General features: G+C 71.0%; 40 protein-coding genes and 4 pseudogenes. 18 read left to right on the top strand and 26 right to left on the bottom strand.

Translation table 11 applies throughout. The features are described from left to right. The first annotated feature begins 197 nt into the window (after positions 1–197). Positions 198–1,289 (top strand): IS630 family transposase, encoded by a 1,092-nt coding sequence (locus tag LOK55_RS06205; RefSeq protein ID WP_229934680.1) that lies wholly within the window; start codon positions 198–200, stop codon positions 1,287–1,289. On the opposite strand, the pseudogene LOK55_RS06200 reads toward LOK55_RS06205, so the two are convergent. The 6 genes and pseudogenes from LOK55_RS06200 to ribB form a co-directional block, all read right to left on the bottom strand. Then, positions 1,286–2,349, bottom strand: a pseudogene (locus tag LOK55_RS06200) (ATP-dependent RecD-like DNA helicase). The gene LOK55_RS06205 and the pseudogene LOK55_RS06200 sit on opposite strands and share 4 nt — an antisense overlap. A 544-nt stretch (positions 2,350–2,893) precedes the next feature. Continuing rightward, positions 2,894–3,858, bottom strand: a pseudogene (gene mobF, locus LOK55_RS06195) (MobF family relaxase); the annotation flags it as partial. Between the two features lie 233 nt (positions 3,859–4,091). Continuing rightward, positions 4,092–4,499: an SRPBCC family protein gene (locus tag LOK55_RS06190; RefSeq protein WP_229934679.1), complete on the bottom strand. Its 408-nt coding sequence runs from the start codon at positions 4,497–4,499 to the stop codon at positions 4,092–4,094. Continuing rightward, on the bottom strand, positions 4,499–5,038 hold the full coding sequence (locus tag LOK55_RS06185) for a hypothetical protein (RefSeq protein ID WP_229934678.1): 540 nt from the start codon (positions 5,036–5,038) through the stop codon (positions 4,499–4,501). Before LOK55_RS06185 ends, LOK55_RS06190 begins: the two co-directional genes overlap by 1 nt. Further along, positions 5,035–6,216, bottom strand: a complete 1,182-nt coding sequence (locus LOK55_RS06180; protein WP_268252334.1) for a lysophospholipid acyltransferase family protein — start codon at positions 6,214–6,216, stop codon at positions 5,035–5,037. Before LOK55_RS06180 ends, LOK55_RS06185 begins: the two co-directional genes overlap by 4 nt. Next, positions 6,213–6,872: a 3,4-dihydroxy-2-butanone-4-phosphate synthase gene (gene ribB / locus LOK55_RS06175; RefSeq protein ID WP_229934676.1), complete on the bottom strand. Its 660-nt coding sequence runs from the start codon at positions 6,870–6,872 to the stop codon at positions 6,213–6,215. The genes LOK55_RS06180 and ribB overlap by 4 nt, the downstream gene beginning before the upstream one ends. Before the next feature lie 261 nt (positions 6,873–7,133). Here ribB and LOK55_RS06170 point away from each other — a divergent pair, with 261 nt between their 5' ends. The 4 genes and pseudogenes from LOK55_RS06170 to LOK55_RS06155 all read left to right on the top strand — a co-directional run bounded on the left by LOK55_RS06170 (position 7,134) and on the right by LOK55_RS06155 (position 9,364). Then, complete coding sequence (locus tag LOK55_RS06170) at positions 7,134–7,586, top strand: MarR family winged helix-turn-helix transcriptional regulator (RefSeq protein WP_229934675.1); 453 nt, start codon at positions 7,134–7,136, stop codon at positions 7,584–7,586. Between the two features lie 148 nt (positions 7,587–7,734). After that, positions 7,735–8,409 carry a hypothetical protein gene (locus LOK55_RS06165; RefSeq protein WP_229934688.1) on the top strand — a complete coding sequence of 225 codons (675 nt, stop codon included), beginning with the start codon at positions 7,735–7,737 and terminating at the stop codon, positions 8,407–8,409. Further along, a pseudogene (locus LOK55_RS06160) lies at positions 8,319–8,600 on the top strand (ABC transporter ATP-binding protein); the annotation flags it as partial. The gene LOK55_RS06165 and the pseudogene LOK55_RS06160, both read left to right, overlap by 91 nt. Next, positions 8,597–9,364: pseudogene (locus LOK55_RS06155) on the top strand (ABC transporter permease). The pseudogenes LOK55_RS06160 and LOK55_RS06155, both read left to right, overlap by 4 nt. Positions 9,365–9,542: 178 nt before the next feature. Here the strand turns inward: LOK55_RS06155 and LOK55_RS06150 are convergent. Genes LOK55_RS06150 through LOK55_RS06140 form a run of 3 tightly spaced genes read right to left on the bottom strand, consistent with a single transcriptional unit; the run spans position 9,543 to position 12,699 of the window. After that, positions 9,543–10,946: an NAD(P)/FAD-dependent oxidoreductase gene (locus LOK55_RS06150; protein ID WP_229934674.1), complete on the bottom strand. Its 1,404-nt coding sequence runs from the start codon at positions 10,944–10,946 to the stop codon at positions 9,543–9,545. Beyond that, positions 10,943–11,395: a Fe-S cluster assembly sulfur transfer protein SufU gene (gene sufU / locus LOK55_RS06145; protein WP_229934673.1), complete on the bottom strand. Its 453-nt coding sequence runs from the start codon at positions 11,393–11,395 to the stop codon at positions 10,943–10,945. The genes LOK55_RS06150 and sufU overlap by 4 nt, the downstream gene beginning before the upstream one ends. Positions 11,396–11,397: 2 nt before the next feature. Further along, on the bottom strand, positions 11,398–12,699 hold the full coding sequence (locus LOK55_RS06140; RefSeq protein WP_229934672.1) for a SufS family cysteine desulfurase: 1,302 nt from the start codon (positions 12,697–12,699) through the stop codon (positions 11,398–11,400). A gap of 90 nt (positions 12,700–12,789) precedes the next feature. Between LOK55_RS06140 and LOK55_RS06135 the strand changes: the two genes are divergently transcribed. Next, on the top strand, positions 12,790–13,758 hold the full coding sequence (locus LOK55_RS06135) for a hypothetical protein (RefSeq protein ID WP_229934671.1): 969 nt from the start codon (positions 12,790–12,792) through the stop codon (positions 13,756–13,758). Between the two features lie 41 nt (positions 13,759–13,799). Here the strand turns inward: LOK55_RS06135 and LOK55_RS06130 are convergent, their stop codons facing one another. Next, complete coding sequence (locus LOK55_RS06130; RefSeq protein WP_229934670.1) at positions 13,800–15,875, bottom strand: APC family permease; 2,076 nt, start codon at positions 15,873–15,875, stop codon at positions 13,800–13,802. 50 nt (positions 15,876–15,925) lie between these two features. Between LOK55_RS06130 and LOK55_RS06125 the strand changes: the two genes are divergently transcribed. After that, on the top strand, positions 15,926–16,966 hold the full coding sequence (locus LOK55_RS06125; RefSeq protein WP_229934669.1) for a VanZ family protein: 1,041 nt from the start codon (positions 15,926–15,928) through the stop codon (positions 16,964–16,966). Positions 16,967–17,010: 44 nt separating this feature from the next. Here LOK55_RS06125 and LOK55_RS06120 read toward each other — a convergent pair whose 3' ends face one another. The 4 genes from LOK55_RS06120 to LOK55_RS06105 form a co-directional block, all read right to left on the bottom strand. After that, a complete protein-coding gene (locus tag LOK55_RS06120) occupies positions 17,011–17,904 on the bottom strand; it encodes a hypothetical protein (protein ID WP_229934668.1) in 894 nt (297 codons plus the stop codon). Further along, positions 17,901–19,115, bottom strand: coding sequence for an amidohydrolase (locus LOK55_RS06115; protein ID WP_229934667.1), 1,215 nt, complete (start codon positions 19,113–19,115; stop codon positions 17,901–17,903). The genes LOK55_RS06120 and LOK55_RS06115 overlap by 4 nt, the downstream gene beginning before the upstream one ends. 244 nt (positions 19,116–19,359) lie before the next feature. Continuing rightward, positions 19,360–20,553, bottom strand: coding sequence for a LacI family DNA-binding transcriptional regulator (locus tag LOK55_RS06110; protein ID WP_229934666.1), 1,194 nt, complete (start codon positions 20,551–20,553; stop codon positions 19,360–19,362). A 1-nt stretch (position 20,554) separates the two neighbouring features. Then, positions 20,555–22,297 carry a glycoside hydrolase family 13 protein gene (locus LOK55_RS06105; RefSeq protein WP_229934665.1) on the bottom strand — a complete coding sequence of 581 codons (1,743 nt, stop codon included), beginning with the start codon at positions 22,295–22,297 and terminating at the stop codon, positions 20,555–20,557. A gap of 85 nt (positions 22,298–22,382) precedes the next feature. On the opposite strand from LOK55_RS06105, the gene LOK55_RS06100 reads away from it, so the two are divergent. Next, a complete protein-coding gene (locus LOK55_RS06100) occupies positions 22,383–22,901 on the top strand; it encodes an adenine phosphoribosyltransferase (RefSeq protein ID WP_229934664.1) in 519 nt (172 codons plus the stop codon). A 69-nt stretch (positions 22,902–22,970) separates the two neighbouring features. Continuing rightward, positions 22,971–24,578, top strand: coding sequence for a chromosome partitioning protein (locus LOK55_RS06095; RefSeq protein WP_229934663.1), 1,608 nt, complete (start codon positions 22,971–22,973; stop codon positions 24,576–24,578). Between the two features lie 15 nt (positions 24,579–24,593). On the opposite strand, the gene hpxO is transcribed toward LOK55_RS06095, so the two are convergent. The 3 genes from hpxO to uraD all read right to left on the bottom strand — a co-directional run bounded on the left by hpxO (position 24,594) and on the right by uraD (position 26,670). Continuing rightward, a complete protein-coding gene (gene hpxO / locus LOK55_RS06090) occupies positions 24,594–25,787 on the bottom strand; it encodes an FAD-dependent urate hydroxylase HpxO (protein WP_229934662.1) in 1,194 nt (397 codons plus the stop codon). A gap of 63 nt (positions 25,788–25,850) precedes the next feature. After that, positions 25,851–26,171 (bottom strand): hydroxyisourate hydrolase, encoded by a 321-nt coding sequence (gene uraH / locus LOK55_RS06085; protein WP_196324757.1) that lies wholly within the window; start codon positions 26,169–26,171, stop codon positions 25,851–25,853. Position 26,172: 1 nt separating this feature from the next. After that, the gene (gene uraD, locus LOK55_RS06080) at positions 26,173–26,670 is read right to left on the bottom strand and encodes a 2-oxo-4-hydroxy-4-carboxy-5-ureidoimidazoline decarboxylase (protein WP_196324758.1); all 498 of its coding nucleotides are present in this window, start codon (positions 26,668–26,670) and stop codon (positions 26,173–26,175) included. A gap of 126 nt (positions 26,671–26,796) precedes the next feature. Here uraD and allB point away from each other — a divergent pair, with 126 nt between their 5' ends. The 5 genes from allB to LOK55_RS06055 all read left to right on the top strand — a co-directional run bounded on the left by allB (position 26,797) and on the right by LOK55_RS06055 (position 33,568). Further along, positions 26,797–28,158, top strand: coding sequence for an allantoinase AllB (allB, locus tag LOK55_RS06075; RefSeq protein ID WP_229934686.1), 1,362 nt, complete (start codon positions 26,797–26,799; stop codon positions 28,156–28,158). After that, positions 28,155–29,240: an acetamidase/formamidase family protein gene (locus LOK55_RS06070; protein WP_229934661.1), complete on the top strand. Its 1,086-nt coding sequence runs from the start codon at positions 28,155–28,157 to the stop codon at positions 29,238–29,240. Before allB ends, LOK55_RS06070 begins: the two co-directional genes overlap by 4 nt. Before the next feature lie 106 nt (positions 29,241–29,346). After that, entirely contained in the window at positions 29,347–30,921 is a 1,575-nt protein-coding gene (locus LOK55_RS06065; RefSeq protein WP_229934660.1) for an AtzH-like domain-containing protein, read from the top strand. After that, positions 30,918–32,177 (top strand): alanine--glyoxylate aminotransferase family protein, encoded by a 1,260-nt coding sequence (locus tag LOK55_RS06060; RefSeq protein ID WP_308066643.1) that lies wholly within the window; start codon positions 30,918–30,920, stop codon positions 32,175–32,177. Before LOK55_RS06065 ends, LOK55_RS06060 begins: the two co-directional genes overlap by 4 nt. 62 nt (positions 32,178–32,239) lie before the next feature. Then, a complete protein-coding gene (locus LOK55_RS06055) occupies positions 32,240–33,568 on the top strand; it encodes a Zn-dependent hydrolase (protein WP_268252357.1) in 1,329 nt (442 codons plus the stop codon). 84 nt (positions 33,569–33,652) lie between these two features. Here the strand turns inward: LOK55_RS06055 and LOK55_RS06050 are convergent, their stop codons facing one another. Continuing rightward, the gene (locus LOK55_RS06050) at positions 33,653–34,270 is read right to left on the bottom strand and encodes a TIGR00730 family Rossman fold protein (protein WP_196323523.1); all 618 of its coding nucleotides are present in this window, start codon (positions 34,268–34,270) and stop codon (positions 33,653–33,655) included. A 93-nt stretch (positions 34,271–34,363) separates the two neighbouring features. Between LOK55_RS06050 and LOK55_RS06045 the strand changes: the two genes are divergently transcribed. Beyond that, positions 34,364–35,731 (top strand): amidohydrolase family protein, encoded by a 1,368-nt coding sequence (locus LOK55_RS06045; protein WP_229934658.1) that lies wholly within the window; start codon positions 34,364–34,366, stop codon positions 35,729–35,731. A 170-nt stretch (positions 35,732–35,901) separates the two neighbouring features. Here the strand turns inward: LOK55_RS06045 and LOK55_RS06040 are convergent, their stop codons facing one another. The 6 genes from LOK55_RS06040 to LOK55_RS06015 are packed head-to-tail and all read right to left on the bottom strand — an operon-like array spanning position 35,902 to position 43,215. Next, entirely contained in the window at positions 35,902–36,798 is an 897-nt protein-coding gene (locus LOK55_RS06040; protein WP_196323521.1) for an ABC transporter permease, read from the bottom strand. Continuing rightward, positions 36,798–37,622: an ABC transporter permease gene (locus tag LOK55_RS06035; RefSeq protein ID WP_196323520.1), complete on the bottom strand. Its 825-nt coding sequence runs from the start codon at positions 37,620–37,622 to the stop codon at positions 36,798–36,800. The genes LOK55_RS06040 and LOK55_RS06035 overlap by 1 nt, the downstream gene beginning before the upstream one ends. A gap of 1 nt (position 37,623) precedes the next feature. Beyond that, positions 37,624–38,445, bottom strand: coding sequence for an ABC transporter ATP-binding protein (locus LOK55_RS06030; RefSeq protein ID WP_196323519.1), 822 nt, complete (start codon positions 38,443–38,445; stop codon positions 37,624–37,626). A 4-nt stretch (positions 38,446–38,449) separates the two neighbouring features. Continuing rightward, positions 38,450–39,553 (bottom strand): ABC transporter substrate-binding protein, encoded by a 1,104-nt coding sequence (locus tag LOK55_RS06025; protein ID WP_196323518.1) that lies wholly within the window; start codon positions 39,551–39,553, stop codon positions 38,450–38,452. Positions 39,554–39,598: 45 nt separating this feature from the next. Next, positions 39,599–42,415, bottom strand: coding sequence for a molybdopterin-dependent oxidoreductase (locus LOK55_RS06020; RefSeq protein WP_229934657.1), 2,817 nt, complete (start codon positions 42,413–42,415; stop codon positions 39,599–39,601). Further along, the gene (locus LOK55_RS06015) at positions 42,412–43,215 is read right to left on the bottom strand and encodes an FAD binding domain-containing protein (RefSeq protein WP_229934656.1); all 804 of its coding nucleotides are present in this window, start codon (positions 43,213–43,215) and stop codon (positions 42,412–42,414) included. The genes LOK55_RS06020 and LOK55_RS06015 overlap by 4 nt, the downstream gene beginning before the upstream one ends. A 127-nt stretch (positions 43,216–43,342) precedes the next feature. Between LOK55_RS06015 and LOK55_RS06010 the strand changes: the two genes are divergently transcribed. The 3 genes from LOK55_RS06010 to LOK55_RS06000 all read left to right on the top strand — a co-directional run bounded on the left by LOK55_RS06010 (position 43,343) and on the right by LOK55_RS06000 (position 45,517). Beyond that, on the top strand, positions 43,343–44,509 hold the full coding sequence (locus LOK55_RS06010; protein ID WP_229934655.1) for an XdhC family protein: 1,167 nt from the start codon (positions 43,343–43,345) through the stop codon (positions 44,507–44,509). Beyond that, positions 44,506–45,057, top strand: coding sequence for an NTP transferase domain-containing protein (locus LOK55_RS06005; RefSeq protein ID WP_196323514.1), 552 nt, complete (start codon positions 44,506–44,508; stop codon positions 45,055–45,057). Before LOK55_RS06010 ends, LOK55_RS06005 begins: the two co-directional genes overlap by 4 nt. Before the next feature lie 82 nt (positions 45,058–45,139). After that, positions 45,140–45,517 (top strand): DUF1761 domain-containing protein, encoded by a 378-nt coding sequence (locus LOK55_RS06000; protein WP_308066642.1) that lies wholly within the window; start codon positions 45,140–45,142, stop codon positions 45,515–45,517. 214 nt (positions 45,518–45,731) lie between these two features. Here LOK55_RS06000 and purQ read toward each other — a convergent pair whose 3' ends face one another. After that, positions 45,732–46,439 carry a phosphoribosylformylglycinamidine synthase subunit PurQ gene (gene purQ, locus LOK55_RS05995; RefSeq protein WP_229934654.1) on the bottom strand — a complete coding sequence of 236 codons (708 nt, stop codon included), beginning with the start codon at positions 46,437–46,439 and terminating at the stop codon, positions 45,732–45,734. Then, positions 46,436–46,681: a phosphoribosylformylglycinamidine synthase subunit PurS gene (gene purS / locus LOK55_RS05990; protein ID WP_229934653.1), complete on the bottom strand. Its 246-nt coding sequence runs from the start codon at positions 46,679–46,681 to the stop codon at positions 46,436–46,438. The genes purQ and purS overlap by 4 nt, the downstream gene beginning before the upstream one ends. Between the last annotated feature and the right edge of the window lie 208 nt (positions 46,682–46,889).

Here is a 46,889-nt window from a genome sequence, read left to right as displayed (position 1 = left end):
CCGACCACCGATCCGTGCAAGCGCTCGAGAGGGACCTCCGAGAGTGGGTCAAGGCATGGAACGAGAACCCGAAGCCCTTCATCTGGACCAAGACCACAGACCAGATACTCGAATCCCTCGGACGACTATTGCAACGAATTAACGGCGGAGGACACTGTCCTGCGCCTGAAATCTTGTTCCTAATTGTAGAATTGGGTATGGCGAATGTTGGGCGGCCGAAGGCCTCGTTGGAACTGACCGATGATGAGCGGGAGACGCTCGCGCGGTGGGCTCGTCGGGCGAAATCTTCCCAGGCTCTGGCCACGCGGTCGCGGATCGTGCTGGCCAGTTCCGAGGGATTGACGAACGTGGCGGTGGCCGCCCGGTGCGGGGTTGAGCCGCACACGGTGACGCGGTGGCGGCGTCGATTCCTGGAGTACCGGCTGGACGGGCTGGTCGACGAGCCACGACCGGGTCGGCCCGCCACCGTCACCGCCGAACAGGTCGAGGATGTCGTGGTCACGACTCTGGAATCCACACCGGCGAACGCAACCCACTGGTCCAGGGCGAAAATGGCGCAGCGGACGGGACTGTCGAAGTCCACGATCGGTCGGATCTGGAAGTCGTTCGAGCTCAAGCCCCATCGCGCCGATGGTTTCAAGCTCTCCACCGATCCCCAGTTCGTGGAGAAGGTCTACGACGTGGTCGGGCTCTACCTCAACCCGCCGGAATCGGCCGTGGTGCTCTCGGTCGACGAGAAGTCCCAGGTTCAGGCGCTGGCCCGGTCCCAACCGGCGTTCCCGATGATGCCCGGGATGCCCGAGAAGCGCACCCACGACTACGTCAGGCACGGCACCACAACATTGTTCGCCGCCTTGAACACTGCCGACGGATCGGTCATCTCCAGCCTGCACCGCAAACACCGGGCGATCGAGTTCAAGAAATTCCTGGCGAAGATCGATGCCCAGGTCCCTGAAGGGCTGACTGTCCACCTGATCTGCGACAACTATCAGACCCACAAGAGCCCGGCCATCAACGCCTGGCTCGAGAAGCACCCCCGCTTCCACATGCACTTCACTCCGACCTACTCGTCCTGGATCAACCAGGTCGAGCGGTTCTTCGGATTCGTCACCGACGACCTCCTGCGCCGCAGCGACCACCGTTCCGTCCAGGCGCTCGAAGCAGACATCCGCGCCTGGGTCACCGCCTGGAACAAGAACCCGACACCATTCACCTGGACCAAATCGGCCGAACAGATCCTCGAATCCCTTGGACGACTTCTGAATCGAATTTCAGGCGCAGGACACTAGAGCAGTTCCCGGGATGCCTTCTCGGGGTCGACGAGCGCGTGCGCGGTGTCGACGGTGGCGCCCTGCGCACGGTGTGCGGTCGCCGCATATCCGAGCTCCACCTCGTCGGCGACGTACCTCGCGGGCAGCACCAGCGCTTTCCCGTGGGGTGCAACGCCTCTCCCGACGCGGCGGACGGCCAGCGAGCCGTCGTCGTAGCGACGGGTGATCTGCCACCGGTCGCCGTTCTTCACCCACGACCGCCCGGTCGACAGGGTGCGGTCGTTGCGGCGGGTGACGACGAGATCCCCGGCGCCGGCCGTCGTCCCGTCGTGAAGCAGCACCCCCTCGGCTTCGACGTGGCCGGCGTCGATGAGGTCGGCGCGAGCGCGCTGGTTCAGTTCCGCGACGGCTTCGCCGTTCCCGGCGATCATCAGCGTGGACAGCCCCGCCGCGCGATCCTCCTGCCACGCGCCGTAGAGGGCATCGAGCATCCGGTCGAGCCCGCCGTCGTGCAGCCGGCCCTGCTCGTCATATGCGTCCAGCGCTCCGGTGTCGCCGCAGCGCAGCGCAAGGCTTGCGGCCTTCTCCCACTCGTTCGTGAAGCGGCGCACATCGGTCAGCTCGGGCACGCCGTGGCGATGGCGCACGAGCATCCCGAACGCCCCGCCCGTCTCGACCGCCGACAGCTGCGCCCAGTCGCCGATCAGCACGACCTTCGCCCCGACCTTCGCCGCGTGTGCGGCGATGCGATCCAGCGCCAGCGTGCCCGCAAGAGAGGCCTCATCGATCAGGACGAGCTGCCCTGGCTGGAGATTCCACCGGCCTTTGCTGTGCTCCCAGAGGAACTTCGCCGTGTTCTCGGCCCGTACTCCGAGGCTGTCGCCGAGCACCTCGGCGGCGGCAGCGGACGGGCCAGCCCGATCACGGAGTCCCGGCCGTGCGCGGCCGTCCACGCCCGGTGCAGCGCGCGCAGCGCGGTCGTCTTCCCGGCCCCGGCCGGGCCGACGAGCAGATCGAGGGTGAGCCCGGATCGTGCGGTCGCTGCGATCGCCGCCGTCTGATCCGGCGCGAGGGCCACGCCACCGATCTTGCGGGTCGTGTGCCGGGCGACCAGGCGCGCCGTGAGCCGGGGGGGCGTCCTCGGTCTCGGAGCGTTGGAGCAGCCGGGTCTCGGCGTCGAGGATGTCCTGACTCGAGTACGCGACCTGATCGGCCGACTGGAAACGGTTCGTCCCGTCGGCGAGCAGATACGTGTCGGGCACAGGGCGGTCGTAACCGGGCGTGAGTCGCAGCGACTGTGCCTCGGCGTGCTGCACGATCTGGTCGAGCGCCGCGATCCGGTCGCCGGTGGTGACGAAACACAACCCCATGAGCTGCCGCATCGCCTCCGCGTGGAGGTTCCAGCGCCCCCAGGTCGCCCGCCGGTTCGCGACCTCCATCAGCACCACCGTCGCGATGTCCTCCACCTGTCGGGCATCCAGGTCGTCTGCGCGCAGACGCACCTGCCCCGCTCCCTGGGCCAGGAGATGCCCGGCCCAGGTCGTGGCGTCCTCGCCGAGTACGGCCGTTGCCCTCTCACGCCACTGCGCGGTCAGCTCGGCGAGCGAATGCAGTTCCTTCTCCGGCCGCGTCTCCAGCGTGGCTTGCTGCCGCAGCTTCGCCACCGCCGTCCGCGAAGGGGTGCGGCCGTGCTCGGCGACGTAGCCGTCGATCAGCCGCTGGGTGGCCGCAGCGATCCCGGCGCTGGCATCGCCGCCGGTAGTGCGGCGCGAGAACTCTGCCAGCAACCCGTTCGGGACACCATCGATCTCCCAGCCGGTGTTGCGATCCTTTCCGCGATCCACGGCCACCCACGCCACATCGAGCAGCCGGGCGGTGTGATCGGTGAGGAACGCGTTGTACGACGCGGACAGCGCCACGGTGGCGCGGTGCAGGGTCCGCGAGTCCAACGACCGCCAGCGCCCATCCTCGCCCTGTACCTTGTTCGACACGACCAGATGCGTGTGCAGCTGCGGGTCGGCGGGGCGGGAGTCGTAGTGATCGAACGCCGTCGCGATCACGCCGACCACCGGCATGCGTGCGATCCCACCATGCCCGACCCGGGTGGCCGCGACCCGCTGCTCGAGCAGAGCGAGCGTGTCGCGCATCGCCGCATGGTGCGCCTCGGCGATCAAGGATTGCGTGCCCGCGTCGGCGACGCCCCAGATCGCACTGAGCGACTTCGGCGGCGAGACGTCAGATCGAACCCCGCAACCGCGGTGCGCGGCTTCTTCGCCAACTCCTCCGCCCGGATGCGTTCGATCGCCTCGTCCCGTTGCGTCCCGGTAAGCGTCGCGTCGAGCTTCGCAATCCGGGTTGCGATGCGCTCGCGCGGGGGTTGCAGCCGCGGATACCGCAACCCCAACGATGCACCCGTCACCGGATGGGTGCCGTCGCCGAGCAGCCGCGCGAGATGCTCCTCGGTGACCTGATCGCCATCCGCGAGCACCGGGCCCTGGCCGGTGTCCAGAGCCGCGAGACCGGCGCCGAGCCAGGTGCCCTGCGGGCTGCCCGTCTCGGTGTAGTAGCGGGTCAGGGCGGTGCTCATGTCGCGGTCGCCGTCGCCCGCGACCACCGATTTGAGCAGATACTCGTAGCCGCGACCGGACGACATCACGCGGATCGTCATCACCACGGCGCGCCCTTCCCGAGCCGGTCTCGGGGAGGGCCCCCTCAGCGGCAAGGTGCGCGCAGCGCGCCCGACAGCACCCTGGGTGCCAACAGTGTGGGGGGATCTGAGAGGGCTGAGTGACGTACGAACGTGCGCTGGAGGCCGATAGATCAGTGATGCTGCTCGGCGCGCTGCTGGAGGCGGTCGAGGCGCCAGTTCGGGACCTGGTGCATCGCGTGCCGCATGAGTGCGAAGAAGGCTCCGTCGTGCGTCATCGTGTGGACGACTCGCGTCGTCTCTCCGTTGGGCTGGAGTTCCCATTCGCCGGTCTCGGTGCCGCCGGTGACCTGGAGCCGCCAGGTGATTCGTTCGGGGTCGGCGTGCAGGTAGGTGAGGCTGGCACGTCCGGGCACACGTGTGGAGACCGGGTAGGGATGGCCGATCCTTGCGATCCGATCCTGCGTGTCGGCGGAGTTCAGCGCCGGGTTCCAGTCGGCGAGCTCGGCGATGTTCAGGATGATGCCCGCGATGGTGTGGGGGTCGGCGTGGACGTCACGGTGTGCGGTGAGAGAGGGCATCAGAGCTTCCTACGTCCTTTGAGCAGCTTGGGGAATGCGACCTCAGCGAGATTTTCCAGGCAGTCGGCGGCCAGCTCGGTGGTCGCGGCGGTCTCGAGGTGGAGCACGCGGATGTTCTTGCGGAGCCCGAGCGGTGGCGTGAGGATGCTGCTCTTGCCGTCGCCGGCTGCTGCGTGCACTCTCGTTTGCTCTCTGATGAAGGCTGTCGCGGAGGTTGCGATTCTCGCGGGAAGCCAACTCATGGACGGCACGAAGAGGCTCGTGACTCCGCGTTCGCGTTCGATGATGTAGTCCGAGATTCCTCGTACGCGAACGCTCAGTTCTTCGTCGAGCAGGTCGACGGACTCGCCTTCGGAGTTCTGGATGATCAGCGCGGACTGGCCCACGCGCAGCGCCCTGAGAATCTGCGCGCGCTCGTGTGAGGAGGGCCAGATGCCGTCCAGATGCCACTCGGTCGGGCAGGAGTGCCGCCACTTCTGGCGAGGCTTGCCTTCCAACACGACGATCGCTCCGCTGTCGAGATGCCGGACCGGGGTCACGCGACCTGCTCCAGTCCTCGGCGGAGGGAGGCGATCCTCGCCGTGCGCGCAGGGGTTCGCCCGTCGTGCTCGTCCAACGCGGCAGCGGCCGTGTCGAGCAACTGCTCCACGCGCCGTGGGTCACCCGAACGCGCCTCGAGCTGTGCGAGCGCGAGCAGCGGGCGCGGGTCCGTTTGCCGTGTCAGGCGCGTCGATGCTTCCAGGTGCTCACGTGCTTGGCTTGCCCGCCCGGGGTGGGTGGCGAACACGGTTCCGAGGTAGTAGTGCGCGTCGGCGTCGCTCGGGTTGAGGCGCAAAGCGCGCCGGAGGTCACGAGCTGCTGCAGCGAGCAGGGGCCACTTCAGCGGCCCGCGCAGGGCGAGCGCGTCGAGTCCTCGTATCCGGGCGTGTGCTTTGACGGGGCCGATGCTCCCAGGGTTGCTGCGTCCCAGCGACCGCACGACGAACAGGAGCGCACGTTTCCGACGGCCGGCGAGTTGACCTTTGTGCACGAGATCAGTGGTGCGGGCCGTGAGGCCGTTGGTGTCGATGATGTCGTCCGCTCGGGCGGAGCGCATTTCTGTAAGCGATGCCTCCATCCAGCTTCGCGCGCACTCCAGGGTGCGCTTGACCCGCTCGGGCTTTGGCCGCGACGCATCGGGATAGATGGGGGAACCGAAGCGGACGTCGATGCGTCCGCGCCGGAACCTCCGCTCTCCCCGTGCGAGCACCTGGTCGGCGCCGACGATCACGACCGGAACCACCGGCACGTTCGCTGTGGCAGCGAAGTGGAAAGCTCCTGTCTTGAACTCCAAGAGATGTTCCGGATTCGGGTTCCTTGTGCCCTCCGGATATACGCACAGTGCCGCGCCGTCAGCCAGCACGGCCTGCACGGTGCGAAGAGTCTCAGCGGAGGGGCGGTCACGATCGACGGGAATGCCATGCCACGCGGTAGACCATGCACGGAGCAACGGCTTCTCGAAGCTCTCCCGTTTGGTCAGGAACCAGGTAGTGCGATCCTGCACGGCCTCGAGCAGGAAGTCCAAGACGAAGTGGTCGAGGTAACTGGTGTGGTTCGGGACGAGCACGAAGCCTCCCTCCTGGGGGAGGTTGCCGAGACCTTGGACGGTGCCGAGGTTCCGCCCGACCTGTCGGCGCAGGAACACCGCGCCGACAGGTCTCAGCCAGTCTGATCTCATGCGGCTGCTCGCACTTCGCTGAGGTGCTCGCGCAGCAGCTCGATGCTGGACATAAGCAGACCGTGCTGCCGTGCGAACTGGGCCAGCCCGTCACGTCGGAGCATGTGTCCGTCCTCGCCCACGATCTCCACGATCACGCCCGACGGCTGCAGGCCGGCGAGCCGGGCGAGATCGACCGAGGCCTCCGTGTGGCCGGCTCGTTCCAGGCTGCCGCCGTTGCGCGCGACCAGCGGGAACATATGCCCCGGAGTGCGCAGGTCGGAGCCGGTGCCGTTCAGGACGAGCTCGATCGTGCGGGCGCGCTCGTGAGCAGAGATCCCGGTCGTGACGCCGTGTTCCTCACCGCCATCGACGCTTACCGTGAACGCGGTTCCGTTCGACTCGGTGTTGTTCGTCGCCATCGGCCCGAGCCCCAGCGTGAGCGCACGGTCCTCAGTGATCGACACGCACACCAGGCCGCGCCCGTGCGTGATCATGAAGTTGATGACCTCCGCCGTCGCGAACTCGGCCGCGACGACCAAGTCGCCCTCGTTCTCGCGGTCCTCGTCGTCGACCAGCACCACCATGCCGCCACGGGCGATCACCGCGACCACGTCATCGATAGGCGCGAACCCCTCCGCCGCGGCCGTCCCGATCACAGGCAGTTGCTTGCTCATCTGTATCCTCTTCCGGTTGTCAGCATTCACATTAGATGCCATGTCATCCAATGACGTGATACTGAACCTGGTCGGGTGCGCTTGTCAAGCCGAATCAGAAGATTCGGCGAAAAATGTCGCGTCACGCATCTGTAGCCTCTAGGCTGGTGGCATCTCTTGAAAGAGCTGGATGCATAGTTCGATGACGGATCATCGAACCTGTGGCGCGTCATGCGCCAGGAACCGAAGGAGCCCGCCTGCATGCAGGACACTCACCCCCCCGTGACCGCGCCCGAGTTGCGATACGCGATCCTGGCTGCCCAGCGCGAGGGCAACCGCCAGCTCGCGCTCGCACTCACTCCGATGGAGGTCACTCCCTCTCAGGCGGAGGTCATCATCGTGCTGGGCGAGCATGGGCCGACCACCCTCAAAGGCCTCGGCGGATTGTTGGTGTGCGAGACGGGCAGCCCGAGCCGACTCGTCGACGCTCTCGTGAAACGAGGGCTTGTCGACCGGATCGACAATCCGATGGATCGACGCCAGGTTCTTCTCCAGCTCACCAAGGAAGGCCGCAAGCTCCGCCCGAAAATCCAGGCCGCCGAAGCGATGATCGACGAGAACCTCCGCGCCGCCTTCGGCGACGACCTTCTCCGCGACCTGGTGGAACGAACCCGCGCGTTCCTCGCTGGAAGCAACGCCGGCGCAGCCCTCGCCCGCCGCTTCGGACGAGAGTAGAACGGTCAGCGGCGTTAGGGCCCATCGTTCGACTGCTCATGAGCCGCTTCCGCACCCGGCGAGGCAGCGCAGCGGGGCCGGTGCTGTGGCGGTCGAGGTTGTGAGGACTCTGCCCTCGCGCCGAGCGGTGTTCCGGCAGACGAAGATCTTGAACGTGCTCGAAGGCGCGTGCGAGATCGAGACGGCGGACGGCGGCTACGCGTTGCGCCCGGGGACGTCGTTCGCGCTCGGCTCGGGACGGTGGTGTCAGGTTCGGCCGGCCTCGTCTGTGCGGATGTGGGCGGTCTACGCCGATGATGAGTTCTGGCGCTCACAGATGTCGTGGTTCTTTCCCGACCGGTCACGCGTCCTCGCGGGGGTGCATCCGCATGAGTGGGCCGGGAGGCCGCTCCTGATCGAGCCCGGGGTGCGGGCGCTGCGGCAGATCGAGCCGCTGTGGCGACAGATGAGCATCCTGTGCGACGAGACCCATCCGCCAGAAGTCGTCGCGACGCGCACGGTCGAACTGCTCGCCCGCTGGGTGGGCATGGTCTTGCCGACGTTCCTCTCCGCGGAGAATGGCGAGCACGACACCCGGCCACCGTGGAGGCCGATCGACGGGCGCCTCACAGATCCCGCGGCGATCGGACACATCGGCGACGCGATACGGATGCTCAGGGATCGGATGGCTGAGCCGTGGACCGTGGGAACGCTCGCTCGCGAGGTCTCGCTTTCGCGCACGCATCTCACACGGAGCCGACCACCGGCCTCGATCCCGAAGCGCGGCGCGAGGTCTGGGCAACCATCCGCACTCTGGCCGACCACGGCACCGCCGTGCTGCTGACCACCCAGTACCTCCACGAGGCCGAGCATCTCGCCGACCGCATCGCGATCCTGCACGAGGGGCGCGTGCTCGTGGAGGGCACCCTCGCAGAACCGAAGAGGCTGCTGACTCCGGCGACCGTCGAATACGTCGAGAAGCAGCCGACGCTCGAGGAGATCTTCCTCGCCCTCACCACCCGGGAGTCCTCATGACCACGCACGTGATCGCCGACACGGCGACGCTCACCGGTCGGTCGCTGCGACACATCCTGCGCAGCCCCGACACGATCATCACCACCGCCATCACCCCCGTCGCACTCATGCTGCTGTTCGTGTTCGTCTTTCGGCGGCGCGATCGACTCGGGCGCGCGCACGGGGTCGTACATCGACTACCTGCTCCCCGGCATCCTGCTCATCACGATCGCATCGGGCATCGCGTACACGTCGTACCGTCTGTTCCTCGATCTCCAGGGCGGCATCTTCGAGCGGTTCCAGTCGATGCCGATCGCACGGTCGGCGGGACTGTGGGCGCACGTGCTCACCTCGCTCGTCGCGAACCTGGTCTCGGTCGTCCTCGTCCTGGGCGTCGCGCTGCTGCTCGGGTTCCGCAGCTCGGCGGGAGCGCCGGCGTGGCTGGCGGTGACCGCATCCTCGTCCTGTTCATCCTCGCGCTCACCTGGGTGGCGGTCATCGCCGGGCTCGCTGCCAAGACGGTCGACGGGGCGAGCGCATTCAGCTACCCGCTCATCTTCCTGCCGTTCATCAGCTCCGCGTTCGTGCCGACGACCTCGATGCCCGCGCCGGTCGCCTGGTTCGCCGAGAACCAGCCCGTGACCCCGATCGTCGACTCCATCCGCGCGCTGCTGACCGGTCAGCCGGTGGCGGCCGATCTGCGGATCGCGCTGGCGTGGCTCGTCGGAGTGCTCCTGGCAGCGTACGCCGCCGCGATGGCGATCTACCGCCGCCGCGGGCGCTGAGCGCCCTCAGCCGAGGATGCCTCGGCGCGGCTCTCGCTCGGTGCTCCGCCCGAACTGCAAGGCCTGCGGCGCGACACGCCGGGGCCGAGCCCCGCTTGGCGGCGTGTCGCGCCGCAGGCCTTGCAGTTCGGGCGGGGCCGGGGCGATGGGCGCGGCGCGGGCGACGGGCACGGGCGGGTCAGCCGGCGTCTTCGGCGGCGGCCGCGTCGACGGCGGAGCGCTCGGCGGGGCTGAGGCGCCGGCGCTGCGCCTTCGAGGGGCGGATCGCCGGCACGTCGCCGACGATCGGCACCGGCGCGCGGTGCAGGCGCGGGCCGTAGCGGGCGACGAGCCCGACCATGACCTGCAGCTTGTTGCGCGGGCCGAGCAGGCTCGAGATGTGCACGAACAGCCACACGAACCAGGCCGGGCGCCCGGTGAGTGGCACGATGCGGCGCAGCAGCGGCACGCGCTGGAGGATCCCGATGCTGTGCAGCACCGGCAGGTTCGCCACTCCGGGCACCTCGCCCACCGCCGAGCGGCGGCCGATGATCGCGAGCTGCCCCTTGTCGTAGTACTCGAACGGCTCGGTCGGCTCCCCCGCCAGCAGCCGCTGGATCTGCCGTGCGACGTGCGCGCCGCCCTGGATGGCCGGCTGCGCGAGCTGCGGCAGGTCCTGCGGCGTGATCGCGACGTCGCCCGCGGCGAAGACGCCGGGGAGCCCCTCGACCTGCAGGTCGGCGCCCACGCGGATGCGGTCGCCCTCGTCGAGCGGCAGGCTCCAGTGGCGCACTTCCTCGTGCGGGGCGACGCCGGTCGCCCAGATCGTGAGGTCGGAGGGGAGCACCGTGCCGTCGGAGAGGCGCACCGAGTCGGGGCACACCTCCTCGACCCCCGCGCCCAGGCGCACCGTCACGTCGCGGCGGCGCAGCTGGGCCGCCGCGTAGGTGCGCAGCTTCGGCAGGAACGGCTTCAGGATCTCGCTCCGCTGCAGCAGGGTGATACGGAACGCGTCGCCCTCCAGCTCGGGGTAGGCGGGCTCGAGGCCCTGGTCGCGCAGCTCCGCGAGCGCTCCGGCCATCTCGACGCCGGTGGGCCCGCCGCCGATCACGACGACCGACAGACCCTTGTCGCGGTCGGGCTTGACTGCCGCGCGCTCCAGGCGCGTGAACAGGGTGTCGCGGATCGCGATGGCCTGCGACCGCGAGTACACCGCGAACGAGTTCTCTTTCGCGCCCGGAGTGCCGTGGTACGCCGTCGTCACGCCGTTCGCGATCAGCAGGTAGTCGTAGGGCATCTCCTGCCCGTCGAGCAGGCGCACGGTGCGGGCATCCGTGTCGATCTCCATGAGGTGCTCGTGCACGACGTCGAGGTTCGGCTGTTGGGCGCGCAGGCTCCGCAGGAAGTGCGTGACGTCGCCGGGGTTCAGCCCTCCGGTGGCCACCTGATAGAGCAGCGGCTGGAAGGTGTTGTAGATGCGGCGGTCGACGAGGGTCACGCGCACGGGGGCGTGCCGCAGCGCGCGTGCGGCGCTGACACCGGCGAAGCCGCCGCCGATGATGACGACGTGGGGGAGGTGGGCCTGGGCCTCGGCGTGGCTCATGCCTTGGCGATCGCGTCTTCGAGGGCGACCCACGCGAGCATCGCGCACTTGACCCGCGCCGAGAACTTCGACACCCCCGACAGGGCGGCAGCATCGCCGTAGACGTCTTCGTCGAGCTCGAGCTGGCCGCGCGAGCGGAGCGCCTCCCGGAACCCCTCGATCAGCGCGACCGCCTCGGCGCGGCTGAGCCCCTCCTCAGCGACGAGGTCGGAGAGCATGGATGCTGAGGCCTGCGAGATCGAGCATCCGCGACCCTCCCACGCGACGCCGGTGATGGTCTCGCCGTCGACGTGGGCGCGCAGGGTGATCTCATCGCCGCACACCGGGTTCTTCTGGTACGACTCGCCGGTCGTGCCGGCCGCGTCCTCCGCGGTGCTCAGCCCGAAGTGCTGCGGGTGCTTCGAATGGTCGAGGATCAGTTCGCGATAGAGCGCGTCGAGCTCGTTCATGGTCAGACTCCGAAATAGGGACGGATGCCGCTGACGGCATCGAGGAAGACATCCACGTCATCGGGGGTGGTGTAGAGGGCGGTCGAGGCGCGCACCGAGGCGGTGATGCCGAAGCGGCTGTGCAGCGGGGCGGCGCAGTGGTGGCCGACCCGCACGGCGACGCCGCGCGCGTCGAGGAACTGGCCCGCGTCGTGCGCGTGCACGCCGTCGACGTCGAACGACCAGAGGCCGACCCGTTCGGCGCCCTCCGCATCGCCGAGGAGGCGGATGCCCGGGATCTTTACGAGCCCGGCGCGCATGCGCTCGGCGAGCATCGTCTCCTGCGCGTGGATGCGGTCGAGACCGACCCCGTCGAGGTAGCGGACCGCGGCGGCCAGGCCGATCGCCGGGCCGATCGGCTGAGTGCCGGCCTCGAACCGCTGCGGCGGGGCCAGGTACTCGGCGTGATCGAGGGTCACGGTCGTGATCATCGAGCCGCCGGTGAGGAACGGGGGCATCGCCTCGAGCACCGCGGCGCGTCCGTAGAGGCCGCCGACGCCGTAGGGCCCGAGCATCTTGTGGCCGCTGAAGACGGCGAGGTCGACGCCGAGCGCGGGGAGGTCGAGCGGGAGGTGCGGGGCCGACTGGCAGGCATCCATCACCGTCAGCGCGCCGACGCGCCGGGCGAGCGCGATGAGCTCGTCGACCGGGTTGACGATGCCGAGCACGTTCGAGACGTGCGTGAACGCGACGATGCGGGTGCGCTCGCCGATGATCTCCGACGCGGCGTCGAGGTCGAGGGTGCCGTCGTCCCGGGCGGGGATGTGTCGCAGCACCGCGCCGGTGCGCGCGGCGAGCTCCTGCCACGGGATGAGGTTGGCGTGGTGCTCGATGGCCGTCGTGACGATCTCGTCGCCGGGGCGGAGGGCCAGACCCGCGGATGCCGGTGCGCCGCGCCCGACCGACGCGTTGCCGATCGAGTAGGCGACGAGGTTGAGGCCCATCGTGGCGCCGCTCGTCCAGACGAGCTGCTCGGCCTCCGCGCCGACGAAGCCGGCGACGGTCGCGCGGGCGTCTTCGAACAGGTCGGTCGCCTCGGCGGCGAGCGTGTGCGCGCCGCGGTGCACGGCCGCGTTCGCGTGCGTGAGGAACTCGCGCTCGGCGTCGAGCACCGCGAGCGGGCGCTGGCTGGTCGCGGCGGAGTCGAGGTAGACGAGACGGTGACCGTTCACCTCTTCGGAGAGGATCGGGAAGTCCTCGCGCAGCCGGGTCGCGTCGAGCGGGTCGACGGCGGACGCGACGGTCTGAGGGGTCGAGGAACTCACCCGTCTAGGCTACGCCCCGCCCGCGTGCCCGGCGCCGTGGGGGTGAGGGGTGCGGGGGAGTAGGGCGGCCTGCCGTGGCACGCTGGGGGCATGACCGATGCTGACGCCGCCGTCGAGATCCTCCGCCGCGCCGCCGAAGACCGCTCCGCGCACCAACACCTCGGGGCCCGCGTCGACGCGGCCCGCACCCTCGTCGACGCCCGCCGGGCCGAGCGCGATGAGCTGCAGGAGCGCCTTCGCGTGGAGGAGGCCGACGTCCGGCGCATCGAGGGGATCTCGGCGGCACGCCTGTGGGCGACCCTCCGCGGGGATGCCCCGGAGCAGGCGGCCCGCGAGCGTGCCGAGCGCGACGCCGCGGCGCTCGCCGTCGCCGGCGCCGAGGCACGTCTCGCGCAGGCGGGCGCGGAGCTCCGTCGGGTGAGCGCCCAGCGCGCCGAGCTCGGCGACGTGGAGGAGCGGTACGCGGGGGCGCTCGCCGAGTACGAGCGGATCGTGACCGCGGGGGCGGCGGGAGACAGCCTCGGCACCGTGGCATCCGACCTGCGCATCGTCGCGGCCGACATCGGCCGCGCGCGTTCCGACCTGCGGGAGGTCGATGAGGCCGTCGCCGCGCTCCGCGCCGCGATGAGCGCCCTCGAGGAGGCGCACACCCGTCTGCAGAGCGCGGGCGGCTGGTCGACCTACGACACGTTCTTCGGCAGAGGGATGCTCGCCGACCTGATGAAGCACAGTCGCATCCAGGAGTCGGCGGATGCCTTCGCGCGGGTGAACCGCGCCCTCGAGCGCCTGCGGATCGAGCTCGCCGACGTCGGCGTCTCGCCTGTGCAGGGCGTCGAGATCTCCGACACCCTCGGCGTGTTCGACGTGCTCTTCGACAACGTGTTCGCCGACTGGATGGTGCGGGAGCGCATCGCGCAGGCACGCGAGCAGGCGGTCACGCTGCAGGTGCGCCTCAGCGAGCTCGACGTCGCCCTCGCGAACCGGCGCCTCGAGACGGCGGAGCGGCTCGCCGCGCTCGCCCGCCGCCGTGAGGAGCTGCTGCTGACCGCCGCGTCGTGAGGGGGGCGCTCCGCGACGCGTCGTGAGCCGCGCCGGCCGGGTTACGGTTCGTCGTCGGTGTGGGCGACGAGGCCGTACGAGGTGATCCGCCCGGCGCGGTCGTCGCCCGGCAGCGGCCGCGAGCGGCGGCCGTAGATGAGCTCCGACGAGTCGAGCATCCAGGGCACGAGCGTGATCTGCACGCCGTGGACGAGCATGAGCTGCTGCGCGATGCGCCGGGCGCGGCGGTTGTGCAGGAAGGTCTCCCACCAGTGCCCGACGATGTACTGCGGCAGGTAGACCGTCACGACCGACGACCCGTGCTTCTCGCGGTACTGGTTGATGAACTGGGCGAGCGGCGCTGCGTACTGCCGGTAGGGTGACTCGATGACGAGCAGCGGCACCGGCATGTGGTGGTATTCCCACTCCTCCTGCACGTCGCGGGCGTCGTCGGCGGTGACGGCGATGTGCACGGCGAGGGTCTCGTCGTGCTTGGCGGCGAGGGCGTAGTCGAGGGCCTTCGCGACCGGCTTCTGCAGCTTGCCGACGAGCACGATCGCCACATCGCCGGTGGCGCCGAAGTGCACATCGTCATCCATCGTGATCTCGTGCTCGACGTCGCGGTAGTAGCGGTGCACGCCCACCAGGAGGAACGACAGCACCGGGATCGCGAGGAAGACCAGCCACGCCCCGTGCGTGAACTTCGTGATCGTCACGATCACGAGCACGACGACGGTGAAGGTCGCCCCGAGCGTGTTGATGAACAGGCCCGACCACGCCTCGCGCCGCGCGGCGACGGCGGTGCTCGACGTGCCGCGCGCCAGCAGCCGCAGCTCGCGCCGCCAGTGCCGGACCATGCCGATCTGGCCGAGCGAGAACGACACGAACACGCCGATGATGTAGAGCTGGATGAGGGTCGTGCGCTTCGCCTGGAAGAGGATCAGCACGAGCACCGCGGCAAGGCCGAGGATGATCATGCCGTTCGAGTAGACGAGGCGGTCGCCGCGGGTGTTCAGCGCCTTCGGGGCGTAGCCGTCGCGGGCGAGCACCGAACCGAGCAGCGGGAACCCGTTGAACGCGGTGTTGGCGGCCAGCAGCAGCACGCAGGCGGTCGCGGCCTGCACGACGTAGAAGAGGATGCTGCCGCTGCCGAACGTGGCCGCGGCGACCTGCGCCATGAGGCTCGGCTGCACCGCCGCCTGGCAGTCGAACCCGATGAGGTGGCAGGGGTTCTCGGCGTAGTGCACCCCCGAGATCAGGGCGAGCACGGTGAGCCCGGCGAACATCAGGATCGCGATCGAGCCCATCAGCACGAGGGTCGTCTGGGCGTTGCGCACCTTGGGGTTGCGGAAGGCGGGCACGCCGTTGGCGACCGCCTCGACGCCGGTGAGCGCGGAGCATCCACTCGAGAACGCGCGCAGGATCAGCAGGATGATCGCGGCCTGGCTCAGGTCTTCGGCCTGCACGGCGAACTGGGCGCTGTCGGCGATGGGCGGATCGCCCAGCGCCCACCGGATGAGCCCGACCACGATCATGACGAGCACCGAGCCGATGAAGACGTACGTGGGGATCGCGAAGGCGGTGGATGCCTCGCGCACGCCCCGCAGGTTCACGAGGATGATCAGCACCACGAACCCGACGGCGGCCTCGACCCGCCACGGGTCGAGGCCGGGGAGGGCCGAGATGATGTTGTCGACGCCGGATGCCACCGACACGGCGACCGTCAGGATGTAGTCGACGAGCAGCGCCGCCGCGACGACGACGCCGGCCTTCTCACCGAGGTTCGTGCGCGCGACCTCGTAGTCGCCGCCGCCGGAGGGGTACGCCTTGATGAGCTGGCGGTAGCTCAGCACGACCACGATGAGGAGCGCGACCACCGCCGCCGCGACCCACGGGCTGAACGCCAGGAACGCCGTGCCGCCGATGAGCAGGATCATGAGGAGTTCCTGCGGCGCGTAGGCGACCGACGAGAGCGCGTCGGAGGCGAAGATCGGCAACGCCATCCTCTTCGGGAGCAGCTGGCCCTCGAGTTCTTCACTCGTCAGCGGCTCGCCGATGAGGATGCGTTTGGCGATGGGGGTCTCGTCGGCCCCCGCCCTGTCCTCCCCGCGGTTTTCATCGGCCACGGCGGGCGACATTACGCGCCCCGGCGCGCGTGCGCAATCCGGCGACCTGGAAGTATCGGGGGATGGGCAACGAGGTGTATTCGGCGGCGATCGCGATCGGGCTCGGCGTGCTCGTCGGCACGGCCCTGTTCGTGCCGTTCGTGGCCGTCAGCTACCGCCGTCGCGGGCGCCTCACGCTCGGCCGGTCGGCGCTGTGGGCGGCGGCGCTCGTCTACTTCCTGGCGATCTGGACGTACACGCTGCTGCCCCTTCCGGACGCCGCTTTCTCTGCCTGCGCCGGGGTGGACCTCGACGTGTTCGCGTTCGTCGACGATCTGCGCGCGGCGCGCAGCGTGACCGATTTCGCGGTGCTGCAGCTGGCGCTCAACGTGCTGCTCTTCCTGCCGCTCGGCTTCTTCCTGCGGGTGCTCGGCGGCAGAGGCATCCTCACCGCCCTTCTCGTCGGATTCGGGGTCTCGCTCGTGATCGAGACGACGCAACTGACCGGGGTGTGGGGGATCTACCCGTGCGCCTACCGCGTGTTCGACGTCGACGACCTGCTCATGAACACGCTCGGCGCGGTGCTCGGATCGGCGCTCGCGCTCGTCGTGCCGCGGCGGCTGCGCGGCAGCGCGGTGACGGATGCCGCCCGCCGGCCGCACCCCGTCACGCGCGGGCGGCGGCTGCTGGCGATGCTGTGCGACTGGCTCGGCACCGTGCTCGTCGCCGGGGTGATGGGGATCGGCGTGCAGGTCGTGCTCGAGTACGTGGCGCGCGATCACGCCGCGGTGCTCGACGGTACGCTCGCGCGGGCGGTGTCGAGCGCCGTGCCGATCGCGCTGTGGGCGATCGTGACGCTCGCGACGGGGCGGACGGTCGGCGACCTCGCCGTCGAGCTGCGGTACCGGGGCGGACCGCTGCCCGAGGCGCTCGCCCGTCCGCTGCGCTTCCTGGCGGGGATCGGCGGGTATCTGCTGCTGTCGCTGCTGCCCGCGCCGTGGTCGGTCAGCGCGACGGCGTTCGCCGTGGCATCCGTCATCGCCGCGTTGTCGACGCGGCAGGGCCGCGGCCTGCCCGGCCTCGTCACGGGCCGGGACGTCACCGACGCCCGGGCGGAGGCGTAGGCGTAGGCGGAGCTTGCGGGAGTGCGCTTGTGTCCGGCCCGCGATCAGCCGCCGGCGGCGAAGTAGTAGAGCACGGCGGTGACCGTGGAGCCGTCGGTGTCGGCGATCATGCTGTACTGCACGGGCGGGCCGGCCGACGAGCGCGACTGGTCGAAGATGAACCGGATCGAGCCGACGTTGCCGCGCGGAACCTCCTGGCTCGGCCCGGCGGCGCGCACCGCCGTCACCGGCGAGCCGATCTTCAGTCCGTGCTCGGCGGTCATCGAGATCGGGCCGACCTCGTTGCGCGAGAAGGTGGCGTACGACGGCTGGGTGAACGTCGCGCGCTGCGCGCCGCCCGTGCCGTCGACCATGTCGTAGAGCAGGAAGCCCTCCCACTGGTACACCGTGTAGTCGGGGTAGCTGCTGCCGTCGCCCGGCTCGACGCGCTGCGTCGGTGCCGCGCCGAACGCCGCGGTGAGCTCCGTGACCGCGTCGGCGGCCTTGTCGCGCCACTCGTAGGAGAAGACCGTCTTGGCGTTCTTGTCGACGAGGGTGAAACCCGTGCCGCCGAACTTCAGCGCGACCGGAACGCCGACCGCGTCGGAGGATGCCGAGGGGCTCGGCGACGGCTGAGCGGTGGGCGCGGCCGTCGACGCATCGCTCGACGGCGTGTCTGCGGGGGAGGCGGTCGACGAGCCGCGGGTCAGGGCGAACCCGAGCGTCACGACGACGGCGACCAGCAGCACACCCGCGACGATCCCGAGGATCAGCGGCGTGCGCGAACCACCCTCGCCGTCGCCCTGTCCGCCCGACTCGCGGGGCGGCTTCGGCGGCTTCGGAGTCTTCGGCGGCTTCGGCTCCTTGGGGGGTTTCGGCTCTTTGCGCGGGCGGGGCGCCGGCGTCTCGTTGCCGCTCGGCTCGGGGGCGTCGGGCAGCCCGAGGTCGGCCCAGCTCATGCGAGGAACTCCCGCGCGGCCACCACGAGGGCGTCGACGCCGCGCTCGATCGTCGGGTGGAGGACGGGCGCGAAGAACGGCGAGTGGTTCGTCGGGATCTCCTCGTTGATCGCGCCGCGCGCGTACGCGTCGGCGAAGCGCTCCGGGTCGACGCCGCCCCAGAACCAGTAGACGAGCGGCACGCCGGCCTCGCGGGCGAACCACGAGACGTCCTCACTGCCGGTGAACATGCCCGGGTCGACGACGATGCCCTCGCCGAAGGCACGTTCCCACGCGGCGACGAGGCGCGCCGTGGCATCCCCGTCGTTGATCGTCGGGGGCAGGGAGTGGAGCGTGGTGATGACCGGCTCCTCGGTCGCGCCGGATGCCTGGGCCTCGGCCCGCACGACGCGTTCGACCCGCGCCATCACGTCGGCGCGGGCGTCGTCGTCGGGGTAGCGGAGGCTCAGCTCGAGCGTCGCCTCGGCGGGGATGATGTTGTTCTTCAGGCCCGCGTGGATCGCGCCGACGGTCACGACCGCCATCTCGCGCGGGTCGATCTCGCGCGAGACGATGGTTTGCAGGCGCATGACGGTGGCGGCGGCCATGACGACCGGGTCGATCGTCGCGTGCGGGCGTGAGCCGTGTCCGCCGCGACCGAGGAGGCGCACGGTCAGGCCGTCGGACGCCGCCATCTGCGTGCCCGGGCGCACGCCGATCGTGCCCGCCGGGAGCGGGGTCAGGTGCTGGCCGAGCACGATGTCGGGCTTCGGGAATCGGTCGAGCACGCCGTCGGCGATCATCGCCTGCGCGCCGGCGCCGTACTCCTCGGCGGGCTGGAAGACGGCGACGACGGTGCCCGACCATTCGTCCTTCGTGGCGAGGAGACGTTCGAGGGCGCCCAGCATCGCCGTCACGTGCATGTCGTGTCCGCACGCGTGCATGACGGGGACGTCGGTGCCGGCGGGATCGATGCCCCGCGCCGTGGAGGCGTAGGCGAGGCCGGTCTGCTCCTCGACGGGGAGGGCGTCCATGTCCGCGCGCAGCCAGACCACCGGGCCGTCGCCGTTCCTGATCGCCGACGCGGCGCCGGTCTTGCCGAGCCCCTCGACGACCTCAAGCCCGAGGACTCCGAGTTCGCGCGCGATGACGCCGGCCGTGCGCGTCTCCCGGAACGAGAGTTCGGGGTGGCGGTGCAGGTCGATGTACAGGGCCTCGAGGTCGATGCTCACCCTCCGACTGTAACCGGCGGCGCTGTTTTCGGCCTGTACGGGTTTGCGGCCTGGGCGGGGGCTCGGGAGGGCAGGCCGGAGTCCGGGCGGACGGGATTTCGGACGGCAGGGGGTCGGGGCGGGCAGGCGGGAGTCCGGGCGAGCGGGCGTACGTAACGTCGGAGATTCGGGTCGTGAACGGCCGGTCGAATCGGTTCGGGGGGCTCGCGCGTCCGGGATCTCCGACGTTGTGAACGGGGGGAGGTCAGGAACGAGGGGGTGGGGCGGTGGTGCCGCGGGTGACGAGGGCGAAGGGGAGGGATGCGTCGACCTCGGATCCGTCGAGTGACTCGCTGCCGCCGGGTGCGCCGAGACCGCCGGGTGCGGCGAGACCCGCGGGTGCGCCGAGACCCGCGGGCGCGGCGAGACCCGCGGGCGTGCCGGGGGCGTCCGCGGGTGGGCCGGGGTCGGGGGCGCCCGCGGCGGGGCGGCCGAGGGCGGCGAGGATCGCGTCACCCGCTCGCTCGCCCTGGGCGTGCGGGAACTGGTCGATCGTCGTCAGGCCGAACAGCTCCGCCAGGTCGTGGCCGTCGACGCCGATCACGGAGAGGTCTTCGGGCACGCGCAGTCCGAGGTCGCGCGCCGCGGTCAGCACGCCGTAGGCCATCTCGTCCGAGGCCGCGAAGATCGCCGTCGGGCGGCGAGCCGCGCCGGTGCCAGCATCCGCCGCGCCGCCCCCACCGCCGCGGAGCAGCGCGACGGCCGCGCGGCGCGCGCCGTCGACGGTGAAGTCGCTCTCGACGAACCGGGCCGCGGCGCCTGCCGCGGCCATCGCCGCCTCGAACCCGGCGCGCCGCCGGGTCGGGATGTCGTACGCCGGCGCCCGACCGGCGACCTCCGCCCCGACGCTCTGGCCGATGTGCACGATCTCGCGGTGCCCGAGCGCCAGCAGGTGCTCCGCGGCCGCGCGGCCCACGGCGGTGTCGTCGACCCGCAGGGCGGGCAGCTCGCCGCGGGGCACACCGAGGCCCACGACCGGCAGGTCGAGCGTCTCGAGCGCCACGACCTCGTCGTCGGTGAGCGCCACCGACAGCACGATCAGGCCGTCCACGCGCCCGCGGCGCAGGGAGGTCTCGAACAGCCGGCGGCGCTGCGCCGGGTCATCTGTGAGGTTGTACAGCGTGAGGTCGTACCCGCGCGGGGCGAGCCGCGCCGCGATGCCGTCGAGCACCGTCGCGAAGAACCACCGGTCCATGAGGGGCACGATCACGCCGATGTTCTCGGCGCGGCCCGACGCGAGCGACGATGCGGTGGCGGATGCCACGTAGCCGAGCGCGTCGGCCGCCGCCCGCACCCTCTGCCGGGTCGCCTCCGACGTGCGCCCGCGCCCGCTCAGGGCACGCGAGACCGTCGCCGTGGACACTCCGGCGGCGCGGGCGACATCGTCGAGGCTCGCCACGTCAGTCGGCGAGCATCCAGACCGCGGTGTCCACGGGCAGCGCGCCCGCACGTCCGGATGCCTGCAACGGCCCGCTCGAGACGAGCACCGTGCCGGCGGGGAGGGGCACCGAGGCATCCGAGGCGTTCGCGATCACGGTCACATTCCCGTTGCGGAATGCGATGACGTCGTCGCCGTAGCCGTCGAGCCAGGTGAGCTCGCCGGCTCCGAGACCCTCCGCGCGTCGCGTCGCGAGCAGCTGGCGGTAGAGCCACAGCGTCGAGTCGGGGTCGCCCTCCTGCGCGTCGCGCGCGAGCGCCGCCCATTCGGCCGGCTGCGGCAGCCACGAGGCGCCCGTCGTGTTGAAGCCGTACGCGGCGCCGTCCGCCGTCCACGGAATCGGCACGCGGCAGCCGTCGCGCCCGTAGCGCTCGCCGTCGGTGCGGAACCAGGTCGGGTCCTGCCGCACCTCGCCCGGCAGCTCGATGACCTCCGGCAGTCCGAGCTCCTCGCCCTGGTAGACGTAGGCCGAGCCGGGCAACGCGAGCATCACCGTCGTCGCCGCTCGGGCACGCCGCAGCCCCACCTCGGGGATCGGCTGACCCGGAGAAGACGGCCCGATGCCGTGGCCCTGCGGGTTCTCGGCGGTCAACGCGAGGCGCGACGCGTGCCGCACGACGTCGTGGTTCGACAGCACCCACGTCGCCGGCGCGCCGACGGCGGGGAACGCGCGCAGCGACTCGGAGATCACCTCGCGGATCGCCGGGGCGTCCCACTCGGTCATGAGATACGGGAAGTTGAATGCCTGGTGCATCTCGTCGGAGCGCACCCACTCCGCCGTCCGGTCGACGGTCGGCAGCCACGCCTCGGCGCACAGCGCCCGATCGCCGTCGTACTCGGCGAGCACGCGGTGCCAGTCGCGGTAGATCTCGTGCACGCCGTCCTGACCCCAGTACGGCACGTCGTCGTCGCCACCGCCCATGCTGTCGGCGTCGACGGCCGGCACGTGGTCGGGCAGCCCGTCGGTCTTGACGAGCCCGTGCGCCACGTCGACGCGGAAGCCGTCGACGCCGCGGTCGAGCCAGAAACGCAGGATGCCTCGGAACTCGTCCTGCACCTCGGGGTTCGCCCAGTCGAAGTCGGGCTGGGTCGTGTCGAACAGGTGCAGGTACCACTGCCCGGGCGTGCCGTCGGGGTTCGTCGTGCGGGTCCACGCGGGGCCGCCGAAGACCGACTCCCAGTTGTTGGGCGCCTCGTCGCCGGCCGGTCCGCGCCCGTCGCGGAAGAGGTAACGGGCGCGCGCCGGGCTGCCGGGTTCGGCGGCCAGGGCCTCTTGGAACCACACGTGCTGGTCGGAGGAATGGTTCGGCACGAGGTCGACGATGACGCGGATGCCCCGGGCGTGCGCCGCGGCGAGCATCGTGTCGAAGTCGTCGAGGGTGCCGAACAGGGGGTCGATGTCGCGGTAGTCGGCGACGTCGTAGCCGGCGTCGTGCTGTGGCGAACGGTAGAAGGGGCTCAGCCAGACGGCGTCGACGCCGAGCGAGCGCAGGTCGTCGAGGTGCGCGGTGACGCCGGGGAGGTCGCCGATGCCGTCGCCGGAGGCATCCGCGAACGAGCGGGGGTAGATCTGGTAGATCACGGCGGTGCGCCACCACTCGGCGCCGGGGTGGTTGCCGCGCAGGTCGGGCACCTCGGCGGTGGCCGCGGGGGAGGCCTCGGCGGGGGGCGGGGAGATCAGGGTGGAGGTCGGCTGCGACGTCATGCGCTCCAGTGTAAGCGCTTACGCAACCCGGTCGGTCGACGGCCGGGGCGCGCAGAGCCCCCTGCGGCGCGCGTACGCTGGTCCGGTGACGTCACAGGCCCTCCAGCGCGCCGAATCGCTCATCGCGACCATCCCCGACTTTCCCGAACCCGGCATCCTCTTCCGCGACATCTCGCCGCTCCTCGCGAATGCCGACGCGCTCCGCGCCTCGGTCGACGCGCTGATCGAGCCGTTCGCCGGTCAGTTCGACGTGGTCGCCGGCATCGAGGCGCGCGGCTTTCTGCTCGCCGGAGCCGTCGCGATCGCGGCCGGCGTGGGCATGGCCCCGATCCGCAAGGCCGGAAAGCTCCCGCGGCCGGCAGCCTCGGTCGACTACGCCCTCGAGTACGGCCGCGCGTCGATCGAGATGAGCGACGACCTCACGCCGGGGACGCGCGTGCTGCTCGTCGACGACATCCTCGCCACCGGCGGCACACTGCGCGCCGGTCAGCAACTGCTGGCCGAGCTCGATCTGAAGCTCGCCGGCACCGCCGTGCTGATGGAACTCATCGAGCTCGACGGTCAGGCGGCCTGCGGGCCGGTGCACTCCGTGTTCCAGGTCTGAGGACGTTTCGGGGCTGAGGACGCCGGGGTGGGATACTCGGGAACGCCAGAACGCGACAGAAAGGCCCCCGTGGGAACCGCCACCTTCGAACCGACCGTGCACTACACCTCGAGCACCGTGGCGCAGATCCACGTCTCCGGTGAGATCGACGAGGTCTTCGCGTCGACCGAGGAGGGGCTGCGCGCCCGCGTCGTCGAGGCGATCCGCCTGCTGGCGGCCTCGGCCGGCGAGCCCGTGACCGCGATGGTCGTCGACGGCGAGGTGCGCTGGCCCCTGATCGTGCACCCCGACGGCAGCTTCATCGAGGCGACCGCGCTCGCCGAGACCGAGGACGGCGAGCCCGCCTCGGCCCCGCGCCCGCTCCGCACCGGCGAGGTGCCCGTGGTGACCGGTGGCCCGGCGCCCGAACCCGCCGCAGAGCCCGAGGGTGATCTCACCGCAGATGTCGCCGGGTCGGACGAGACCCGCGATGAGGCGGCGGTGGTGATGGATGCCCCCGAGGCACCCGAGCCCGAAGCCGTCGCCGCCGAGGCGCCGGCGGCGCAGCTCGCGCAGGTTCCTGCCGTGCCCGCGCCCGAGGCGCCCGCCGTCGAGGCCCCCGCCGCCGGCACTCCCGGCGTCGAGACGCCCGCCCCCGAGGCATCCACCCCCGCCGCGCCCCTGCGCAGCACCACGCCGCGCACCGCGACGGCCCGCCGCGACACCGTCCGCGAGGGCGTGCACCGCGACCCCGTGCAGCGGGCGACGCCGACCGTCGAGGACCTCCTCGGTTCGCGCGCCGACCGCGTGAAGCCGCGCGCGACCGAGGGCTGGCAGGGCGCGATCCGGCGGGCGACCGCCGGCGCCGTCTCGCCGCGGCCCGGCAAGGCCGAGCAGTCGCGCCTCGACCGCGAGCGGCTCGTGCAGCGCCGGCTCGACGGTCCGCGCACGATCGTGATCCTGAACCCCAAGGGCGGGGCGCACAAGACGACCTCGACGCTGCTCCTCGCGGCGACGTTCGGCACGCAGCGCGGCGGCGCGACCCTCGCGTGGGACAACAACGAGACCCGTGGCACGCTCGGCTGGCGGGCGCAGAATGCGCCGCACCACCGCACCGCGGTCGACCTCCTCGAGCACCTCGACTCGTTCGCCGAGCCGAGCCAGGCGAGCCTCGCCGCGCTCGACACCTACGTGCGCACGCAGGTCGACGCGCGCTTCGATGTGCTCGCCTCCGATGAGGATGCCGCGGCGTCGTCGTCCATCGACGCGGCCGCCTTCGACCGGCTGCACGGTGTGCTCTCGCGGTACTACCGGCTGCTGATCGTCGACACCGGCAACAACATGCGCGCCTCGAACTGGGTCGCCGCGGTGTCGGCCGCCGACCAGCTCGTGATCGTCTCGACCGTGCGTGAGGACACCGCCGCCTCGGCGGCGTGGCTGCTCGACGGACTGCGCGAGAAGGGCTTCGACCAGAAGATCGACGAGGCCGTCACGATCCTCGCGGCGCCCTCGGCCAAGCCCGACCGCAAGCTCGCGGAGCGCCTCGAGCGCCACTTCGCGCAGGTGACCGCCGACGTCGTGCACGTGCCCTTCGACGCCGCGCTCGTCGACGGCGGCCCGATCGACTTCGACGCGCTGTCGCCCGAGACGCGCGATGCCTGGCTCACGGTCGCGGCGGCGATCGCCCAGCGACTCTGACCCGCGCCTCGCGGCTCAGACCGCGCGCAACCCGCCGCCGAGGTCGACCGGCGTGCCGTCGATGTTGCCCACGATCCCGCGGATGATGCCAACACCGTCGGCGCCGCGCAGACTCTCGTACCAGGCCTCCGTGGCGTCCACGTCGAACGCGTGCGTCTCGTAGCCGCGCTTGCGCGCCCGCAGCACGAGGTCGCCCGCGCGCTCTGCGCGCATCTGCTCGTAGCGCTTCAGGGTGTCTTCGACGCTCACCGTGTTCGTCGCGAAGGCGATGCCGAGCGCGAAGGCATCCTCGAGCGCCGAGCACGCGCCCTGCCCGATGTCGGGCGCCGTGTTGTGCGCCGCATCGCCGAGGATCGCAACGCGCCCTTTCGCCCACGTCGAGAACGGCGTGATGTCCCAGATCTCGACGCGATTGAGGGATGCCTCGGGATCGATGGCATCCACCAGTGCCTGCACGCCGGGAGCCCACCCGTCGAACGCCGCCCGCAGCGGTGCGACGCCGTCGGCGCGGTCGTACTCGAGCCCCGCCGGCTGCGGCACGTCGAACCAGAAGTAGAACCGGTCGCCCGCGACGGGCATGACCGCCGCGCGCTTGCCGTCGGCGACGTAGGTGGTCCACGCCGTGTCGCGGCCGATCGCGTCATCCGCCGGGATCAGCCCGTTGAAGTTGGTGTACCCGGAGTACTCGCGCACGATCTCGGGCGCGCCCTCGGGCTGCACGTAGTCGCGCGTGATCGAGCGCGCGCCGTCAGCGCCGATCAGCAGGTCGCCCGTGTCGGTCGTGCCGTCGGCGAAGGTCACCGTGACCTGCGTGCCGTCATCGGCGATACCGACCACCTGCCGCCCGAGGTGGATGCGATCCAACCCGACGCGCTCCATCAGCAGCGCCTGCAGGTCGGCGCGGGCGACGGGGTAGGGCTTCTGCCCTGCCATCGCCGTGACCGGGGCGAGCGAGAAGTCGCACATCGTCTCACCGGTGTGTCCATCGAGGTAGACCATGTCGGCCATGTCGCCGCCGAGGGCGGCGACTTCGGCGCCGACGCCGAGCCAGTTGAGCACCTTGACACCGTTGGACCACAGCGACAGCGCCGCGCCGACCGGCTTGTTCTCACGCATCCGGTCGTAGATGACGATGTCGTGTCCGAGTTTTGTGAGCGCGATCCCTGCGCTCGTTCCGCCGATGCCCGCGCCCACGATGATGACCTTCACATCCGCAGGCTACGGAGGCTGTGTCACCGTCAGGTTTCGTCGCGCTACCGGGGCGTTACGCCCTCACGACCCGCGATACGTCGAATACGCGAACGGGCTCAGCAGCAGCGGCACATGGTAGTGCGGACGGTCTGCGACGGTGAACGCGACCGTGACCGAGGGGTAGAAGGTCTCGACTGCCTGCGCAGCGAAGTACGGCCCGGTGGAGAACGTCAGCGAGTAGTCGCCCGGCTCCAGCGCGTCCGGACCGAGCGCGAGCCGCCCGTCGGCGTCGGTCTGCCCCGACGCGAGGGCGGCGCCGTCGGGCCCCGCCAGGGTCACTGCGACACCCGTCGCGGGCACACCCGCGGTCGCGTCGAGGATGTGGGTCGTGAGGTGGGTCATGTCAGTCCTCCAGGCTCGAGCGCAGACGCAGCAGCGCGATCTGGCGCAGCTGGTCGCGCGCCTCGGCGGCTTCGGTCGCGTCGTCGTTGCCGAGCCGGCGGCGCACTTCGGCGAGCATCTCGTCGGCGCTGCGGCCCGCGGCACGGATGAGGAACACGCGCCCGAACCGGGCCTCGTAGTCGGCGTTGGCCTGTGCCATGGCATCCGTCGTCGACACGGATGCCCTCGCCATCGCCGCCTGCTCACGGGTGCTCGCTGCGGCTTCCGCCCCCGACCCCGCGGGCTTCTGCCCGATGCGCGGGTGGTGAGCGAGCGCGGCATCCAGGTCGGCGTCGGTCCAGCTGCGGGCGAGCGCGTCGGCGCGCGCGGCAGCCTCGTCGACCGAGGCGTACGGCCGTGCCGCGACGACCGCGTCGACCCACGTGGTGACCGCCGCCCACACCGCGACCGTCGCCGTCGCCGTCTCGCGGTCGGTGTCGTTGAACTCGTCGAGTCTCATGCACCGACCGTATCGCCGCGGCGTTTCGGCCCCGTAACAGCGGTGAGCGAAACACGCGGGAAACGCGGGCTGGGTACCGTCGTGATCGACAGCCCGAACCAGGGCTTCAGCACCCAGGAGGTCCACGTGTCGGAACTGGTGATCCGTGCGGAGCGCGCGTGGATCGACGGTGCGTTCCGCCCGGCCGAGGTCGTCGTGCGCGGCGGCGTCATCGCCGACGTGGGGGTGCCCCACGGTGCCCCGCGCGGCGCTGTCGAAGTGCCCGAGGATGCGGCCCTCGTCCCCGGTCTCGTCGACTCGCACGTGCACGTCAACGAACCCGGCCGCACCGAATGGGAGGGCTTCCGGTCGGCGACCCTCGCCGCGGCCGCGGGCGGCGTGACGACCCTCGTCGACATGCCGCTCAACTCGATCCCGCCGACGACGACGACCGAGGCCCTCGAGATCAAGCGGGCGGCGGCCGCGGCATCCGCCTATGTCGACATCGGGTTCTGGGGCGGCGCCGTCCCCGAGAACCTCGGTGCGCTCGGGCCGGTCCACGACGCCGGGGTGTACGGGTTCAAGTGCTTCCTCGTACCGAGCGGCGTTGACGAGTTCGGCCACCTCGATCGCGCCCAGCTCGACCGGGCGATGGCCGAGGTCGCGTCGATCGGCTCGCGCCTGATCGTCCATGCGGAAGACCCCGACCTCCTTTCCGGTGACGGGTCGCTCGGGCGCGGCTACGCCGCCTTCCTCGCGTCGCGCCCGCCGGCGAGCGAGGAGGCCGCGATCGACGCCGTCATCGCCGCCGCGCGGCGTCACGGCGCACGCGCCCACATCCTGCACTTGAGCGACGCCCGGGCTCTGCCCGCGATCGCCGCGGCGAAGGCCGACGGGGTCGACCTCACCGTCGAGACCTGCCCGCACTACCTGACGATCACCGCCGAGGAGATCCCCGACGGCGCGAGCGAGTTCAAGTGCTGCCCGCCGATCCGCGAAGCGGGCAATCAGGACCTGTTGTGGCAGGGCATCCTCCACGGAACGATCGACGCGATCGTGAGCGACCACTCGCCCTCTACGGTCGACCTCAAGCGCTCGGGGAACGGCGACTTCGGTCTCGCGTGGGGCGGCATCGCCGGCCTGCAGGTGGGGCTCTCGGCCGTCTGGACCGAGGCGCGCCGCCGCGGCATCCCGCTCGACACCCTCCTGCCGCTGTTCACGACCGGTCCCGCCAGGGTCGCAGGTCTCGCGGATGCCGGTGAGATCGTCGTCGGAGCGCCGGCGCACCTCGTGGTGTTCGGCGTCGACGACGAACTGCGGATCGACGCGCGGGCCCTGCACCACCGCAACCCGATCTCCGCCTACGACGGCAAGCTCCTCACCGGACGCGTGCGCCGCACGTGGCTGCGCGGGCAGAGCGTGTACGACGCGAGCGAAGGCGGCGCCGGCGAGGCGCCGTGGCTGAGGCGCCCACCGGCGGGCCGCCTCCTGTCGAGAGGAACGGCGTGAGCGAGATCCTGCAGCCCGGAATCGGGCCCATCCCCGGCGACCACTACGTCGCCGCATCGCAGCAGACGGTGCTGTGGGGGAGGCTTCCGTGCGAGACGGATGCCCCGGTGCTCGCCGTCCCGGCGGGGGCCACCGTCACGTTCGACACGGTCAGTCACGAAGGCATCCTGCCTGATCAGGGGCAGGATCCGCTCGACTACTTCACGGGTCACGGGGTCGCGCCCGAGGCGGTGCTCACCGACGCGATCGAGATCGCGGCATCCGCCCCCCGTGATGCCGTCGCCGACGGGCCGCACGTGATCACCGGGCCGGTGTTCATCGAGGGAGCCGAGCCCGGCGACCTCCTCAAGATCACGGTCGTCGCTCTCGCGCCGCGCGTGCCGTACGGCGTCATCTCGAACCGGCACGGCAAGGGCGCTCTCCCCGGCACACTGCCGCGCGGCCCCGAGAACGTCAGCGTCTTCACACCGGTGGTCGGCGGCGCCGGACGCCTGCCGCTCGTCGAGGGTGGTGAGCGCGTCGTGGGCTTTCCGCTCGCGCCGTTCCTCGGCACGATGGGCGTCGCCGTAGCGGGTCCGGAGCGCCCGCACTCGGTGCCCCCCGGGTCGCACGGCGGCAACATCGACATCAACCTTCTCGTGGAGGGCACGGTCCTGTACCTGCCCGTGCAGGTGCCGGGCGCCCTCGCCTACGTCGGCGACCCGCACTTCGCGCAGGGCGACGGCGAAGTAGCCCTGACGGCGCTCGAGGCATCCCTGCGCGCGACGCTGCGCTTCGAGGTCGTGCCGCGCGCCGAGGCGCTCGCCGCCTTCGGCGAGGTCACCGGCCCCCTCGTGCGGACGGGCGAGTACCTCGTGCCGACGGGCCTCGACCCCGACCTCAACGAGGCGATGCGCAAGGCAGTGCGCGCGGCGCTCGACCTGCTCGCAGCCCGGTACGGCATGGCCGAGCACCTCGCCTACGCGTACCTGTCGGCGGCCACCGACTTCGACATCTCGCAGGTCGTCGACATCGTGTGCGGCGTGCACGCCCGCATCCGCGAGGCCGACTTCGCCGGCGTCGAGACGGCGGGTGACGCGTGAGCGCGGCGCATAACTCAGGCTGTTGGGGGCTCAAGCCGGGGTTTCGACGTCCGCGGGCGGGGTTCTGCCTGAGTTGTGCGCCCGCGTCGGCGGAGAGGGGTGACGCATGACCGAGATCCCCGCCGACCTGCGCGCGGCTTTCGACGCGTACGAGGCCGCGATCCTCGCGAACGACCTCGATGCGCTGGATGCCGCGTTCGCGCCCGGCGCCGAAACGATGCGCGGCGACGGTGCGGGCCTGCTCGTCGGGCACGACACGATCAGCGCGTTCCGCGGCGTGCGCGGCGGGGTTCCGCCCCGGACGATCGAGCGCATCGAGTACCGCCCGCTGGCAGACGACGTCGCGCTGCTCGTGTCGGTCTCGCGCTTCCGCGGTGGTGGCACGGGACTGCAGACGCAGGTCTGGGAGCGCCTCGACGGGCGCTGGCTCATCACGGCCGCCCACGTCACGCCGCGCGCGCAGGCGCTCGACCGGTCGGTCTGGCGCTCGGTCGGCGACCCGCTGTTCCAGGGCGCGTGGGACGGTCCGCTGGAAGGTCTCACCGTCGCCGTCAAGGACCTCTTCGCCATCAAGGGCTACCGCATCGGCGCGGGCAACCCCACCTACCTCGACTCGGCGCGTGCCGAAACGACGACGGCTCCGGCGGTGGCCGACCTGCTCCGCGGCGGCGCGTCGCTGCGCGGCATCGCCCGCACCGACGAGTTCGCCTACTCGATCGCGGGCGACAACGCGCACTACGGCACCCCGCCGAACGCAGCCCTCCCGGGAGCCCTGCCCGGCGGCTCGTCGAGCGGACCGGCGACGGCCGTCGCGACGGGCCAGGCCGACATCGGCCTCGCGACCGACACCGCCGGATCCGTGCGCGTGCCCGCGTCGTACCAGGGGCTGTGGGGTCTGCGCACGACGCACGGGCTCGTGCCGAGGCAGGGCCTGCTGCCCCTCGCGCAGAGCTTCGACACCGTCGGCTGGCTCACGCGCGACGGTGAGACCCTGCAGCGCGTCGCAGACTGGTGCCTCAGCTACGACGGGTCGGACTCCACTGAGTCGGTCTTCGGCGAGTCCGGCGCCGACCTGCCGTGGCGCTTCGTGATGCCAGCTGAGGCCCTGGATGCCGCGGATCCCGCCACGCGCGCCGCGTTCGAAACCTTCGTCGCGGCATCCGATCTGCCCGTCGAGACCGCCTCGATCGGCGACCTCGACGACTATCTGGTGCCGTTCCGCACGGTGCAGGGCGCGGAGGCCTGGCGCAACAACGGCGACTGGCTACGCGCGCATCCGGGCGCGACGGGCCCGGCCGTCGCAGAGCGCTTCCGGGCGGCCGCCGCCGTCACGGCCGCCGACGAGGCTGCCGCCCGCGCCGCCCTTGCGTCGCTGCGCGCGCGGCTCACTGACCTCGTGACGGATGCCGTCTTGATTTTGCCGACCGCGCCTGGCCCCGCCCCCGCGCGGACGGCCGGCGGCGAGGGCATCGACGCCGTGCGCCAGGCCACGCTGCGGCTCACGACTCCCGCCGCCGTCGCGGGGCTGCCCGCCCTGTCGGTGCCGCTGCTGACGGTCGCCTCGCCCCTTGGCCCCGCCCCCGTCGGCGTCTGCCTCATCGCACGCGCCGGGACTGACATCGCCCTCGTGCGGCAGGGCCTCGCCCTGCACGCCCTCACCACCGGAACGGAAGCACCATGACCACCGTCATCCCCGGCCCTGCTATCCCCGGCCCTGCTATCCCCGGCCCTGTGGACCCGCCCGCACGCCTGCTGATGGGCCCTGGCCCCATCTCGGCCTACCCCAGCGTCCTGCGCGCGATGTCGGCACCGCTCGTCGGGCAGTACGACCCGTTCATGACGACCGCGATGGCCGAGACGCAGGAGCTGTATCGGGCCGTCTGGAACACCACCAACGACGCGACCCTGCTGGTCGACGGCACGAGCCGCGCCGGCATCGAGGCGGCCATCGTCTCGCTCGTGCGCCCCGGCGACCGCGTGCTCGTGCCCGTCTTCGGCCGGTTCGGGCACCTGCTCGCCGAGATCGCCGAGCGCGCGCAGGCCGAGGTGCACACGATCGAGACCGAGTGGGGACAGGTGTTCCCGGCATCCGTCATCGAAGAGGCGATCGTCCGCGTGAAGCCCACCCTGCTCGCGCTCGTGCAGGGCGACACCTCGACGACGATGAACCAGCCGCTCGAGGACATCGGCGCGATCTGCGCCCGCCATGGGGTCCTGTTCTACTCCGACGCGACCGCGTCGCTCGGCGGCAACGCGTTCGATGCGGATGCGTGGGGACTGGATGCCGCGACCGCCGGCCTGCAGAAGTGTCTCGGCGGGCCGTCGGGCTCGTCGCCGATCACGCTGTCGGAGCGCGCCGTCGAGGTCATCCGCTCGCGCGGCCGCATCGAGGCCGGCATCCGCGAGCCCGGCGACCCGAGCGCGCCCGACTTCGTGCGATCGAACTACTTCGACCTCGGGATGATCCTCGACTACTGGGGTCCGCGGCGCCTCAACCACCACACCGAGGCGACGAGCATGCTGTACGCGGCGCGCGAGTGCGCGCGCGTGCTGCTGCTCGAGGGGCGCGACGAGGTCATCGCCCGGCACGAGCTCGCCGGGCGAGCGATGCTCGCGGGTGTGCGGGGCCTCGGCCTCGGCGTCTTCGGCGACGTCGCGCACAAGATGAACAACGTCGTCGCTGTCGAGATCCCAGGCGTGCCGGGGGATGCCGCGCGTTCGGCCCTGCTGGAGGACTTCGGCATCGAGATCGGCACCTCGTTCGGACCCCTGCATGGACGCGTCTGGCGTATCGGGACGATGGGCTACAACGCCCGCAAGGACGCCGTGCTCACGACGCTCGCGGCGCTCGAGGCCGTGCTGCGGCGGTTCGGGGCAGCCGTGCCCGCGGGCGGCGGTGTCGAGGCGGCCGCAGACATCTACGCGGCGGCCGCGTGAGCGCGTCATCTCGCCTGCTCACCGCGTCGCCGGACGCCGTCGCGGCCGCCGCGCGCCGCGTCATGGCGCGGTGCGACGAGCTCGCCCGCGTCACCGCGACGCCCGGGCGCATCGAGCGCGTCTACCTCTCGCCCGAGCACGCCCGCGTCAACCGACTGGCCGCCGAGTGGATGCGCGAGCTCGGCATGCGCACGTGGCAGGATGCCGCCGGCAACCAGGTCGGGCGGATCGAGACGGTCGGGGGTCGTCAACCTCGCAGTATGTCACGAACTCCGCAGAATATCGCTGGATCTGTGCGGAGTTCGCGCGAATCTGCGGAGTTCGTGAGCGCGCTCGGCGATGTCCCCGCCCTCCTGCTCGGGTCGCACCTGGACACGGTCATCGACGCGGGCCGCTTCGACGGCATCGCCGGCGTGCTCATCGCGCTCGAGGTCGTGCGGCTGCTGCGGGTTCCGACCGAGGGCGGCTGGGCCGTGCCGCTGCCGTTCCCGATCGAGGTCGTCGCCTTCTCCGACGAAGAAGGCACGCGGTTCGGCAAGGCGCTGCTGGGCTCGTCGGCGGTCGCCGGCTCGTGGAACGACGCGTGGTGGACGCTGACGGATGCCGAAGGGGTGAGCCTGCGGCAGGCGTTCCTTGAGTTCGGGCTCGACCCGGCGCGTATCGGCGAGGCGGCCCGCCGCCCCGACGAGCTCGTCGCCTACCTCGAGGCCCACATCGAACAGGGACCCGCGCTCGACCGCGCCGGGGAGCCCCTCGCGGTCGTGTCGTCGATCGCGTCGGCGCGCCGGTTCCAGCTCGTCGTCGAGGGTGAGGCGCGGCATGCCGGCGGCACTCCCTACGACATGCGCCACGATGCCCTGCTGGGCGCAAGCGAGGCGGCGCTCGCCGTCGAGCGCGTCTGCGCCGCGGAGCACCACATCATCGGCACGGTCGGCCGGTTCGAGGCCTTCCCCGGTGCCGTCAACGTGATCCCCGGCGAGGTGCGGTTCTCGCTCGATCTGCGCGGCGAGTTCGACGGCGAACGCGACCGCGTGTGGGACGTGCTCTCGCGCGACCTCGACGAGATCATGGGCGGCCGCGGACTGCGCTGGTCGGCCCGCGAGGTGCACAGCGCCCCGGCGGTGTTCTGCGCCCCTCTGCTGCAGGACGTCGTGGCCGCCGGCATCCGTGCGACCCTGCCCGTGCGCTCCGACGCGGCGCCCGTGCTGTTCAGCCCGGCTGGCCACGACGGCATGGCGCTCGGTGCGATCACCGACGTGGGGATGCTGTTCCTGCGCAACCCCGACGGCATCAGCCATCACCCCGACGAATTCGTGTCGGCGGGCGATGTGGCCCACGGCATCCGCGCCCTCGCCGAGTCGATCCTGCACCTCGCCGCCGAGCCGCGCTGACCCGCTGACCCGCCGCGCTGCGCTGACCCTCCGCGCCCCGCTGACCCTCCGCGCCGCGCTGACCCTCCGCGCCGCGCCGCCGCGTCAGGGACGCACGGGCAGCGACAGCGCGCCGGTCATCTCGGCGCCGGGCGATGCCTCGCTGCGCGCCGGGGGCACGTAGTCGCGCAGCCGCGCGAGGGCCTCGCCGGCCTCCGTCGCCACGACGAGCATGTCGGTGTAGCGCGGGTGGGTGAAGCCGCGGTCGCGCATGTTCCCGACGAACGCGAGCAGCGGGTCGAAGTAGCCGTCGATGTTGAGCAGGCCGACGGGCTTGGTGTGGATGCCCAGCTGCGCCCACGTCCACTGCTCGGTGAGCTCCTCGAGCGTGCCGGGTCCGCCCGGCAGGGCCAGGAACGCGTCCGCCCGGTCGGCCATCATCATCTTGCGCTCGTGCATCGTGTCGACGATGACGAGCTCGGCGATGTTGTGGTTGACGGCCTCGCGCGCCTGCAGTGCGCGCGGGATGACGCCCGTGACGTGTGCGCCGGCTGCCACCGCGGCATCCGCCACCGTTCCCATGAGCCCGACATGCCCGCCGCCGTAGACGAGATTCATGCCGGCGCGACCGATCGCGGTGCCGACCGCGCGGGCGGCGTCGACGTAGATCGGGTCGAACCCCGGCGAGGATCCGCAGAAGACCGTGACTGTGAACCGTCCCATGCACCGACGCTAGAACCCTCGTGTTTCCGGGGTGTGCCTGCGTGTTTCCAGGCCGTGACAGCGCGGAAACATCGCCCGGATACCGTGACGAGCATGTCTCTCCTCGTCACCCACGCGCGTCTCATCACGATCCCCGCCGGCACCGCCGACCCCGGGTACATCGAAGACGGCTGGATGCTGATCGAAGACGGCCGCATCGCCGCGATCGGCTCGGGAACGCCGGATGCCACGGCCGACGAGACCCTCGATGTCGCGGGCGCCTTCGTCGCGCCCGGCTTCGTCTCGAGCCATTCGCACCTGTTCACCAGCGGCCTGCGCGGCCTCGGCGTCGCCGACACGCTCTACGGCTGGTGCGACGCGATGCTCGGCACGACCGCCCACATGACGCCCGAGCAGCTGTACTGGTCGACGCTGCACGGATCGCTCGACTTCCTGTCCAACGGCGTCACGACGGCGTACAACTTCACCGACCCGCTGCAGGCGTGGGAGTCGATGGTCGACGGCAAGCGCACGGGCACCGCGGGCATCCGCGGACTCGAGTACCACTACCGGCAGGCCGACGGGACGCTCGACGCGGGCATCCGCTTCGTGGATGCCTCGGGCATGGATGTCACGGTCGGCAGCTCCGACGAGGTGTTCGACCGCTTCGCCGCCGAGGTCGCGCACACCCGCGCGATGGACGCCGATTTCGCCCTCGGCTCGTCGATCATGGGCCAGGTGCAGTGGTCGCCGCACCCCGAGGCCGCCGAGTTCGAGGTCGAGGCGATGCGCCGCTACGGCGTGACGAACCAGGCGCACTTCCTCGAGTCGCCCGAGGCGGTCGAGCACCAGCAGTCCAAGTTCGCGCTGTATCGGGATGCCGGGGCGCTGGGCCTCGGGCTCATGTTCGGCCATTTCATCCAGACGACCCCCGAGATCATCGCCGAGTCGGTTGCAGGTGGCGCCTCGATGTCATGGCAGCCGGCATCCAACGGTCGCCTCGCGTCGGGTGTCGCGCTGGTGCCCGAGATGCTCGAGATGGGCATGAAGGTCGGTGTCGGGCTCGACGATCAGGCGTGCACCGACGTGAGTGACCCGTGGCAGAACATGCGCATGGGCATCTACATGCAGCGGGCACGCACGAAGGATCCGTTGTCGATGATGCCCGAGCTCATGCTGCGCCTGCACACCCTCGGCGGAGCCGAGATCATGGGCGTCGACGACCGCGTCGGATCGCTCGAGGTGGGCAAGTTCGCCGACTTCGTCGTCGTCGACCCGCGGATGCCGGATGTCGGGCCGCTGTGGCATCCCGTCCGCTCGTACGTGCTCGCGATGAGCCCCCGCAACCTCAAGGCCGTCTACGTCGGCGGCCGCCTCGTGAGCGAGAACGGGGTGTCGACCAACCCGCTGGCCGCCGAGGCGTCGGCGAAGGTGCACGAGCTGCCGGCATCCGTCATCCCGCTGCGCGGCCACCCACACTGAGTGGCCCGCGGCGCGGCATCCGTCCCGGGCCTGCCGCAGCATCCGTCCGCAGAACCATGTCCCAAAAAACGCTGGTTCAGCGCACCACACCCAACCATTTCTGGGACATGGTCGGCAATAAGTGGGACATGGTCTGCAATAAGTGGGACATGGTCGGCGATGAGCAGGGGTCAGCGGGACATGCCCATGCGCGTCAGGACGATGTTCTCGACGATCTGCACCAGGTTGTACAGCAGCAGCGTGATGATCGTGATCAGCGCGATCGACGACCACAGCTGCGCGAACTGCGCCTGCGCGTTGAACTTCAAGATCGACCCGCCGATGCCGGCGCCCGTCGACAGCCACTCGGCCAGCAGGGCACCGGTCACCGCCCCCGGCACCGAAACACGCGCCGCCGCGAAGATCGACGGCAGCGCTCCGGGCATGTTGACCTTGCGCAGCGCCATCAAGCGTCCACCGCCGAACACGTGCACGACGTCAAGGCTCTGCCGGCTCGCCCGGCTCAGCCCGAACAGCACGTTCGCGAGCGCGGGGAACAGCACGACGATCGTGCCGATGACGGCGACCGATGCCGTGGTGCCGCGCCCCGTCATCAGGATGATCACCGGCGCGATCGACACGAGGGGAATCGTCCGCAGCAGCAGCACGAGCGGCATGACACCCGCCTCGATTGCCTTCGACAGGCTGAACGCCACCGCCAGCACGATCGCGACGACCATGCCGACGACGAACCCGAGCGACGAGTCCACGAGCGTCTGCCCGACGAGCGGGAACAGCTGGGCGCGATTGGCTTCGGCATTCGCCGAAGCCAAGAGGAACTCCCACACGTCCAGCGGGCCCTTGGCGATGTACGGCGAGATGCCGGTGAGACTGACGACCGCCTGCCACAGCAGAAGCAGCACGACGATCGTGATCCCGGCGTTGCCGAGCGAGCGCAGCACCGTCTTGCGCAGTGCGCGCCGGCGCTCGGCGCGCAGGCGCGCCTGCGCCGCGGCATCCGCTGCCACGGCCAGCTGGACGGTGGCTCCTCCGGCGGTGACCGGATCGAGAGTTGCACGCGGAGACATCAGGCCGCCTTCCCAGCCACACCCGCGGCGCCTGCGACCCAGGGAGTGACGAGCTTGATCACGAGGCCGAACAGGCCGTACGCGGCGAGGGCGAACACGGCGCACAGCAGGAACACCGACCACACGCCGGCCGAGTCGAGTTGCCCCTGCAGGCGGATGAGTGTGGGCCCGACTCCTGCTGTGATCGAGCCGAGGTATTCGCCCAGCACGGCGCCGAGGAACGCGGTCGGCACGGCGATCTGCAGGGCGTTGAGGATCGCGGGCAGCGCCGCGATCAGCCGCACCTTGCGCAACTGCGTCCAGGCGCCGCCGCCGTAGACGCGGACGACGTCGAGGGCTGCCTTGTCGGCGGACTTGAAGCCGAGGATCGCGCCGACGACCGTCGTGAACACGCACACGAGCGCGGCGAGGAAGATCGCCGTCGCCGATGGGTCGCCGGGGTTCTTCGCGCCGCCGAGCACGACGACCGAGATGCCGCCGACCGCGACGACCGGCAGGCAGTAGGTGACGACCGCGATCTGGGTGATGACGGTCTCGGTGCGCGGGAAGACGAGCACGGATGTCGCGAGCACGAGTGCGATGCCGTTTCCCCACAGATACCCGATCGCGGCGGCCGTGATCGTCGGCTGGAACACGCTCCACGCGCCGGCGATGTTGCCCTGGATGAACAGCCAGTCGAACACGGCGTACGGCGAGGGAACGGGCGTGAAGGTCGTGCCCTCCTGCTGCTGGAACGCGAGCAGCGAGAACAGCCACCACGCGAGGACCAGCCCGACGCCTCCGAGCGTCGCGGCGAGCCAGCCGGGTATGCGAGCCTTGGTCACCTCACGCCTCCGCTTCGGCGTGCCCGTCCGCACCGAACAGCAGTTCGGATGCCCGGTCCACGAGCGCGTGGAACTCGGGCGTGCGCATCATCTCGGGGGTTCGCGGGCGCGGCAGGTCGACCTCGATGATCTCCTTGACCCGCCCGGGACGCGGCGACATGACGGCTACGCGGTCGGCGAGGAAGATGGCTTCGCTGATGCCGTGGGTGACCAGCAGCGTCGTCGCGGGCTTCTCGGTCCAGATGCGCAGCAACTCGAGGTTGAGGTTCTGGCGGGTCATGTCGTCGAGCGCGCCGAACGGCTCGTCGAGAAGGAGCACGGAGGGCTTGAGCACGAGGGCGCGCGCGATCGAGGCGCGCTGGCGCATGCCGCCCGACAGCTGCGCGGGCTTCGCGTTCGCGAAATCACGCAGGCCCACGAGGTCGATGAGCTCGTCGACGTAGGCCGTGTCGACGGGGCGACCGGCGACCTCGAACGGCAGCTCGATGTTCTTGCGGATGCTGCGCCAGGGCAGCAGCGCGTGGTCTTGGAAGGCGATGCCCAGCTCGCTCTTCGCGCGCAGCTGATCGGGCGTCTCGCCGTCGACGAGCGCCGTGCCGTCGGACGGGTGGTCGAGAGCTGCGAGGATGCGCAGGATCGTGGATTTGCCGCACCCGGACGGCCCGAGCAGGGCCAGGAATGACCCCTTCTCGGTGTGCAGGTCGGTGTTCTGCAGCGCCTGCAGCGACCTGCCCCCGCGCAGGGTGAACGACTTCGATACTCCGGAGATCTGGATGCCGGTGCCCGCGAGAGCACCGGCATCCAGGGTTTCTGCCATGGTCATGTTGTTACGGGAGGTACGACTTCAGGTCGGGGTTCTCGGCGTAGATCTCGTCGATGATCGTCGTGTCGAACAACTGGTCGGCCGTGAGGTCCCAGCCCGAGGCGGCGAGCGACGCGAGGGTCTGCGTCTTCAGGTCGTCCGAGATCGTGAACAGGCCGTTCGCCTCGGTCTCGTCCGTCGAGATCAGCTTCGCCTGGGCCTCGACGCCGGCCGCGACCTTGTCGGGGTCCAGGTCTCCGAAGGTGAGGTCACCGGCAGAGGCCGACTCGTTGTAGTACTTCGTCACGAGCGCGACGGTGTCGTCGATGGGCTGTGTGAAGGTATCCGTCCAGCCCTTGATCTCGGCGATCAGGAACGCCTTGATGAGGTCTTTGTTGTTCGCGAGGTAGTCGTCGGTCACGGCGTACGACTCGGCCACGTAGGGCAGGCCGTTCTCGGCGTAGGCGAGGTTCGTGACCTCGTAACCGGCCATCTCGACCGTGATGGCCTCATTGGTCAGGTATGCCATGAAGCCGTCGACGTCGCCGTTCATCAGCGGAGTCGGGTCGAAATCGACCGGGACGATCGTGAGCTGGTCCTCGGTGATGCCGTTGGCGGCGAGCAGGGCCTTGAAGACCGAGGCGTTCGAGTCCTGCACGCCGATCTTCTTGCCGATGAGGTCCTCGGGCGTCGCGATGCTCGCGCCGTCCTTCAGCGACAGGATCGTGAACGGGTTCTTCTGGAACGTCGTCGCGATGATCTTCAGCGGGGCATCCTGCTCGGCCACCGCAGCGCCGACCGAGGCAGCGTCGGTGAGGGCGAACTGGACCGAGCCGGAGAGCAGCTTCGCCACGCCCGTGTCGGGGCCGGCGACGCCGACGACGTTCGAGAAACCGGCCTCGTCGTAGTAGCCGTTGTCATAGGCGTAGAACTCGCCGGCGAACTCCTCGTTCTTGATCCACGAGTACTGAACGCTGATCTCGCCGAAGCCGGCGGAAGCGCCCGCGTCGCCCGAGGAGGACGCGGAGGGGGCGGCCGTCGACGAGCAGGCGGACAGGGCGAGCGCGGCGGCGGCCGCCAGCGCGAGGACGATTCCGCCGCGGCGGCGGATGGTGTGAGATGCGGGCATCGGGTCTCCTTGAGTGCTGTTGGTGCTCTCGTGACCCTAGGTCGCTTACGTTTCGGGCGTCCGTTCGGTGGTGTTTCCGGGATGTGACGAGTGTGCGAGACGCCACACGCGGTCGCGGCTGAAGGGCTGCGCGAAGGGCCGGATGCCCAGGGCGCGCGCGATCGCGTTGCCGATCGCGGGCGCCACCGGGTTGTACGGCGACTCGCTCATCGACTTCGCACCGAACGGGCCCAGATCGTCGCTCGTGTCGGCAAAGTACACCTCGGTGGTGGGCACGTCGGCGAACTGCGGCACGCGATACGTGCGGAAGACGGGCGTCGTGACCTTGCCCTCGGGCGAGACCATGACCTCCTCGTACAGCGCGCTGCCGATGCCCTGCGCGACGCCCCCCTCGATCTGGCCACGGCACTGCGCGGGGTTCATGACGAACCCGGCGTCCGCCGACTGGATCGACTGCAGGATGCGCACCGTACCGGTCGTCGGGTCGACGGCGACGCGCACGGCGTGCACGTTGAACGCGAGCGAGCGCTGCTCGCCCAGCTCGCTGCCGTCGGCTGTCAGCTCGCCGTCGGCGCACAGCTCGGCGAAGCCGACGAGGCCCGCGGGCGTGGCGACTCCCGTGGCGGTGAGTGAAGCGGATGCTGTGTCGGTGCCGGTCAGCGCCGCCGCGCGCTCGCGCATCCGCCGCGCGAGCGTCAGGCACGCGGCGTGCAGGGCCTTGCCCGCGACCGTGATGCCAGCCGAGGCGAACGCGCCGGTGTCATGCGCGACGGCGTCCGTGTCGGCGTGCCACAGCTCGATGCGGTGGAAGTCGGCGGCGAGGTCGGTCGCCCCGATCTGGCGCAGGACGGTCGTCGTGCCGTTGCCGAACTCGGCCGTGCCGGCCCGCAGCAGGTACGTGCCGTCGGCGCGCAGCGTCGCCGTCGTGTGCGCGATGTGGCCGAACGGCGCCATCGTCGCGATCATCGCGGCGGCCATTCCCTCGCCGACGAGCCAGCCGTCGGGGGCGGCCGCGCCGCCTCCGCGCGCCAGCGCATCCTGTGCGAGGTCGAGGCACTGGTCGAAGCCGTAGCTGCCCCACACGAGATCGTCGTGCCCGGGATCGTCGCCGGGCCGGATCGCGTTGATCCGCCGCAGGTCGAAGGGATCGATGCCGAGCCGTTCGGCGAGCATGTCCATCGCCGATTCGACGCCGAGCACGACCTGCCCGAGCCCGTACCCGCGGAACGCGCCGGACGGGATGTTGTTCGTGTAGACGACCTCGGCATCCACTCGCTTCAGCGGCACCCGGTAGATCGTCGTCGATTCGGCGAGCGAGTGGAACATGACACCGCGCGAGTGGTTGCCGTATGCGCCGGTGTCGCTCAGCAGGTCGATCTGCATCGCGGTGAGCCTGCCGGCGGCATCCGCACCGAGCGTGACGGCGACGCGCATCGGGTGCCGCACCGCGGCGCGCAAGAACTCGTCGGTGCGGGTGAACTCGTACGCGACCGGGAGCCCCGTACGCAGCACCGCGAGGGCGACGAGGTCTTCCGTGAAGATCTCCTGCTTGCCGCCGAAACCGCCGCCGAGCCTGGCCGCGTGTACACGTACGCGGTCACGCTCGAGGTCGAACAGGCGCGCGATCTCGTCGCGCGCAAGGAACGGCACCTGCGTCGACGAGCGGATGACCAGGCGCCCCTCGTCGTCGAGCCAGCCGACCGAACCGTGCGTCTCGAGCTGCGCGTGCGTCACGCGCGAGGTCTGCCACGTGCCGCTGACGGTCACGGCGCTTGCGGCGAGGGCGGATGCCACGTCGGGCCCCGCGTGCATGCTCGCGATGACGTTGCGGTGTGCCTCGTCGACGCGGTCCTCCGGGGTGCGATCGGGGTGGACGAGCGGCGCGCCGGGCATCCGCGCCTCGTCGGGGTCGAAGACCGCGGGGAGCACGTCGTAGGTGATCTCGACGAGGCGGCATGCGGCGTCCGCCGCTTCGGCCGTCTCGGCGACGACCGCGACGACGCGCTGGCCGATGTAGCGCACGACGTCGTCGAGCATGAGGGTGTCGTCGGGGTCGTCGGTACGGTGCTCGTGGCGACCCGACGAGTAGCGCACCTGCGGGACGTCCTCGTGCGTGAAGACGGCGACGACACCGGGCACCGCGCGCGCGGCGGTGGCGTCGATCGCGGTGACGCGCGCGTGCGCGTGCGGACTCGCGACGACGCGCAGCACGAGTGCGCGGGTGGCGGGGTGATTCGGTGGCAGATCGAACGTGAACGGCTCGCGGCCCTGCACGATGCGGCGCGCGGCCTCGGGGCGGGCGGAGCTGCCGACGTGCTGCGGGCCCGCGGCGTCGGGTGTCGGCGTCTGCGTCCTGGCGGTCGCTGCGGCGGGCCCCGTTGCCGGCGTCGTCGTCGCGGGCTCGGCCCGCGGCCCGGTCTCGCGCACGTCGCCGAGCACCGACGCGCGGATCGCCTCGCGGATGGGCCGATACCCCGTGCAGCGGCAGAGGTTGCCTTTCATGCGGCGATCGAGATCGTCGAGATCGTCGGCGCACAGCGTCGACGCCGTCACGGTCATGCCGGGCGTGCAGAATCCGCACTGGAAGCCGAAGCCGTCGGCAATCGCCTCCTGCACGGGGTGCAGCTCGTCGACGGGTGCGAGGCCGGCGGCCGTCGTGACGGCGCGGCCCTCGACACGCACGGCGGGGATCAAGCACGAGTGCACGGGCACCCCGTCCAGCAGCACCGAGCATGCGCCGCAGTCGCCCGCGTCGCAGCCCTTCTTGACCTCCGTGTGGCCCGCCTCGCGCAGCAGGGTCCGCAGGCACTGGCCCGCGCGGGGGTCGGCCTCGACCGCCTTCCCGTCGACGTCGAAGATCATGCGAGCTCCGCCCGGATGCGTGTCGCGAGCTCGACGCTGACCGCCCGCCGCCAGTCCGCTGCACCCAGCGGGTCGGTGTAATAGCCGGTGGCGGATGCCACGGCATCCGCCAGTTCGGACTCGGCAGGCAGTTGCGCGAACCGCAGCACCGTCGGCGTCGCCGTTGCCGCGGTGACGGCGAAGACGCTCGCACCGTCGCGGTCGACGCGGCCTGTCACGACGGCACCGGAGCGGCCGTGCTCGGCGAGGGCGATCTTGCGCAGCACGGCGCGCGAGGCGAGTGCATACGCGGGGATCTCGACGGCGCGGAGCACGTCGCCGCTGGTCAGGATGGTGGTGCCGTTGCCGGTGATGAGGTCCGCCACGGGTATCCGCTTCTCGCCGTCCCCTGACCAGACGACGGCGTCGGCGTCGAGTGCGACGCAGAGCGAGACCATCGCCGCGGCGCCGAAGGCGCGGCAGATGTTGCCCCCAACTGTCGCGGTGTTCCAGATCTTGAAGGATGCCAGTAGGGCGTTCGCGGCCGCCGGCACGAGGGAAGCCGCCGGCCAGTGCGTGGGCGCGGTTCCCGCCCACGCGACGAGGTTGGCGATCGTGCAGGTCGCCGCGATGTGCAAGCCCTCGGGGGTCTCTTCGAGGGCTGGCCAGTCGAGCCCGGTGAGGTCGACGAGGCCCGTCGTGGCGGGCTGGGGCTCGCTCATGATCCACGTGCCCCCGGCAAGGTATGCCTCGCCGGGGGCCAGTCGCAGGTCCTCGCGAGAGTGGGCGACGCGGTACGCCTGCACCGACGTGATGTCCATGTCGCCTTGCCCTCCGGATCGCTGTCATTGCTCGCTGTCGTGCCCGATCGAGTGAAACAGGTGCTCGTTTCGAGGGTGTTTCGTGACCGCAACACGGCCGCAATCCGGGGCGCATACCGTGAAGGACATGCGTGAGATCCTGCCCGTCGCGTCCCGGTGGGCCCGCGACGGGAGCCCGTTCGCGATGGCGACGGTCGTCGGTGTCGCCGGCAGCGGGCCGCGCGAAGTCGGCGCGAGCATGGTCGTCTCGGCGGACGGCGCGGTATTCGGCACGGTGTCGGGCGGATGCGTCGAGGGCGCCGTTTACGAGCGCTGCCTCGAGGTGCTCGCGGGAGCCCCCGCCCTCGTGGATCGTTTCGCCTACAGCGACGCCGACGCCTTCGCGGTCGGGCTCACGTGTGGAGGGACGATCGATGTGCTCGTCCGCGCTGTGCCGCCGGGCAGCGCCGCGGCGGCGGATGTGCAACTTCTTGCGGCGCGCGAGGAGGCGGCGATCGCCACGCAGTACACGCTCGTCACGGCGGGGCCCGACCTTGGCCGGGGGAGTGTCGCCGACGGCGAGGCGAGCGTGGGCGAGAGCGTGCGCGGCGCGGCGGTGCGGCCTCTGCAGGATGCCGTGACGCTGCACGTCGGCGTTCCCGGCCAGCTCATCATCGTCGGCGCTGTCGAGTTCGCGGTCGCACTTGCGCGTCTGGGCACGGCGATGGGGATGAGGGTCGCCGTGGTCGACCCCCGCCCGGTGTTCGCGACCCACGCGCGCTTTCCGACCGCGGAGGTCGTCGTCGACTGGCCCGATCGCTATCTGAAGACGCAACCGCTCGGCGCGCGGACGGCTGTATGCGTCTTGACGCATGACCCGAAGTTCGATGTGCCCGCGATGCGTGTCGCGCTGGTTGCGCCCGTCGGCTATATCGGCGCGATGGGCAGCCGGCGCACGCACGAAGACCGGCTGCGGCGGCTCGCTGCGGCAGGCGTTCCCGAGACGGCCGTTGCGCGGCTGCGCTCGCCGATCGGACTCGACCTCGGTGGCCGCACGCCGGAAGAGACGGCGCTGTCGATCCTCGCCGAGATCGTGGCCGATCGCCACGGCGCCGGCGGTGGTCGCCTGTCGGAGTTGCCGGGGGCTGTGCACGCCGATGCGGCCGAGCGGGCCGCTGGCGCATCCGGGGGTGTCATCGGCGCCGCGCTCACATCCGCACCCGCCGCGCCCGTACCCGCAGACCGCGCCGCGTCGGACGCCAGTATGCCGTCGACGGCATGCACCTGGATGTCCGACGCCGCCGTCCTGCCATGACGGTCTGCGGCATCGTCCTCGCCGCCGGCGCGGGGACGCGCTACGGCGGGCCGAAGGCGCTTGCGCGCGACACGGACGGCACACCGTGGGTGGCCCGGGCGGTCGACACGCTCGTCGCAGCCGGGTGCGCACCCGTGATCGTCGTCCTGGGCGCGCGCCGCGACGCGGCCGCCGCGCTGGTGCCGCGCATGGCAAGGATCGTCGCGGCGCCGGAGTGGGCCGAAGGCCTGTCGGCGTCCGTGCGGGCGGGGCTCGCCGCGGCATCCGCCACGAGCGCCACGGCGGCGCTGATCGTGCCGGTAGACCTGCCCGACCTGACGGCATCCGCGTGCGCGCGCGTCATGGCGTCGCCGACCGCGGATGCCCTGCGCCAGGCCGTCTACGACGGCGAGATCGGGCATCCCGCCCTCATCGGCCGCGACCATTGGGAAACCCTCGCCGCGCAACTCAGCGGCGACCGCGGCGCAGGGGCCTATCTGCGCGCGCACGGCGCGACGCCCGTCGAATGCGGCGACCTGTGGCACGGCCGCGACATCGACATCCGATGAGCGCGGACGCGTCCCCGGATGCCACGGCGTTGCCCTGGCATCCGGTCCGCGCTGACGAGTAGCCTCACCACAGGAGGCCACGATGATTCCCGAGATCAACTACTGGGCTGTGCTGATCGCGACGATGGCCGCGATCGTGATCGGCTCGATCTGGTACACGCCGAAGGTGTTCGGCGACCGCTGGAAGCGTTGGGCAGATGTGAAGGACCCGCAGACCACCACCGAGGCGTGGCTGCCGATCCTCGTGTCGATCGTGCTCGCATTCCTGCTCGCGTGGGTGCTCGCCGGCTCGGTCGCGATCGCGTGGCACTTCTACGGCGGCAGCTACTTTTCGTCGGCGATCGTGACGGGACTCACCCTGTGGGCGGGCTTCACCGCGGGGCGCCTCATCACGCACGAGGTCTTCATGGGACGCCCGTCGCAGCTGACGATCCTCACGAACTCGTGCTCGTCGTGGTGATGTCGGTCGTCATCGGCGCCTGGCCACCCGCCGGCACCGTCTGAACTCCGGATGCCCGGGCGCGCGCACCCCGCACGCCGCGCGCCGCGTTCGCCGACTGCGCCGGTTTGTGCCGACTGCGCGGGTTATGGCGGGGGCACAACCGGCGCACTCGGCAACAAGCAGCGCACTCGGTGCGGATGCCCGGGCGAGCGCACCCCCGCCGCCGTCGCGGTCAAGCCGCGGCGGCGGTGAGCGAGGCGATCGCCGAGGCGAAGAACGGCAGGCCGTCCACGCCCGAGCGCATCGCGGCGGCCGTGTTCGGGCCGAAGCCGGGCTCGACGGCGTGCTCGGGGTGCGGCATGAGGCCCACGACGTTGCCCGCCGGGTTGGTGAGCCCAGCGATGTCGTCGAGCGAGCCGTTCGGGTTCACCCCGACGTAGCGGAAGGCCACGAGCCCCTCGCCCTCGATCTGCGCGAGGGTATCGGCACTGCAGATGTAGCCGCCGTCCGCGTTCTTGAGCGGGATCGTGATCTCCTGCCCGACCTCGAACTGCGAGGTCCAGGCGGTCGACGCGTTCTCGACGCGCAAGCGCTGGTCGCGGCGAATGAACTGCTGGTGCGCGTTGCGGATCAGGCCGCCCGGTAGCAGGTGCGCCTCGACGAGCATTTGGAAGCCGTTGCAGATGCCGAGTACGGGCATGCCCTTCGCCGCGGCATCCTTCACCTCGGTCATGATCGGCGACAGCGCCGCGATCGCGCCGGCACGCAGGTAATCGCCGTAGCTGAAGCCGCCCGGCAGGACGAGCGCGTCGACGCCCTCCAGGTCGTGCGAGCCGTGCCACAGCGCCACCGGCTCGGCGCCGGCGAGGCGGATTGCGCGGCGGGCGTCGCCGTCGTCGAGCGACCCGGGGAAGGTGATGACCCCGATGCGGGCGGTCACTCGACGACCTCGATGCCCACGACGTCCTCGATGACCGAGTTCGAGAGGATCTCGTCCGCGAGGGTCTGGACAGCGGCGCGGGTCTCGTCGGAGGCATCCGCCACCGTCAGCTCGAACCGCTTGCCGATGCGGACACCCTCGAACCCGTCGTATCCGAGCCGGGCGAGCGCGCCGGCGACGGCCTTTCCCTGCGGATCGAGCAGCTCGGCCTTGGGCATGACGTCGACGACGATGGTGGGCATTCGAGGCTCCAGGAGTCGCGGGATGAGGGTGCGGCCAGTCTATCCGCCTCGGCTCGTGACCGAATCGTGACCACCTGTCATGGGAGCGCTCCCATGCCATTTTGGGAGCGATCCCATAGCGTCTTGGTCATCTGGTGAGAGCTCCCAAACCGCTGGACGAACAGCGGCAGGCGCCACCGCCGGACGAAGCACCCTCGCACCCACACAC

It is taken from the genome of Microbacterium sp. F2E (assembly GCF_020905435.1).
In the GTDB taxonomy this organism is placed as follows: Bacteria; Actinomycetota; Actinomycetes; order Actinomycetales; family Microbacteriaceae; genus Microbacterium; species Microbacterium lacticum.
The sequence above is the reverse complement of the archived record's forward strand: the minus strand, read 5'-3'. Positions and strand labels throughout refer to the sequence as shown.

Bases quoted from the DNA above. Each gene is read 5' to 3' on its own strand.
- LOK55_RS06205 (WP_229934680.1), top strand. From the start codon at position 198: ATGGCGAATGTTGGGCGGCCGAAGGCCTCGTTGGAACTGACCGATGAT.
- LOK55_RS06190 (WP_229934679.1), bottom strand. From the start codon at position 4,499: ATGCCCTCTCTCACCGCACACCGTGACGTCCACGCCGACCCCCACACC.
- LOK55_RS06180 (WP_268252334.1), bottom strand. From the start codon at position 6,216: ATGAGATCAGACTGGCTGAGACCTGTCGGCGCGGTGTTCCTGCGCCGA.
- ribB (WP_229934676.1), bottom strand. From the start codon at position 6,872: ATGAGCAAGCAACTGCCTGTGATCGGGACGGCCGCGGCGGAGGGGTTC.
- LOK55_RS06150 (WP_229934674.1), bottom strand. From the start codon at position 10,946: ATGAGCCACGCCGAGGCCCAGGCCCACCTCCCCCACGTCGTCATCATC.
- sufU (WP_229934673.1), bottom strand. From the start codon at position 11,395: ATGAACGAGCTCGACGCGCTCTATCGCGAACTGATCCTCGACCATTCG.
- LOK55_RS06135 (WP_229934671.1), top strand. From the start codon at position 12,790: ATGACCGATGCTGACGCCGCCGTCGAGATCCTCCGCCGCGCCGCCGAA.
- LOK55_RS06130 (WP_229934670.1), bottom strand. From the start codon at position 15,875: ATGTCGCCCGCCGTGGCCGATGAAAACCGCGGGGAGGACAGGGCGGGG.
- LOK55_RS06125 (WP_229934669.1), top strand. From the start codon at position 15,926: ATGGGCAACGAGGTGTATTCGGCGGCGATCGCGATCGGGCTCGGCGTG.
- LOK55_RS06120 (WP_229934668.1), bottom strand. From the start codon at position 17,904: ATGAGCTGGGCCGACCTCGGGCTGCCCGACGCCCCCGAGCCGAGCGGC.
- LOK55_RS06105 (WP_229934665.1), bottom strand. From the start codon at position 22,297: ATGACGTCGCAGCCGACCTCCACCCTGATCTCCCCGCCCCCCGCCGAG.
- uraH (WP_196324757.1), bottom strand. From the start codon at position 26,171: ATGACCCACCTCACGACCCACATCCTCGACGCGACCGCGGGTGTGCCC.
- uraD (WP_196324758.1), bottom strand. From the start codon at position 26,670: ATGAGACTCGACGAGTTCAACGACACCGACCGCGAGACGGCGACGGCG.
- LOK55_RS06065 (WP_229934660.1), top strand. From the start codon at position 29,347: ATGACCGAGATCCCCGCCGACCTGCGCGCGGCTTTCGACGCGTACGAG.
- LOK55_RS06060 (WP_308066643.1), top strand. From the start codon at position 30,918: ATGACCACCGTCATCCCCGGCCCTGCTATCCCCGGCCCTGCTATCCCC.
- LOK55_RS06055 (WP_268252357.1), top strand. From the start codon at position 32,240: ATGGCGCGGTGCGACGAGCTCGCCCGCGTCACCGCGACGCCCGGGCGC.
- LOK55_RS06050 (WP_196323523.1), bottom strand. From the start codon at position 34,270: ATGGGACGGTTCACAGTCACGGTCTTCTGCGGATCCTCGCCGGGGTTC.
- LOK55_RS06045 (WP_229934658.1), top strand. From the start codon at position 34,364: ATGTCTCTCCTCGTCACCCACGCGCGTCTCATCACGATCCCCGCCGGC.
- LOK55_RS06040 (WP_196323521.1), bottom strand. From the start codon at position 36,798: ATGTCTCCGCGTGCAACTCTCGATCCGGTCACCGCCGGAGGAGCCACC.
- LOK55_RS06030 (WP_196323519.1), bottom strand. From the start codon at position 38,445: ATGACCATGGCAGAAACCCTGGATGCCGGTGCTCTCGCGGGCACCGGC.
- LOK55_RS06025 (WP_196323518.1), bottom strand. From the start codon at position 39,553: ATGCCCGCATCTCACACCATCCGCCGCCGCGGCGGAATCGTCCTCGCG.
- LOK55_RS06020 (WP_229934657.1), bottom strand. From the start codon at position 42,415: ATGATCTTCGACGTCGACGGGAAGGCGGTCGAGGCCGACCCCCGCGCG.
- LOK55_RS06015 (WP_229934656.1), bottom strand. From the start codon at position 43,215: ATGGACATCACGTCGGTGCAGGCGTACCGCGTCGCCCACTCTCGCGAG.
- LOK55_RS06010 (WP_229934655.1), top strand. From the start codon at position 43,343: ATGCGTGAGATCCTGCCCGTCGCGTCCCGGTGGGCCCGCGACGGGAGC.
- LOK55_RS06005 (WP_196323514.1), top strand. From the start codon at position 44,506: ATGACGGTCTGCGGCATCGTCCTCGCCGCCGGCGCGGGGACGCGCTAC.
- LOK55_RS06000 (WP_308066642.1), top strand. From the start codon at position 45,140: ATGATTCCCGAGATCAACTACTGGGCTGTGCTGATCGCGACGATGGCC.
- purS (WP_229934653.1), bottom strand. From the start codon at position 46,681: ATGCCCACCATCGTCGTCGACGTCATGCCCAAGGCCGAGCTGCTCGAT.